General features: G+C 38.8%; 40 protein-coding genes, 3 tRNA genes and 3 rRNA genes (2 of these 46 only partly in view). 15 read left to right on the top strand and 31 right to left on the bottom strand.

The window, feature by feature from the left end:
• Both M0D58_RS14225 and M0D58_RS14220 read left to right on the top strand, forming a co-directional pair.
• A protein-coding gene (locus M0D58_RS14225; protein ID WP_248390767.1) for an AAA family ATPase crosses the window boundary here: on the top strand, window positions 1–854 show its 3' portion. 2,182 nt of this gene lie to the left of the window's left edge; the window shows 854 of its 3,036 coding nt (coding positions 2,183–3,036); its start codon lies beyond the left edge, outside the window; the stop codon is at window positions 852–854.
• A gap of 30 nt (window positions 855–884) precedes the next feature.
• Window positions 885–1,331: a PH domain-containing protein gene (locus M0D58_RS14220; protein WP_248390765.1), complete on the top strand. Its 447-nt coding sequence runs from the start codon at window positions 885–887 to the stop codon at window positions 1,329–1,331.
• Between the two features lie 37 nt (window positions 1,332–1,368).
• Here M0D58_RS14220 and M0D58_RS14215 read toward each other — a convergent pair whose 3' ends face one another.
• The 3 genes from M0D58_RS14215 to M0D58_RS14205 form a co-directional block, all read right to left on the bottom strand.
• A complete protein-coding gene (locus tag M0D58_RS14215; RefSeq protein WP_248390763.1) occupies window positions 1,369–2,388 on the bottom strand; it encodes an LLM class flavin-dependent oxidoreductase in 1,020 nt (339 codons plus the stop codon).
• 79 nt (window positions 2,389–2,467) lie between these two features.
• Complete coding sequence (locus M0D58_RS14210) at window positions 2,468–3,544, bottom strand: acyltransferase family protein (RefSeq protein ID WP_248390762.1); 1,077 nt, start codon at window positions 3,542–3,544, stop codon at window positions 2,468–2,470.
• A 13-nt stretch (window positions 3,545–3,557) separates the two neighbouring features.
• Window positions 3,558–5,699, bottom strand: a complete 2,142-nt coding sequence (locus tag M0D58_RS14205) for a S9 family peptidase (RefSeq protein ID WP_248390761.1) — start codon at window positions 5,697–5,699, stop codon at window positions 3,558–3,560.
• Between the two features lie 262 nt (window positions 5,700–5,961).
• Here M0D58_RS14205 and M0D58_RS14200 point away from each other — a divergent pair, with 262 nt between their 5' ends.
• Both M0D58_RS14200 and ygiD read left to right on the top strand, forming a co-directional pair.
• Window positions 5,962–6,474 (top strand): YceI family protein, encoded by a 513-nt coding sequence (locus M0D58_RS14200; protein WP_169229187.1) that lies wholly within the window; start codon window positions 5,962–5,964, stop codon window positions 6,472–6,474.
• Between the two features lie 212 nt (window positions 6,475–6,686).
• On the top strand, window positions 6,687–7,514 hold the full coding sequence (ygiD, locus tag M0D58_RS14195; protein ID WP_248390759.1) for a 4,5-DOPA-extradiol-dioxygenase: 828 nt from the start codon (window positions 6,687–6,689) through the stop codon (window positions 7,512–7,514).
• A gap of 62 nt (window positions 7,515–7,576) precedes the next feature.
• On the opposite strand, the gene M0D58_RS14190 is transcribed toward ygiD, so the two are convergent.
• The 5 genes from M0D58_RS14190 to hutH all read right to left on the bottom strand — a co-directional run bounded on the left by M0D58_RS14190 (window position 7,577) and on the right by hutH (window position 12,256).
• Window positions 7,577–7,849: a hypothetical protein gene (locus M0D58_RS14190; RefSeq protein ID WP_248390756.1), complete on the bottom strand. Its 273-nt coding sequence runs from the start codon at window positions 7,847–7,849 to the stop codon at window positions 7,577–7,579.
• A gap of 314 nt (window positions 7,850–8,163) precedes the next feature.
• Entirely contained in the window at window positions 8,164–9,660 is a 1,497-nt protein-coding gene (locus M0D58_RS14185; protein ID WP_248390753.1) for a S8 family peptidase, read from the bottom strand.
• A gap of 113 nt (window positions 9,661–9,773) precedes the next feature.
• Entirely contained in the window at window positions 9,774–10,220 is a 447-nt protein-coding gene (locus tag M0D58_RS14180) for a GNAT family N-acetyltransferase (protein WP_248390751.1), read from the bottom strand.
• Between the two features lie 58 nt (window positions 10,221–10,278).
• Window positions 10,279–10,764, bottom strand: coding sequence for a DUF2059 domain-containing protein (locus tag M0D58_RS14175; protein ID WP_248390748.1), 486 nt, complete (start codon window positions 10,762–10,764; stop codon window positions 10,279–10,281).
• A gap of 4 nt (window positions 10,765–10,768) precedes the next feature.
• On the bottom strand, window positions 10,769–12,256 hold the full coding sequence (gene hutH / locus M0D58_RS14170) for a histidine ammonia-lyase (protein ID WP_248390732.1): 1,488 nt from the start codon (window positions 12,254–12,256) through the stop codon (window positions 10,769–10,771).
• A gap of 128 nt (window positions 12,257–12,384) precedes the next feature.
• Between hutH and M0D58_RS14165 the strand changes: the two genes are divergently transcribed.
• Window positions 12,385–13,146: a hypothetical protein gene (locus M0D58_RS14165; RefSeq protein ID WP_248390729.1), complete on the top strand. Its 762-nt coding sequence runs from the start codon at window positions 12,385–12,387 to the stop codon at window positions 13,144–13,146.
• A 394-nt stretch (window positions 13,147–13,540) separates the two neighbouring features.
• On the top strand, window positions 13,541–15,334 hold the full coding sequence (uvrC, locus tag M0D58_RS14160) for an excinuclease ABC subunit UvrC (RefSeq protein WP_248390726.1): 1,794 nt from the start codon (window positions 13,541–13,543) through the stop codon (window positions 15,332–15,334).
• Between the two features lie 38 nt (window positions 15,335–15,372).
• Here the strand turns inward: uvrC and M0D58_RS14155 are convergent, their stop codons facing one another.
• Genes M0D58_RS14155 through M0D58_RS14145 form a run of 3 tightly spaced genes read right to left on the bottom strand, consistent with a single transcriptional unit; the run spans window position 15,373 to window position 18,115 of the window.
• Window positions 15,373–16,131: a hypothetical protein gene (locus tag M0D58_RS14155; RefSeq protein WP_248390724.1), complete on the bottom strand. Its 759-nt coding sequence runs from the start codon at window positions 16,129–16,131 to the stop codon at window positions 15,373–15,375.
• Between the two features lie 10 nt (window positions 16,132–16,141).
• Window positions 16,142–17,221 (bottom strand): putative type IX sorting system protein PorV2, encoded by a 1,080-nt coding sequence (locus M0D58_RS14150; protein ID WP_248394984.1) that lies wholly within the window; start codon window positions 17,219–17,221, stop codon window positions 16,142–16,144.
• Between the two features lie 15 nt (window positions 17,222–17,236).
• Window positions 17,237–18,115 (bottom strand): DMT family transporter, encoded by an 879-nt coding sequence (locus M0D58_RS14145; RefSeq protein ID WP_248390722.1) that lies wholly within the window; start codon window positions 18,113–18,115, stop codon window positions 17,237–17,239.
• 481 nt (window positions 18,116–18,596) lie between these two features.
• On the opposite strand from M0D58_RS14145, the gene M0D58_RS14140 reads away from it, so the two are divergent.
• Complete coding sequence (locus tag M0D58_RS14140; protein WP_248390719.1) at window positions 18,597–20,225, top strand: acyl-CoA carboxylase subunit beta; 1,629 nt, start codon at window positions 18,597–18,599, stop codon at window positions 20,223–20,225.
• 346 nt (window positions 20,226–20,571) lie between these two features.
• Here the strand turns inward: M0D58_RS14140 and M0D58_RS14135 are convergent, their stop codons facing one another.
• From M0D58_RS14135 to M0D58_RS14070, 14 genes are all read right to left on the bottom strand, one after another.
• On the bottom strand, window positions 20,572–22,011 hold the full coding sequence (locus M0D58_RS14135; RefSeq protein WP_248390716.1) for a sigma 54-interacting transcriptional regulator: 1,440 nt from the start codon (window positions 22,009–22,011) through the stop codon (window positions 20,572–20,574).
• A gap of 48 nt (window positions 22,012–22,059) precedes the next feature.
• Window positions 22,060–23,181: a vWA domain-containing protein gene (locus M0D58_RS14130; RefSeq protein ID WP_248390702.1), complete on the bottom strand. Its 1,122-nt coding sequence runs from the start codon at window positions 23,179–23,181 to the stop codon at window positions 22,060–22,062.
• Between the two features lie 487 nt (window positions 23,182–23,668).
• Window positions 23,669–23,776: ribosomal RNA gene (gene rrf, locus M0D58_RS14125) — 5S ribosomal RNA — on the bottom strand.
• A gap of 196 nt (window positions 23,777–23,972) precedes the next feature.
• Window positions 23,973–26,731 (bottom strand): 23S ribosomal RNA (locus M0D58_RS14120).
• Window positions 26,732–26,889: 158 nt separating this feature from the next.
• A tRNA-Ala gene (locus tag M0D58_RS14115) sits at window positions 26,890–26,963 on the bottom strand.
• Window positions 26,964–27,043: 80 nt separating this feature from the next.
• Window positions 27,044–27,117 (bottom strand) — tRNA-Ile (locus M0D58_RS14110).
• Between the two features lie 300 nt (window positions 27,118–27,417).
• Window positions 27,418–28,934 (bottom strand): 16S ribosomal RNA (locus tag M0D58_RS14105).
• Together the 16S, 23S and 5S rRNA genes with 2 tRNA genes alongside form the textbook arrangement of a ribosomal RNA operon.
• A gap of 1,139 nt (window positions 28,935–30,073) precedes the next feature.
• On the bottom strand, window positions 30,074–30,370 hold the full coding sequence (locus tag M0D58_RS14100; protein ID WP_248390700.1) for a VanZ family protein: 297 nt from the start codon (window positions 30,368–30,370) through the stop codon (window positions 30,074–30,076).
• Window positions 30,371–30,425: 55 nt separating this feature from the next.
• Window positions 30,426–30,803 (bottom strand): glycine cleavage system protein GcvH, encoded by a 378-nt coding sequence (gcvH, locus tag M0D58_RS14095; RefSeq protein ID WP_248390697.1) that lies wholly within the window; start codon window positions 30,801–30,803, stop codon window positions 30,426–30,428.
• A gap of 111 nt (window positions 30,804–30,914) precedes the next feature.
• Window positions 30,915–37,970 carry a T9SS outer membrane translocon Sov/SprA gene (gene sov, locus M0D58_RS14090; RefSeq protein WP_248394983.1) on the bottom strand — a complete coding sequence of 2,352 codons (7,056 nt, stop codon included), beginning with the start codon at window positions 37,968–37,970 and terminating at the stop codon, window positions 30,915–30,917.
• A gap of 51 nt (window positions 37,971–38,021) precedes the next feature.
• Window positions 38,022–38,606, bottom strand: a complete 585-nt coding sequence (gene ruvA, locus M0D58_RS14085; RefSeq protein ID WP_248390695.1) for a Holliday junction branch migration protein RuvA — start codon at window positions 38,604–38,606, stop codon at window positions 38,022–38,024.
• Window positions 38,607–38,956: 350 nt separating this feature from the next.
• The gene (locus M0D58_RS14080; RefSeq protein WP_248390684.1) at window positions 38,957–41,245 is read right to left on the bottom strand and encodes an NADP-dependent malic enzyme; all 2,289 of its coding nucleotides are present in this window, start codon (window positions 41,243–41,245) and stop codon (window positions 38,957–38,959) included.
• Between the two features lie 20 nt (window positions 41,246–41,265).
• Complete coding sequence (locus tag M0D58_RS14075) at window positions 41,266–42,117, bottom strand: ATPase (RefSeq protein WP_248394982.1); 852 nt, start codon at window positions 42,115–42,117, stop codon at window positions 41,266–41,268.
• A 168-nt stretch (window positions 42,118–42,285) separates the two neighbouring features.
• Window positions 42,286–42,546, bottom strand: a complete 261-nt coding sequence (locus tag M0D58_RS14070) for a hypothetical protein (protein WP_248390681.1) — start codon at window positions 42,544–42,546, stop codon at window positions 42,286–42,288.
• A gap of 230 nt (window positions 42,547–42,776) precedes the next feature.
• Here M0D58_RS14070 and M0D58_RS14065 point away from each other — a divergent pair, with 230 nt between their 5' ends.
• The 8 genes from M0D58_RS14065 (at window position 42,777) to M0D58_RS14030 (ending at window position 52,400) form a co-directional block, all read left to right on the top strand.
• Window positions 42,777–43,235 (top strand): GtrA family protein, encoded by a 459-nt coding sequence (locus M0D58_RS14065; protein WP_248390678.1) that lies wholly within the window; start codon window positions 42,777–42,779, stop codon window positions 43,233–43,235.
• A gap of 1 nt (window position 43,236) precedes the next feature.
• Window positions 43,237–43,968, top strand: coding sequence for a lysophospholipid acyltransferase family protein (locus M0D58_RS14060; RefSeq protein WP_248390675.1), 732 nt, complete (start codon window positions 43,237–43,239; stop codon window positions 43,966–43,968).
• A 41-nt stretch (window positions 43,969–44,009) separates the two neighbouring features.
• Entirely contained in the window at window positions 44,010–45,455 is a 1,446-nt protein-coding gene (locus tag M0D58_RS14055) for an MFS transporter (RefSeq protein ID WP_248390672.1), read from the top strand.
• Complete coding sequence (locus M0D58_RS14050; protein ID WP_248390668.1) at window positions 45,445–46,506, top strand: DUF3810 domain-containing protein; 1,062 nt, start codon at window positions 45,445–45,447, stop codon at window positions 46,504–46,506. The genes M0D58_RS14055 and M0D58_RS14050 overlap by 11 nt, the downstream gene beginning before the upstream one ends.
• 480 nt (window positions 46,507–46,986) lie before the next feature.
• Window positions 46,987–48,489 (top strand): vitamin K epoxide reductase family protein, encoded by a 1,503-nt coding sequence (locus M0D58_RS14045; RefSeq protein WP_248390665.1) that lies wholly within the window; start codon window positions 46,987–46,989, stop codon window positions 48,487–48,489.
• Window positions 48,490–48,583: 94 nt separating this feature from the next.
• A complete protein-coding gene (locus tag M0D58_RS14040; protein WP_248390662.1) occupies window positions 48,584–48,781 on the top strand; it encodes a bacteriocin-like protein in 198 nt (65 codons plus the stop codon).
• A gap of 68 nt (window positions 48,782–48,849) precedes the next feature.
• The gene (locus M0D58_RS14035; protein ID WP_248390659.1) at window positions 48,850–51,042 is read left to right on the top strand and encodes a peptidase domain-containing ABC transporter; all 2,193 of its coding nucleotides are present in this window, start codon (window positions 48,850–48,852) and stop codon (window positions 51,040–51,042) included.
• Between the two features lie 53 nt (window positions 51,043–51,095).
• Window positions 51,096–52,400 (top strand): HlyD family secretion protein, encoded by a 1,305-nt coding sequence (locus tag M0D58_RS14030; RefSeq protein ID WP_248390656.1) that lies wholly within the window; start codon window positions 51,096–51,098, stop codon window positions 52,398–52,400.
• Window positions 52,401–52,454: 54 nt separating this feature from the next.
• Here M0D58_RS14030 and M0D58_RS14025 read toward each other — a convergent pair.
• From M0D58_RS14025 to M0D58_RS14000, 6 genes are all read right to left on the bottom strand, one after another.
• Window positions 52,455–52,528 (bottom strand) — tRNA-Met (locus tag M0D58_RS14025).
• A 44-nt stretch (window positions 52,529–52,572) separates the two neighbouring features.
• Entirely contained in the window at window positions 52,573–53,859 is a 1,287-nt protein-coding gene (locus M0D58_RS14020; protein WP_248390653.1) for a peroxiredoxin family protein, read from the bottom strand.
• Window positions 53,860–53,919: 60 nt separating this feature from the next.
• Complete coding sequence (locus M0D58_RS14015; protein WP_248390636.1) at window positions 53,920–54,132, bottom strand: signal peptidase; 213 nt, start codon at window positions 54,130–54,132, stop codon at window positions 53,920–53,922.
• Window positions 54,133–54,137: 5 nt separating this feature from the next.
• Window positions 54,138–56,099, bottom strand: coding sequence for a T9SS type A sorting domain-containing protein (locus M0D58_RS14010; protein WP_248390633.1), 1,962 nt, complete (start codon window positions 56,097–56,099; stop codon window positions 54,138–54,140).
• A gap of 69 nt (window positions 56,100–56,168) precedes the next feature.
• Entirely contained in the window at window positions 56,169–57,356 is a 1,188-nt protein-coding gene (gene clpX, locus M0D58_RS14005) for an ATP-dependent Clp protease ATP-binding subunit ClpX (RefSeq protein ID WP_248390630.1), read from the bottom strand.
• A gap of 65 nt (window positions 57,357–57,421) precedes the next feature.
• On the bottom strand, window positions 57,422–57,671 hold the 3' portion of the coding sequence (locus M0D58_RS14000) for an HIT family protein (protein ID WP_248390627.1). The gene runs 140 nt beyond the window's last position; only the last 250 of its 390 coding nucleotides appear in the window; its start codon lies off the right edge, out of view; it ends in the stop codon at window positions 57,422–57,424.

Genomic DNA, 57,671 nt, shown 5'->3' with positions numbered 1-57,671 from the left:
GCAATATGCTTTTAATTGAAACAGCATTAGCCGAACAGCAATTTGACCAGCATAAAGTGCTGGAAATTCTGGCAGAGAAAATTGATGTTCAGGAGGCAAAAGGTCTTATTGAGGAATTTAAAATTAAGTTTCAAACCTTAAAAAACAGCATCACTGAGCTTGAACAAAAATTAAAAAATTTCGCCTTTGACCAGGAAGAGTTTTCAGCGGTTGAAAGCCGGTTTGCCTCCCTTGAAACAGAAGTAAAAACTGCTAACGACACTATTGTAAAAATTAAATCCGAAATTGAAAGGCTGGAGAAAGAATTTAAGAAAAAAGAAGATCTTCTAAAGCTTTTATCACAGCTTAAGAAACGGGCGGAAAATCTTAAAATCATGACAAATCTCTTTAAAGGTGCGGGATTTGTGCAGTATGTTTCATCCATTTACCTTCGGCAGCTTTGTGACCATGCGAATGTACGCTTTCACAGGATGACACGAAATCAGCTGAGCCTGCAGCTCAATGATAACAATGAATTTGAAATCATCGATTACCTCAACGAAGGCCGCAGCAGAAGCGTGAAAACCCTATCCGGCGGACAGGCCTTTCAGGTCTCGCTGAGTCTGGCTCTGGCATTGGCAGAGAGTGTTCAGAGCAATGCAAAAGCGGAAAAAAATTTCTTCTTTATCGATGAAGGTTTCGGGACGCAGGATCTGGAATCGGTAAATATTGTTTTTGAAACCCTTGTGAATCTTCAGAAAGAAAACAGAATTGTGGGCATCATTTCCCATGTGGAAGAGCTGAAAGAAAAAATCCCCGTATCGCTGAACATCATTAAGGATGAAGAAAAAGGCAGCCAGATTGAAATTGTATAAACTAATTAATTATTGTTAAATTAATATAACATGCAAAATATACCTCTTATTTTAAAACCAGGAAAAGTAAAAAGCAGTATTTTACTAGTCATCAGCATCGGATTTGTTGTTTTAGGAATCTCTCTTCTGGATAGAAATATGCTCATTGCAATTCTGAATATTGTGTTTTTCGGTCTCTGTTTTATCGTTTTTCTTCTTAATCTTATTCCCGGTTCCTCTTATCTTAAAATTGATGAAAAAGGAATTGAAATGAAAAACCTTTTCAGGACGACATTTATTCCATGGCAGGCGGTGAGTTCTTTTGAAACAAAATGGGTGGCCTTTAATAAGCTTGTGATTTTTAACCTGAATAAAAATCTCGCCGGAGAAAAGCTGAAGCGCCGACAGGGAGGCTTTCCAGACACCTACGGAATGTCTGCAGACAAGCTTGCCGAACTTCTGAATGAATATAAAGCAAAGTTTGATCTTTCCGCTTAAAATAAATTCCGCTGAAGTTATTTCAGCGGAATTCTTATTATCTTACCTGTGGACCGACTTTTTCACCGAACAATTCGATGGATTTCATCATGACTTCGTTTTCCGGAGCTCCGACGTCCATATGCCCGATGAATCTCGTAATCCCGAAAATCTCTTTCATGTAAGCAATTTTATCAGCAACTTCACTAGTATTCCCAATGAATAATGCACCGTCTTTGCTTCTTCCACCTTCATACTGCATTTTGGTGTACGGCGCCCAGCCTCTTGCAGAACCAATTCTGTCCATTTGCGACTTATAGTTGTGGAAATATCCGTCTATTACCGCCTGATCTTCACTTACAAAAGTATGCGAGTGAATGGCAATCTGCATTTCAGATTCCGGATGGCCGGCTTTCAGATATTCCTGTTTATAAAAATCGATCAGATTTTTAAACTGTATCGGCATTCCGCCAATGATCGCAACAACCAGAGGCATTCCCAATTTTGCAGCGCTTAAAACAGACTTCGGTGTGCCGCCAACGGCTCTCCAGATCGGAAGCCTTCCTTCATTTTTAGCTCTTGGGTAAACAGTCTGATTCTGCATGGGTGCACGAAGTTTTCCAGACCAGGAAACGTTTTCTTCTGAATTGATCTTTAAAAGCAATTCCAGTTTTTCATCGAAGAGCTCTTCGTAATCATTCAAAGAATATCCGTAGAGCGGAAAAGATTCAATGAAGCTCCCACGGCCCACGAAAATTTCCGCACGTCCGTCTGAAATCAAGTCGATTGTTGCAAAATCTTCATATACTTTTACGGGTTCAGAGGAGCTTAAAACCGTTACTCCACTTGCAAGCTTTATATTTCTGGTAACACTTGCCGCTGCAGCCAGCACAATTTCCGGCGATGAAACCGCATAGTCAGGACGGTGATGTTCACCCATAGCAAAAACATCAATTCCCACTTCATCCATTAATTTTACCTGATCTATTATTTCACGGATTTTAATTCCCGCATCTTTATATTTTCCGGTTGACTGTTCTACTGCCAGATCGCCAAACATTCCGATACCTAATTCCATATTGTTGATTTTATGATACAAAGGTACTTTATCCAAAAAACAGACACATTGATCTTTGATAAGAAACGAAGTGCTGAATCTACACCTTGCTTTTCAGTTTCAGAAACTGCTTCTCGAAAAGATGATAGGATAATATAGAAAAAATGACTGAAGAGATGAATGACAGGAGCACAATAATGATCCAATTCCATTGAAGTAAACTTCCTGTATTTACAAAAAACATAATGAAAATCGTGTGCAATAAATACAAGCCGTACGTATATTTTCCCAATTTTGCCAGTATACTATTATCTGGAATCTTAAATGTATTTTTATTTCCCAGTGTCAACAGGATCAATCCTGAAAACAAAATACTCAGCAGCAATGAGATTACTTTAGGATCAGATATGATACGGGTATTCGCTGTCAGAACAATTATTGTAAGAACAGATAACGCATAGAAGTATTTGTAAATTGCGGGAATCTGTTCCAGCTTTTTAATAATATTCTTTCTGAAAACAAAAATATAAGCCGGAATTCCACCGAAAGCAAAATAATGAATATTGGTAAAAAGATCCAGCGTAATGATCCCGTAATGTTGATATACAGCCTGCATCACAAATGAAAAAACAATACACCCTAAGAGCATTTTCGGGATATTTTTTAACGAAATCCAGTAAAAGGACAGTCCCCAAAAGATATAAAAATGTTCTTCGATACAAAGCGACCAGATGACGTTTAACGGCGAAACATTAGGGAACGTGCCCGTCCACATCTGCATGTAATTTTCCAGGAAAGCACATGTTAAAAACCAATTGGGTTCATATCCTTCATTGGAATAGGAAATGTGAAAAAAATCAAGGACAAAAGGCGTGCAGAATGCAAATAAAACCATGGCATAATACAAAGGCCAGATTCTTAATATTCTTCTTAAAAAAAACTTTTTCAGGTCAATTTTCCCATCAGTATTTATTTTCTCAACAATAAGAATATAGGTAATTAAAAATCCACTCAGTACAAAGAAAAAAGAAACACCAATTCCCCCTTCTTTAGCAAAATAATGAAGAAAACTATTTTCAGGAACCGGTGAATGGTGCAGAAAGACCAACAAAAAAGACAGAAACCTCAACGAATCAAACGTATGAAAGTGTACTCTGTCTTTTTTTATAAAATTCATGATGAAGCAGGAATTATTTTTTCAGATATAAATCAAAATAATCCGTTACTTTCTGCATAAGGTGTACTCTGTCTTTTCCGATTACATTGTGCGGATGTCCCGGATATACAAAATAATCTACCTGTACCCCGTTATCAACAGCAGATTTGATAAATTTAACCGAATGCTGCCATACCACCACATCGTCCTGCGCTCCGTGAATCATTAACAGCTTTCCTTTGAGATTCTGTACTTTATCCAGAAGATTGGCTTTTGCATATCCTTGCGGATTTTCCTGCGGCGTATCCATGTATCGTTCCCCGTACATGATCTCATACATGCTCCAGTCGATCACCGGACCGCCTGCAACGCCCACTTTAAACACTTCAGGATGACGAAGCATAAAGCTGGTTGTCATAAATCCTCCGAAGCTCCATCCGTGAATTCCCATCCGCTCAGAATCAACATACGGTAATGATTTCAGGTAATCAACTCCTTTCATCTGGTCATTCATCTCGGTAGTTCCCAGGTTTCTGAAAACAGCCTGCTCAAACTTTAAGCCTCTGTTTGCGGAACCCCTTCCATCCATCGTGAAGATGATATATCCGTTCTGCGCCATATATTCGTACCAAAGATTCCCGGATGCCGGAAATGAATTGGTAATTAACTGTAAATGCGGGCCATTGTATAAATAAACGATAACCGGATATTTTTTAGATGCATCAAAATTGGTCGGAAGGATGATTTTGCCATATAACAGAGTCCCGTCGTCAGCTTTTAACGTTACATTCTTAATTTCCGGTCGCTGGTAATTTTTCAGCGGATTTTCAGCTGTTAAAATAGTATTTGATTTCAGGTTATTTGTATTGATGATATTCGCTACCCTCGGCGTATTCGCATTGCTGTAAATATCATACAAATGGTTTCCGTCACTGCTTAAAATTCCTGTATGAATACCATCCGCATTATCCAGCCGCTGCATTTTGAAATTGATCCAGTTGATTCTGTACAAATGTTTCTCCAATGGAGTTTCTTTGGTGGAAGCAAAATAAATTTCTTTTTTCTTTTCATTAAAACCTAAAATATCCGTAACCAGCCAGTCTCCTTTGGTAATCTGAGCAACAAGACCTTTTTCCAGGCTGTAATGAAACAAATGGTTGTAGCCTGTTCTCTGGCTCTGCCAGATAAAATCCGTGTTGGAATTCGGGAAGAAGATAAGCGGATGCTGAGGTTCTACGTATTTATCGCTGGTTTCTTCAAATAATGTTTTTATAAAATTTCCTGTTGCCGCATCATACTGATTCATTGTAAGGTGATTCTGCCCTCTGTTTAGCACGCCTACAAAAATATATTTAGAATCCGGGCTCCAGGTAACCGCCGTTAAATATTGGTCTTTTTCACCTTCAATTTTCAAAAATGTGGTTGACTGATTTTTGATATTAAATACTCCCAAAGTCACCTGATGGGAAGTCTGTCCTGCCATCGGATATTTGATATTGTGATTGACAGCAGGTGTTACAGACCAGTCGATGATCGGGTAATCTGCAACCATGGTCTGATCCATTCTATAGAAAGCTACACTTTCAGAATTCGGTGCCGGAAAAATTCCGGTATCAATCCCGAATTCATTACGGTGAACATTGGATGCCCCGTTCAGGATATTTTCATCCGTATCATTTGTTACGGCGATGTTTTTACCATTTTTATTGATAAATAAATTATTCTTTACCGTAAAGGCAAAAGTCTGGTTGTCCCCGAAAAGTTTCAGATCTGAGGCATTCTGATCCATCGCGAACTGATTTTTTATTTTCCAGTCGCTCCCGGATTTTTCAATCCAGGTTATTTTCCCTTCAGCATTAAAATAGCCTTTGGAATTGCTGATGAACTTGATCTGCGGAACCGCTTTTAATTTATTATCGGCAAGATTTCTGTTTAATTGTGTTAAAGATAAGAGAGTGTCCTGTTTAGTTGTTTTCAGATCGGTAATGAGATAACCGCCTTTCACTGCCTGAATATAGGATTTTCCGTCACCGGACCATGAAAACTGGGAAATATTTTTCACTGCAAGATTACTTCTCAACCCATTAACAGCCTCTGCCATCGTAAATTTCTGAGTCTGGGCGAATGCATAATTCCCCAGAAACAGCATCAGTAAAGAAAATTTATATAATTTCATTTGGTAAAAATTGAATCCTCCAAAAATAAGAAATAAATACGAGCCGTTAAGAAAATGTTAAAATAAAACACTAGGATTGGAATTGTGGTATTTATGGCTAAATATTGCGTACCTTTTTGTTAATTAAATTTAAAAATAATATGAACATAATTCAATTTCATATTTAAATCAAACAAAAATCATTTCTTATCCTACGTCAATGAAATGAACCTGTATTCTGATATAAATTTGCATCATTAATAACAATCAAAATTACAAAACAATGGCAACAAAATGGACATTAGACCCGGCACATAGTGAACTTACTTTTAAAGTAAAACACATGATGATCTCTAACATCAAAGGAAACTTTACCGATTTTACAGCAGAGATCGATGCTGATGACGATAGTTTCTCCAACGCTAAAACAACAGCTACCATTCAGACGGCTTCTATCTCTACGCATAATACAGACAGAGATAATCACCTGAGATCCGCAGAGTTCTTTAACGCAGAAGCAAATCCTACCATCACTTTTGAATCTTCAGCCCTAAACAACGAAGTAACAGGAAATCTTACCATCAACGGAATTACAAAGCCTGTAACATTAGACGTTGATTTTAACGGAATCAATGTAGATCCTTGGGGAAATACAAAAGCTGGTTTTTCTTTTGAAGGGAAAATTAACAGAAAGGATTTCGGACTGAACTGGAATGCAGCTCTTGAAGCAGGAGGTGTAATGGTAAGTGAAGAAGTGAAAATCGCCGGGGAATTACAGTTTGTAAAACAGGCATAATTCATTCAACAGAATTTGAGGAGTCCCGAAGGGACGATCTATAACAGAATCGGATGTTAATCCGGTTTATTAAAAAAACAAAAATACAGGAGTCCCGAAGGGACGGCTTATTTCAGAACAGGATGCCAATCCTGTTCCATAAAAAAATACAATTAAACATAAAAGGTTCAGGGATTAAAGCCTTGAACCTTTTTAATGAAATATGAGATAAAATGAACCTCAACGATCTGCAAAACATAAGTGATCTTTTCAGCAATACCGCAAAAATGCCGGTCTTGTTTCTGGGGCACGGCTCTCCAATGAATGCCATTGAAGAAAACCAGTTTGTACAGGGATTCCGCAAGGCCGCTTCTGAGATTCCGAAACCAAATGCCATTTTATGTATTTCGGCACACTGGTTCACGGCAGGAACTAAAGTGACCGCCATGCCGATGCCGAGAACCATTCATGATTTCGGTGGTTTTCCACAGGCGCTTTTTGATGTACAATATCCTGCTCCGGGATCTCCGGAACTGGCTAAAGAGACCGCTAAATTATTGGAGCCCGTTTTTGTAGAAGAAGACCACAGCTGGGGGCTGGATCATGGTGCATGGTCTGTTATTAAGCACATGTATCCCGAAGCGGATATTCCGGTAATCCAGATGAGCATTGATTATTCAAAACCTCCGCAATATCATTTTGATTTAGCCCAAAAACTGAACAAACTTCGCGAAAAAGGAATTCTGATTATCGGGAGCGGAAATATCATTCACAATTTAAGGCTTATTGACTGGAGAAATATCAATACTGTGGGAGCTGGATGGGACTGGGCCATTGAAGCACACGAAAAAACCAACAACTGGCTATTGGACGGAAATTTTAAAAATATTATTGAATATCAAAACCAGGGAATTTCCCTGCAGTATGCCGTTCCGACTCCTGATCATTATCTTCCCCTAATTTATACACTGGGATTGAAAACTTCTTCAGATGAGCTGTCTTTGTTCAATGATGAACTGATCGGCGGTTCGCTTAGTATGACGAGTGTAAGGATTGGCTGATATTTAAACAATAAAAAATCGAGGAATAAAATTCCCCGACCTTAGAATATGCATAAAGCTTTTTAGATTCTTGTAATACCAACAACGTGTGGCTGACCATTAATCGGCTGATAGATTTCCACGATTGCCTGCCAAACAACATCTGCTGGTGGCATTGAAGCGTCGCATTTGAAACGGTAATTGGTGCCATTTACCACTTGTGTTGATACTTCGTAAGGTGAATATTTTACTCCCACAAATCCTTTCATTGCTTCGTCAAATACTTTTTGATCTTCCGGAGTAAGAGGGTGAAATGCTGTCCAGCCTCCTACTAATGTTTCTTGTTGTTCTGTCATGATTAATATTTTTGTTTTCCTACTCTTATGGCCTTTCGGATACGCCCCGTTTGAATGGTTTCTGGCTCCATAGTTTTAGTTTTTAAATTCTCCAAATACATCAATAATGGTAAAATTATCAATTGTAAAAGTCGAAATGTTTTGTTGTGATCACATGACAAAGCTACTTCAGAAAACAGATAAATGATAGAGTAGATATACTCAATTTTAGATTACGTAAAAGTACCTAGTTATCAATTATAAAAATTAAAAAAGACAGCAATTATTATCGCTGTCTCTATATTAATTATTAATTATTAATTATCAATCATTAATTACTGTACTGCCTGCAGAACATTGATATTACCATATCCATAATCAGAGTTCGGATTAGGATAATAGGTGGCCGACTGCCGCATTTTGTTCAGCACCTGATCTCTTGTCCAGGAAGGATTTTTAGACCATACCAAGGCGGCAATTCCTGCAGTGGAAGCAGTCGCTACGGAAGATCCGCCCACGTAGTCGGTTTGTCCGTTATAGTAACTCAGCACCGGAATACTGTTTCCCGAAGCTCTTTCCATCTGGTAAGTAAAATCAATCTCGGCACCGGAGTGACACACATCACATTTCTGATTAGATGTATTTTCTTTCACTCCCGTTACCGCTTGTGTTTCAGACATCCACGCCGGAAAGATAACGCCTACGAAATTGGTAAAACTGGTAGAAGTTCCACCCGCACAGAAGATTAATTTCCCTTTTGAATAGGCATATTTCACCCCGTCTTCTATTTTACCGACCGAGAAAATATGTCCCATCGACATCGATATAATTTTTACACTGTTATTATTTCCCAGTTCTGTAAATGTGATTTTCACTCCGTTCTGTTCATGATATCCATCCAGAACAACATTGGATGCAGCTCTATACGTTACCAGATTGGCATTATAGGCAACTCCCACCGGCTGTCCCATATTATTTCGCGGTGCTGCCATTGCAGAAGCCATGCTTGTTCCGTGTCCGCATTGATCTGCCGAACCGTCATAGCCACTGCTCCACGGCCATATGGAATCTACATAGACTCCGTTTTTACTGATGCTTCTGCCCGAAGACAATCCGTTGTTAAAACTTGAACCTAGCAATGACTGTTCAGAAGAAACGCCGCTGTCAATCACACCAATGGTAACTCCTGCTCCGGTACTGTAACTCCAGGCATTGATAATATTATGTTTTGAAAAAGACCAGGGAGCCTTTGCATTAGGGGTTACGGTTGTATAATCTGATGTGCTCAAGGCAGTTGATTCAAATCCGCATCCTGATGACGAGCTGCTGGACTTGGCAGTGCCGTTCAGTTTTCTTTCATTTTCAAAATAGCGGTAATCCGCTGGCTCTACATACCGGATATCCTTCATTTTTCGCAGAGCAATAACCGTTTCCTGTTTTTCTACAACAACATCCATCTGATTAAGGTAAGGATCCGATGATAATACCATCCTGTCGCTTTTTCCTTCATATTTTTCAATTACTTGTAAAATAGCTGTTTCAATAGATTTACTGTCTGGAGTCTGGCTTCTGTCGAAAGAAGATCCGAAGCCTATCGAAGCAATTTTATTTCCCTGAAAAATAGCACTCCATATAAAATGATCGGATGATTCTTTCCAGGAAAATCTGCCCTTAGTTCTGATGGTCTCGTTAATCTTTTCATTGATCTGTTTTGCAGAAAGCGGATCTTTCTGGGTGATTTCCATATCTGCCGTTGTATTTTGCAGATCATCTCTATTACATGCTGTAAAAACGAAAAACAGCATAAGTACTAAAAATACATGTTTCTTCATATAAATAATATTTGATTGGTAAACCAAGATATCACTTTACATTGAATTACAGAACCTTAAAGATGAAATTTTATCCTATTTTTATTATGCTGAAAATAATATTCACTGAAAATTTACAGGATTTTTTCGTAACAGACACTCTTCTCAACACCAATGTACTGACCATAATTGGGAATTCTTATATAGCCGCTTTTTTCATAAACCGAGAGCGCCTCGTTCTGTTCCAGTGAGGTTTCCAGAACCGCTTTTTTATAGTTTAATTCTTTTGCCCACTTTTCAAGCTCTTTCACAATAGCTGTTGCCAAACCTCTTTTTCTGAAATCCGGATGGGTGTACATTCTTTTAATTTCAACCGTATCATCCGCAAACTTTTTAAATGCGCCACACGCCGCAGGAGTTTCATCAACGTAAACTACGATACAGTTTTTAATCACATCAATATTATTAAACTGATTATAAAACGCCTGATCTTCACCATTCCGAACTGCCAGGTCAGCATCTAAAAGCTGTACCAAATCCCGAAAATCTCTGCCGGAAGAATCTGTTCTCTGAATTTTCATAACTAAATTTTTATTGGATTAAAAACCAAAAGCTCCGGACGAAGGAGCTTTAGGAATATCATTTTTTAGGCATCATTGGAGGTGGCGGACCATCCGATACGGGCGGCGGCGGAGAAGTCAAATATCCCTTCTTCGTGAGATCGTTATTAATTATTTCAGTTACTTTCATTGCCCAATTACTCGTTGCCGTCTGAATTTCTTGTATCATATCCTGTGAATGACGAATCATTTTTCTTCCCAGATCTGATTTGTAGAAAACAAGCAACTCATTAATCTCAGGTTCTGTAAATCTGCTTGAATACATTTCAATCACATTGTTTATAAGTTCTTCAACACTGATTTTCTGTTCAAGGCCAGCCCATTCAGATTCAGGGACATTATTATATTTCTTCTTATAATTTGCAATCACTTCTTTCGGAATTCCTCTGGAAATGGTAAAAGCTCCGCTCAGAGAAATTAATTCTTTGATTTTCTCGTGCTTTGCTTGGGCATATGAAAATGTAAAGCAAAACAGCGTGAAGAGAAAAATTATTTTTTTTATCATACTATTAATTTACCACGAATTTCCTTTCATTAATCAATTCTGCGATCGCCAGCATATCTTCACCAATCAATCGGTCGTCTTCAAGTTTAGTAACTTTTGATCGCAAGATTGCGAAGTTTTCTTCAATGATTTTAGAGCATTTTGCCGGTCTCCTGAATTCTAAGCCCTGTGCTGCAAACATCAGTTCGACAGCTAAAATATTTACAAGATTTCCCAGAACCTGATTAAACTTCCTTCCTGAAATGCTTCCCATGGAAACGTGATCTTCCTGCCCAAGACTTGTAGGGATGGAATCCGCAGAAGCCGGGAAACATAATGTTTTATTCTCTGTTACCAACGCTGCTGAGGTATACTGAGGGATCATAAATCCGGAGTTTAGCCCTGAACTTTCCGTTAATAATCTTGGTAAACCGTATTTTCCTTCCAGCAATAAATAACTTCTTCTGTCAGAAATATTTCCCAGTTCGGCCGCCGCCAAAGTAGCGTAATCCAGTGGTAAAGCCATGAGCTGACCGTGGAAATTACCGCCTGAGATAGACTCTTCAGCACTTAGAACAATCGGATTATCTGTCACGGAATTCAATTCTGTTTCTGCCATCATTTTAAGATGTTCAAATGCATTTCTGCTTGCCCCGTGAACCTGTGGAACGCATCGCATGGAATACGGATCCTGAACACGCTCACAGTCTTCATGAGCCTGCAGGTTTTCCGAGCCTTTCAGAAACTTCAGCATTCTTGCGGCCACTTTTTTACTGCCTTCAAAAGGTCTGATCTCATGAAGTTCTTTTTTGAAGGGACTTGCAGAACCTCTGTACGCTTCAAGGCTCATAGCTGCCGTCATATCAGCAAGATCCAGTAAATATTCAAACTTTTCCAGTCCTTTGATCGCGTGGGCTAAGATAAACTGTGTTCCGTTAATCAGTCCCAGTCCTTCTTTCGGCCCTAATGACAATGGAAGAAGATCGTTTTTCTCTAAAATTTCTGCCGTAGGAAACATCTCGTTTCCAACCCATACTTTTCCTAGGCCCAAAAGCGGCAATACCAAATGCGCCAGCGGAGCAAGATCACCGGAAGCGCCTACAGATCCCTGCTCCGGAACAACTGGGATGATATCTTTTTCCAGCATGAGAACCATTCTTTCGATGACTTCCAGAGAAACTCCCGAAAATCCTTTTGACAACGCATGAACTTTGGCAATCATCATGATTTTTGAAAGTTCTTTATCAATAGGCTTCCCCACACCTACTGCATGGGAAATGATCAGATTGTATTGTAAAAGCGCCGTTTCATCGGCTGAAATTTTCGTATCGCAAAGAGGTCCGAAACCTGTGTTGATCCCATAAACACAACGGTCTGACTCTACAATTTTCTGAACATTTTTCTGCGATTTTAAAATTTGCTCTCTGGCTGCTTTATTAAGTTTAGCTTTATTGGGAGTTTTACAGATCTCCAGAACATCATGGAAACTGAAAACATCTACACCGTATATCATTCTCTAAATTTTGTCCTAAAATTACACATTTAGCGATAATTGGGAAAGCTTATTTTATATGATGAAAATTTTCTGAGGATGTGCAGATTAATTTCCTATTTTTGCTGCTGAATAAAATTAATATCCTTATGAAACTTAAAACATTACTGCTCGCACTGGTTCTGGCCAGCATTCCATCTTTCGCGCAAAAAGTGAAATACTCCAAAGAAGAAATTAAAAAGATGGAACAATACCTTTTCAATGAAGGGTTCAATATGCCGTCGCCAAAGAAAACCTCAACTGTTATTTTAAAAGACGGAAGCGTTCACAAAGGTTTCTGCAGCAAAACAGACTCCAAAAAAGGACAGATCTTTGAAGTATCCTTAAAAGACAGCATTACGAAAAAAACCGAGACTTTTGATGCTGATCATATTGCTGAAATGTATATCTACCCAAGTAATGCTGAGAAAATTGCAAAAGTGGCCAAATACATGGGGAATATCAGAAATTACAGTACCCGAAAACTTACCAAGACTACCAATAGCGACAGAATATATTTTGTAAACCAAACGGTTTCCCTAAAAAACAAAAAAGACGATAAAGAATTCCTGATGCAGGTGATCAATCCGGGATTTGATGATATTATTTCTGTTTATCATGATCCGAGAGCAAAAGAAACGGGAGGCGTTTCATTCGGGTACGGACCTCAGCTGGGAGGCGGTGTTATTAAGTCTTATTATGTTAAAAAAGGTGATAAAGTGATGTGGCTTCATAAGGATGATTTTGAGGACAATTATGATTTTCTTTTCGGGGATAATGCAGAATTCATGAAAAAATATCCTAAAAATTCTGTGGAATGGGATTACTTCAGCTTTTTGGTGAATGAGTATACGTCAATGAGCAACGGATAATCTTATATCTATATTAAATTATGCTGCCTTTATCAGAGGCAGCATTTTTTATGCATTCTAAAAGCCACGCAGGTTTCTTATAAAACCTAAGCACCTTTCACCTGAAACCTAAGCACCTTTTATCAAAAACCTGAGCAGGTTTTGACAGAAACATCAGCACGTTTCCAGACCATGATAATCAATACTGAAAATCAACACATTATACCACCTGTATTTTAAGTATAACCAATTAACATGGCTTTATAAATAATAACATTTAACCTGATCTTATTACGCCGCTGTTTAAACAAAATTAGCACAACCCTATTACAATTTAATAGATATAGGAAATGAATCTGAAACCCAGGTAGCTATTCGGCTTTTTTTATGCCTTTAAATTCCTTAAATTTGTTATATGAATCCTTCCTTAGAATTACAGCTCAAAACTTTACCATCTGAACCCGGCGTTTATCGTTATTATGATAAAAACGATCAGCTGCTGTACGTGGGTAAGGCCAAAAATCTGAAGAAAAGAGTACTATCCTATTTCAATAAAACCCTTTCCGGCTACCGTACAAGAATAATGGTCGGGAAGATAAACCGCCTGGAAACTACTATTGTTAATAGTGAATACGATGCACTTTTATTAGAAAATAATCTCATCAAAGAACATCAGCCGTTTTATAACGTCATGCTGAAGGATGACAAAACCTATCCCTGGATTTGTATCAAAAATGAAGATTTTCCGAGAATATTTTTAACGAGAACCAAAATCAAAGACGGATCTGAATATTACGGACCTTATGCGAAAGTGCGTCCGGCAAAAATTTTACTGGATACCATCAAACATATTTACAAGCTGAGAACCTGTAATCTTAATCTGGCTCCTGCAAAGATTGAGGAAGGTAAATACAAAGTCTGCCTGGAATATCATATTAAAAACTGCGAAGGACCCTGTGAAGGCCTGGAAAGCAAACAAGATTATGATGAAAAGATCGACGCTATCCGTGGTATCATCAAAGGAGATTTCCGCAAAGCAAAAGAGTATCTGGTAAACCAGATGATGAAATATGCCACGAACCTTCAGTTTGAAAGCGCACAAATCGTAAAGGAAAGACTGGATGCTCTTGAAGATTACCAGGCTAAAAATACAGTCGTAAATCCGAGCATCGATGATGTGGATGTTTTTGGTATGACCAGCGATGAAACGGCCGCTTATGTGAACTTTTTTAAGATCAGAAACGGAAATATTATTCAGAGTTTCACGACCGAAATTAAGAAAATTCTTGAGGAAACCGATGAAGAAATTATGGAGCAGGCTTTAGTTGAAATCCGTCAGAAATTTGATTCTGATTCTAAGGAAGTGCTGCTGCCTTTTCATCTGGCTATTGAAATTCCGAACGTAAAACTGATCGTCCCGAAAGTAGGCGATAAAAAACGTATTGTAGAACTTTCTGAAAAAAACGCAAAAGAATATCGTCTTGAAAAACTGAAGCAGGTACAGATTGTAGATCCGGAAAGACACACCAACCGTATCATGGCAGAGATGCAGAAACTATTGAGAATGCCTGTAGAGCCCCGCCACATCGAAGGTTTTGATAATTCCAATATTCAGGGAACCAATCCTGTTTCCGCCTGTGTTGTTTTCAAAGACGGAAAACCCAGCAAAGCAGACTATAGAATTTTTCATCCTAAAACTGTAGAAGGTCCGAACGATTTTGCAACGATGGAAGAGGTCATTTACCGGCGTTATAAAAGAATGCTGGATGAAGGAGAAGACTTACCACAGCTGATCCTAATCGACGGAGGTAAAGGCCAGCTCTCTTCTGCAGTGAAAAGCTTACGACTGTTGGGGTTATATGGTAAAATTACCATCATCGGCATCGCCAAAAGACTGGAAGAGCTTTTCTTTCCGGAAGATTCCATTCCGTTATATCTTGATAAAAAATCTGAGACCCTTAAAATTTTACAGAGAGTAAGGGACGAAGCGCACCGTTTTGGCGTAAAGCACCACAGAACCAGAAGAAAGAATTCAACGATAAAATCTGAACTGGAAGAAATTCCCGGCGTGGGCGGAAAAACAATTGAACTGCTCTTGTCGCGGTTAAAATCTGTGAAAAGAATTAAAGAATCAAACCTGGAAACTCTGGAAGAGATTCTTGGGAAAAGTAAGGCTAAAATTGTGTATGATTTTTTTAATAATGAATAAAAAAGGTTGGAAAATTTTCCAACCTTTTATCATTTGAATTATTTCTTTACAAAGATTTCCTTGCCATACTCGCCATTGGCTTTAGGCATTTCAATAACAATATTTCCGTTTTCATAATATCCTAAAGTCGCCTCTCCGTTCTGCAATTTCACTCTGAAAACATCTGCCTTTGTTGTTGTCTTAAAAGTTGCATACGGCGAAGAGCTGTTAGAGTTTACCAGAATAAACTGATTGTTATCAAGCTGTACCTTCATGACATCAACTTTGCCGTTACTGAATTTTACGGCATTATTATCAGATGAAGCCGAGCCTGAAATCTCTGTTTCTCTTGTCTCTGTAACGGAAGATGTTGTGTTAGTAGTTGTAGTGGCAGGTGCTGCCTGAGCTGACGGTCCAGAAGGGGAAACTGACACAAAAATTTGTTCAAGTGCGTCCTGAAAGCCTTCTTTAAATTCTTTAATGGTGGAGCTGCCTTTGGCTGAGGATATTACTTTGTCATTACAATCCTTAAACTGCAGCAATACTCTATTCCTAAAAAGGCTACTGTCATTTACCACATCTGCCATCAATACACTGCATGGATTAGCTTGTGCTTCACCAGGCCATTGCAACTTGTCATATGGTATAACAGTGTAATTTTTACTTTTTAAAGTTTTCTTTAACATATCGACTAAACCGAAATCTTCCTTAAAAGTCCTGAACTGTTGCGGAACCGATATGTATTTGTAATCGGAAACATTCTGTCCGAAAGCAAACATCGAATATGCCGTAAATATAACCAGTGAAATTTTTTTCATTTTAAATAAATTAATCATTTCTGAATTGTCCCATATCCAGTTTCAGGGAAAAGAAGTTGGAATAAAAATTGGATCCTCCGATTCCGGAATTGGTAATGGCATAATCTAACGTAAGGCCTCTGTATCTGATCCCGATTCCCGCACTCGGCTGGAAGGAAACTTTTCTTCTGAGATCTTCAATATCTGTGATCGACTGAAATCTGTTGACCCCAAGTCTCACAAAAATCATTTTCTGATACCCAAGTTCTGCTCCTGCATAAGGAGTGATACTTGCAATGTCTGAGGAAATAAGAGCGGCTGTTTTAGCAAAATCGATATTTAAGCCGGCTTCCGGTAAAATATATACACTGCTGTTAATCTCGAAGATTTTACTTGCTCCCACATTGAGTTTCGGCATGGTAAGTTCCATTTTATCTTTTGGTGCCGGGTTGAATTCTTCCCCATTAACCACCGTGGAAAGTTCTTTCTGATTAACGCTCCAGAAGTTGACGGTAGTTGTTGCATCTCTCAGCATACCTCCCAGCTTCCACCCATTATCCATTTTATAGATAGCCCCCACATCAAATCCAAATCCGTAGCCGTTGGCAAATTTGCCCACATTTCGGTATACGATTTTAGCATTAACACCTACATCCAATTTGGTATTCCCTCCAGGATTGAATGCATAGGAAAGTATGGCTGCATAATCTGACTGTGAAAATTTTGTAATTTTATCGTAATCAATATTTCCTTCAGTGTCGATAAGCTGTGTAGTATTGAGGATGTTATCTACACCCAGTCTCACTACAGAAACTCCGAAAACACCTGTTTCCAGAACTTTAGCATACGCGAGATAATCATATTTGGCAATAGATTCAAAATATTCTGCGTGCATTGCTGCGCCCTGCCAGTCTCTTTCTATTGCCATAAGTCCTGCAGGATTCCACATCGGAGAATATACATCATCCTGATTGGAAACTACGGCTCCTCCCATGGCCAGACCTCTGGCTCCAGCTCCGATATTCAGGAACTCATTGGAATATTTTCTGATGATCTGCGATTGCGAGATGCCATACATCAGGGATAATACAAGTAAAAGATATTTTTTCATCATATAATTTGATGCTTAATTTAAAGTTTTTTGTTTCTTAGCTTTTATCAATCCGTTGGCAATGATTGCCAGTATCATAACTCCTGAAGCCACATAAAAAATAGGACTCATATGTTCTGATTCTCCAAAGATAAAAAAAGCTAGTATAATTCCGTAAACCGGTTCTAAATTAACTGTTAAAATTAATGTAAAAGGCGAAATATATTTCATCAGGTTCACCGATTCCAGCATCGGAAAGGCAGTGAAAACACTTGCTAACAAGCATATTAACGCAATATCACGGTAACTTATTTCATTCATGTGAAAAATTTGTCCTGTAAACAGATAAATAATCATTAAAATAGACCATCCGCAGAATATTTCGTAAAAAATAATGTTTCCTGAGCTTGTCTTTCCAAACATTTTACCGTTGAACACTGAAAAAACAGTTCCGAAAATGGCACATAATACTCCGTAAAAAATACCTTCCTTGAATCTGAATTCCGTTTTAAATATCAAAAGAATACAGGCGACAATCACAACACCCATGATGACTTCCGAGATATCAATCTTACGTTTAAAAATAATAGGTTCCATAATGGAAGCAAATAAGGTTGATAATGAAAGACAGCTTAAAGCAATGGAAACATTGGAAATTTTAATAGAATAAAAAAAACAGTACCAGTGCAAAGCCATGGAAAAACCTATTGCCGCAAGCTGGAAAAAGATCTTTTTTGAAACTTTAATGCTTTCTTTTTTAAAAATTCTGATGTAAAGATATAAGAAGACAGCAGCAAACAACATTCTGTAGAATACAAGAATCTCCGCATTGGCATGAATCAATTTTCCCAGAATTGCTGTAAATCCCCATAAAAACACAATCAAATGCAATCTGAAAAGAGCCAGTTTATGCATATTCTACTTCTTTTTTATTTTTTGCAAATTTACAAATCGGATTTACATTGCTGTAACATATTTACAACTAAATTATATTGTTTCTAAAGTTTTTTATTTCTATAAATGAATGTTTTGAACTTTCATATAATTAGTTTTTTAAAATTAAAAAAGTATAAAGTCTCTTTTGCAGAAAATTACAGAAATAACTAATGGTAAAATGAGAATTGATAGGACCAAACAAAAAACCCTGAAAATTTATTCAACTTTCAGGGCCTTCAAATAATAAACTATTAAAAAAATAAACTAGGAACTAGAGAAAAGTGTAAGATTTCACTCTCACTTTCTCTATTGTAAAGTTAGCAAATTACGCACCAGAAAAAATATTTTTTTTGTTAAAAATTTCATAAATTTCTGAAAACCAATTTATTAAACAAATGTTTACATCAATTTTTATTCCATTCAAAAAATAGTATCTTTAAAACGAAAAAATTGTGATTTTATGGACATTGAATTCAATAAAAGAGAAGATCAAAACAGATTAAAGTTATCAGAAATAAATCGTCTGCTCGCTGAAATCAAAAAAGGAGGCGGAGAAAAAAGGCTTCAGAAACTTCGTGATGAAGGTAAAATGACAGCAAGAGAACGAATTGAATATCTTCTTGATAAAGATTCTGATTCCATAGAAATCGGTGCTTTTGCCGGGTATGAAATGTATGAAGAGCACGGTGGCTGTCCAAGCGGCGGTGTTGTGGTGGTTATGGGGTATGTATCCGGAAGACAATGTATTATTGTTGCCAATGATGCTTCTGTAAAAGCAGGTGCCTGGTTCCCGATTACAGGTAAAAAAAACCTGAGAGCACAGGAAATCGCCATGGAAAACAGACTCCCTATTATTTACCTTGTAGATTCAGCGGGTGTATATCTTCCGATGCAGGACGAAATTTTTCCTGATAAGGAAATGTTCGGGAGAATTTTCAGAAATAATGCGAAAATGAGTGCTGCAGGGATTATCCAGATTTCTGCGGTGATGGGAAGTTGTGTTGCGGGTGGAGCTTATCTTCCGATTATGAGTGATGAAGCGATGATTGTTGATAAAACAGGTTCTATTTTCCTTGCAGGAAGTTATTTGGTAAAGGCAGCCATTGGTGAAAGTATTGACAATGAAACATTGGGAGGCGCAACAACACACTGCTCGATCTCCGGAGTTACCGACTATAAAGCAAAAGATGATAAAGATGCCCTGAACAGGATCAAAAATATCATGAAGTCTCTTGGAAGTACTGACAAAGCAGGTTTTGACAGGATTGAAAGTGCCCAACCGAAAGAAAAACCGGAAAATATTTTCGGAATCATGCCGGTTTCAAGGGCAGAACAATATGATACGTATGAAATTATTAAATGTTTAGTGGATAATTCTGAATATGAAGAGTATAAACCTGACTATGGTAAAAGCATTATCTGTGCTACCGCCAGAATAGATGGATGGTCGGTGGGAATTGTTGCCAACCAGAGAAAACTTGTAAAAAGCGGAAAGGGCGAAATGCAGTTTGGTGGTGTGATTTATTCTGATTCTGCAGATAAAGCAACAAGGTTTATTGCCAACTGTAATCAAAGAAAGATTCCGTTGGTATTTTTACAGGATGTAACAGGTTTTATGGTTGGTTCAAAGTCCGAACATGGGGGAATCATCAAAGACGGCGCTAAAATGGTGAATGCCGTTTCCAATTCTGTAGTACCTAAATTTACCATTATTATAGGAAATTCTTATGGTGCCGGAAATTACGCCATGTGCGGAAAAGCGTATGATCCAAGGCTTATTGTAGCCTGGCCATGGGCAGATCTTGCAGTTATGGGTGGAGCTCAGGCGGCGAAAGTGCTGGCCCAGATTCAGGAATCTACTTTGAAAAAGCAGGGGAAAGAAATTACAGAGGAAGAACATAATGAAATTCTAAACAGCATTTCAAAAAAATATCAGAAACAAACAGAAGCCACTTATGCAGCAGCCAGACTCTGGACGGATGCTATCATTAATCCGGCAGACACAAGAAAATGGATTTCCATGGGAATTGAAGCAGCCAATCATTCTCCCATTACTGAGAAGTTTAATTTGGGAGTGATACAGGTTTAATTGATGATTGATGATTGATGATCGATAATAAAAAAATATGCGGAAAAATTTCCGCATATTTTTTTTATGGATGTCTTAATTACTATTTGTGTCCTCGGCCTAGCCCCGATTGAAGCGATTGTTTGAGCTCATTTTCTGGTTTCGGGGTGCGGCGGCTTTGCCGCAGCACCCCGAAACCAGAAAATAGCGAGTGCGGAAAGCGGGAAAAAGCTCCCCAAAAAAAACCGACACTGCTTTCCATGTAATCGAATTGCTCCTTAAAAATTAATAAATACAATTCGACGGAATTAAAAAGCTTCTAAACAATAAATCTACAAGGTCGACATCATTGAATGAATTCTTTTTATCAGGAAAAGAACACTCCGCTTCGGAATCTTTCTTTATTCAGTTTTTTGTTCGCAGACAATCCCCAAAGAATAAATTCTTTCATGAATAGAAGATCTTCTTTACGGGTATCCGGCTGATATTTTTCAATAATCTTGTCGAGTGCACTGATGCGGCTAAGTGTTTTGGCATAAATTTCATCCGATGATTCATCAGTAATTTCTATAAAACCGTCATCCTCCAGGAACCATTCTGTGATCTGCTGAAAAGGTCCCGCTATATCTTTCTTTTCCAGTTTCTCAACTTTTGGAAAATACATAGTGAACAAGGTTTTAATGGCATTGTCAATAAGCATCTGTGCTACTGCTTCCGCACCTTCCTGCTCGCCTTCGTAAACAAGTTCCACCTTTCCGGTAATAGCTGGAATAACCCCCATGAAATCACTTAGTCTTACAGAAGTTTTTTCATCTCCCGTTAGAAGAGACCTTCTTTCTGCCGTACTCAATAGATTTTCAAACGCTGTAATACTCATACGCGCACTTACGCCACTTTTGTAATCGACAAACTCACTGTCGCGGGCTTCAAATCCAATCTGCTCCAAAAGATCTTTTGCCAGTTCCGGAACATATATTCCGCTATTCTGTCGGCTGTCTAAGCTGGATTCATATTTTGTAATTTCTTTCGCAACATGTATATTTTCTGGATAGTGGGTAAGGATTTGTGATCCTATTCTGTCTTTTAAAGGCGTAACAATGCTTCCTCTGTTGGTATAATCTTCCGGATTGGCTGTGAAAACAAATTGTATATCCAGTGGCATCCTTACTTTAAATCCACGGATCTGAACATCCCCTTCCTGCAAAATATTAAATAAGGAAACCTGAATTCTTGCCTGAAGATCTGGTAATTCGTTAATTACAAAAATACTTCTGTTGGCCCGGGGAATCATTCCAAAGTGTATAACCCTGTCGTCTGCATAAGAGAGTTTGAGATTGGCTGCCTTGATGGGATCTACGTCACCAATGAGATCAGCAACCGTTACATCTGGTGTTGCCAGTTTTTCAAAAAATCTTTCGTCCCGGTGAAGCCATTCGATAGGCGTATGATCGCCATCTTTTTCAATAAGTTCTTTGGCGTATCTTGAAATTGGGTTGAAAGGATCGTCATTAATTTCACTTCCGCTTACATAGGGAATCCATTCATCAAGCAACGTTGTCATCATTCTTGCCAGCCTCGTTTTTGCTTGCCCGCGCAAACCTAATAAGTTGATATTGTGACGACTGAGAATAGCGTGTTCCAATTGTGGAATGACAGTGGTTTCGTAACCGAAAATTCCTTCAAATACATTCTCTTTATTTCGAATCTTAATGATTAGATTATCCCTTAATTCGTCTTTTATGCTTTTAATTGTATATCCTGATTCTTTTAATGAACCTAATGTGGTTATATTTGGCTTTACAGTCATTGTATTCAATATTAATTGTAGTATTGCTTTTTTGAAACAATATATTATTTAACGTATTCTTTTTTTACGGTTTGCTTCATAATCTTCAAAGATCATTTGTCCAAGACCGTTAAGTCCGGTATAAAAGGCTTTGCCTTGGTTGGCCTCAGTGAATTCCCGCACAAATTGCTGTAGATAAGAGTCTTGCGCGATCATAAAAGTAGTAATGGGAATATGAAGCCGGCGCGCCTGAGCAGCCATATTATAACATTTCTGAACAACATATTCATCCAGGCCGTAAGAATTCATATAATAAGTACCATCTGGCTCCCGCACACAGCTGGGTTTGCCGTCGGTAATCATAAAAATCTGTTTATTGGTATTTCGTTTACGTCTTAGAATGTCCATAGCGAGCTGAAGTCCTGCTACGGTATTGGTATGATAGGGACCGACCTGCAGATAAGGCAGTTCCTGAATTTTAACCGGCCACGCGTCGTCTCCGAAAACAATAATATCCAATGTATCCTTCGGATATCTTGTAGTAATTAATTCGGCAAGCGCCATCGCAACTTTTTTTGCAGGAGTGATACGATCTTCACCATATAAAATCATACTGTGGCTTATATCAATCATCAGAACCGTACTCATTTGAGATTGGTGAATACTATCTTCAACAATCAGGTCATTTTCTGTAATTTGAAACTCCCCAATTCCATTATTGATCTGGGCATTCCTGATACTTTCAGTAATAGAAATCTGTTCTACAGAATCCCCAAAATTATAGTTTCGAAACTCCCCTGTAGCATCTTCTCCCGTTCCACTTTTACTGGTTTTATGATTTCCGTTACCACTTTTTTGTAGATTTCCAAAAATCTGATTGAGTGCCTGTTTGCGAATGTTCTGTTCCATTTTTGCACTTAGACGAATTCCGCTTCCATTTCCATTAGGATCCACTTGTTCGCGGATATATCCTTTTTTCTTCAAATCTTCTATAAAATCATCTATCGTGTAATCCGGAGTTGTTAACTCATACTCTTCGTCCAGCATACGCAGCCAGTCGATGGCTTCATCAAAATCTCCCGAAGTATGGGTTAGCAGATCCGTGAAAATCTCAAGCAATCTATCAAATACCGACATTTCCGGCGGCTGGTAATTGCCAAATCTAAAACCTCTTACAATATGCTCTTTCATATTATAAAGTTACAACATAAATTACCGACCCGTAAAAGATTTAATCTATTTTAATTTTTATGTTTAAAAATAATTGTCTTTTTCAGGAGCTATCTCTCGCTATCCGCTCTTACTCCTCGCGCCAGAGCTTTCCGGGCTTAAAGCCCTTCCTTTCATTCCTGCTGTGGGGTAGCCGCTGCTATCGAGGCTAGGGCAGTTGCCTATCTTTATATGAGTAATAAAAGCATGGATAAAATTCATGATTGGTATTTTAAGTACGGCTTAAACTTGATACCTGAATCTTAACTTAAACCTTAACAAGTCCTAAACTTTAAACTCTGAACTTTAAATTCTGAACGCTAAACATTAAACACTGAACATCCAAATCTCACTTCTCACATTTTACTTCTCACTTCTTACTTCTCACTTCTTACTGTCCACTTCTCACTTTCTCCTAGGCTATAAAAACAAAAAAACCTCACACATTGCTGTATGAGGTTTGTAAAAAAACTGGCGGCGACCTACTCTCCCGCTTTCGCAGTACCATCGGCGCTGGTGGGCTTAACTTCTGTGTTCGGAATGGGAACAGGTGAGCCCCACCGCTAAAACCACCCTAAAGGTTGTATATAGGTGTAAGGTTTTTTTCTTTAATGTTCAAAGTTTTTAACCTTGAATCTTAAACATTGAACCTTGAACCGTTTTTATCGGTAAATTTCATCACAAAGGCAAAACCAGTATTGCACTTATAAATACTTAAGCTAAGTTATGATAAGCATGATTGCTCATTACCTATTACTCATTACTTATGAATAGGCTATAAATCTACGGGTAATTAGTACTACTCGGCTATGCTGTTACCAACTTTACACCTGTAGCCTATCAACGTGGTCATCTCCCACGACCCTTAAAAGATGTCTCATCTTGAGGCGAGTTTCACACTTATATGCTTTCAGTGTTTATCTCTTCCAAACATAGCTACTCAGCGGTGCACCTGGCGGTACAACTGATACACCAGAGGTTTGTTCAATTCGGTCCTCTCGTACTAGAATCAAGCCCTCTCAAACATCTAACGCCCGCAATAGATAGAGACCGAACTGTCTCACGACGTTCTGAACCCAGCTCGCGTGCCACTTTAATGGGCGAACAGCCCAACCCTTGGGACCTTCTCCAGCCCCAGGATGTGACGAGCCGACATCGAGGTGCCGAACCTCCCCGTCGATGTGAGCTCTTGGGGAGACTAGCCTGTTATCCCCGGAGTACCTTTTATCCTATGAGCGATGGCCCTTCCATACGGAACCACCGGATCACTATGTCCTGCTTTCGCACCTGATCGACTTGTTGGTCTCACAGTCAAGCACCCTTATGCCATTACACTCTACGCACGGTTACCAAGCGTGCTGAGGGTACCTTTGAAAGCCTCCGTTACTCTTTTGGAGGCGACCACCCCAGTCAAACTACCCACCACGCAATGTCCTTCTTTAAAGAAGTTAGGCTCCAAGTAAGTAAAGGGTGGTATTTCAACGTTGGCTCCACAAACACTAGCGTGCCTGCTTCAAAGCCTCCCACCTATCCTACACATTACTTACTCAAAGTCAATACGAAGTTATAGTAAAGGTTCACAGGGTCTTTTCGTCCCATTGCGGGTAATCGGCATCTTCACCGATACTACAATTTCACCGAGCTCGTGGCTGAGACAGTGCCCAGATCGTTACACCATTCGTGCAGGTCGGAACTTACCCGACAAGGAATTTCGCTACCTTAGGACCGTTATAGTTACGGCCGCCGTTTACTGGGGCTTCAGTCAAACGCTTCGCTTACGCTAACGCCCTTCCTTAACCTTCCAGCACCGGGCAGGTGTCAGACCCTATACAGCATCTTTCGATTTAGCAGAGTCCTGTGTTTTTGATAAACAGTCGCCTGGGCCTCTTCACTGCGGCCACCATTGCTGATGGCGTCTCTTCTTCCGAAGTTACGAGACTATTTTGCCTAGTTCCTTAGCCACGACTCACTCGAGCACCTTAGGATTCTCTCCTCGACCACCTGTGTCGGTTTTGGTACGGGTTGCTTCACTTCGGCTTTTCTTGGATCCGATTACACTACAGCAGCTTCGCCCGAAGGCTAGGCCTTGACACTTCCGTCCGTCTTTAGTAGCTACATCGAACCGTCCCCTTTTTAGTGTGAGCAAGTATGGGAATATTAACCCATTGTCCATCCACTACCCCTTTCGGGTTCGCGTTAGGTCCCGACTAACCCTCAGCTGATTAGCATGGCTGAGGAAACCTTAGTCTTTCGGTGAGGGGGTTTCTCGCCCCCTTTATCGTTACTTATGCCTACATTTTCTTTTCTGTCCGCTCCACAATACCTCACGATACTGCTTCGGCGCAAACAGAATGCTCTCCTACCAGATATAATAAATTATAAATCCATAGCTTCGGTAATATGTTTATGCCCGATTATTATCCATGCCGGACCGCTCGACTAGTGAGCTGTTACGCACTCTTTAAATGAATGGCTGCTTCCAAGCCAACATCCTAGCTGTCAATGCAGTCCAACCGCGTTGCTTCAACTTAACATATATTTGGGGACCTTAGCTGTTGGTCTGGGTTCTTTCCCTCTCGGACATGGACCTTAGCACCCATGCCCTCACTGCCGTAGAACATTTATTAGCATTCGGAGTTTGTCAGGAATTGGTAGGCGATGAAACCCCCGCATCCAATCAGTAGCTCTACCTCTAATAAACTTATATACGACGCTGCACCTAAATGCATTTCGGAGAGTACGAGCTATCTCCCAGTTTGATTGGCCTTTCACCCCTACCCACAGGTCATCCGAAGACTTTTCAACGTCAACCGGTTCGGTCCTCCACTTTGTGTTACCAAAGCTTCAACCTGCCCATGGGTAGATCACAAGGTTTCGCGTCTAATCCTACTAACTATGCGCCCTATTCAGACTCGCTTTCGCTCCGGCTCCGGACCTTAAGTCCTTAACCTCGCTAGTAAAATTAACTCGTAGGCTCATTATGCAAAAGGCACGCCGTCACAGAATTAATCTGCTCCGACCGCTTGTAGGCGTACGGTTTCAGGTTCTATTTCACCCTTCTATTCGAAGTGCTTTTCACCTTTCCTTCACAGTACTTGTTCACTATCGGTCTTTCAGGAGTATTTAGCCTTGGAGGATGGTCCCCCCATATTCAGACAGGATTTCACGTGTCCCGCCCTACTCATTTATCATCTTAATATACCTTTCGAATACCGGGCTATCACCGTCTATGGCCGCACTTTCCAGTACGTTCTTCTAAATATATAAAGACTTTTGGGCTAATCCGCTTTCGCTCGCCACTACTTACGGAATCTCTTCGATTTCTTTTCCTCCGGGTACTTAGATGTTTCAGTTCTCCGGGTTTGCTCTCTAATAAATTAGAGTAATACATCTTCAATGTATTGGGTTGCCCCATTCGGACATCTCGGGATCAATTCGTGTGTGCCAATCCCCCGAGCTTTTCGCAGCTTACCACGTCCTTCTTCGCCTCTGAAAGCCTAGGCATCCGCCATACGCCCTTAACGATTTCTTTCCTATTTTTAGGTTACTCAAGCACTTATAAGTGCTCGGTTTTCTCTTTGTGATGTCTTTACCGTTAATGTCAATGATCTTAATGTCTTCTTTTCCGACTGATGAACAGATGTTGTTTTTGGCTCCATCCGTAACTTTTAAATCAATCTTCCAAAACTGTGGAGAATAAGGGAGTCGAACCCTTGACCTCCTGCGTGCAAGGCAGGCGCTCTAGCCAGCTGAGCTAATTCCCCCTCTAGGTGTTCCGGGTTTTATGTTTTTTGTTCCGAGTTTTAACTCTAAAACTAAACTCTAAACCTTAAACTTTAATTAGTAGTCTCGGGCAGGCTCGAACTGCCGACCTCTACATTATCAGTGTAGCGCTCTAACCAGCTGAGCTACGAGACTCTGTTATGAGTAATAAGTGATCAGTAATAAGTAATATTTTCATACTGCATTACCTTCATTCATTTCTCAATCTCTTTCCCGTTACTAATTTCTAGTGGGTTTTATTTTTAATATATTTATAAGTAATAAGTAATCGGTAATGAGTAATTTTTATCTTCCTTGATTTTACACTTGGATCTTTTTACTTTTAACTTTTTACCTTCCTTATAAATCAACCAATAAAAAAACTAAAGCTTTACTTTGAAGTAAGTACATGTACCTTACGGTACTAATTTTGTTTATCGTCTTTAAGACGCTCTAAAATGAGATGTTCCAGCCGCACCTTCCGGTACGGCTACCTTGTTACGACTTAGCCCTAGTTACCTGTTTTACCCTAGGCAGCTCCTTTTACGGTCACCGACTTCAGGTACCCCAGACTTCCATGGCTTGACGGGCGGTGTGTACAAGGCCCGGGAACGTATTCACCGCGCCATGGCTGATGCGCGATTACTAGCGATTCCAGCTTCATAGAGTCGAGTTGCAGACTCCAATCCGAACTGAGACCGGCTTTCGAGATTTGCATCACATCGCTGTGTAGCTGCCCTCTGTACCGGCCATTGTATTACGTGTGTGGCCCAAGGCGTAAGGGCCGTGATGATTTGACGTCATCCCCACCTTCCTCTCTACTTGCGTAGGCAGTCTTACTAGAGTCCTCAACTTAATGGTAGCAACTAGTAACAGGGGTTGCGCTCGTTGCAGGACTTAACCTAACACCTCACGGCACGAGCTGACGACAACCATGCAGCACCTTGAAAATTGCCCGAAGGAAGGTCTATTTCTAAACCGATCAATTCCCATTTAAGCCTTGGTAAGGTTCCTCGCGTATCATCGAATTAAACCACATAATCCACCGCTTGTGCGGGCCCCCGTCAATTCCTTTGAGTTTCAAACTTGCGTTCGTACTCCCCAGGTGGCTAACTTATCACTTTCGCTTAGTCTCTGAATCCGAAAACCCAAAAACGAGTTAGCATCGTTTACAGCGTGGACTACCAGGGTATCTAATCCTGTTCGCTCCCCACGCTTTCGTCCATCAGCGTCAGTTAAGACATAGTGACCTGCCTTCGCAATTGGTGTTCTAAGTAATATCTATGCATTTCACCGCTACACTACTTATTCCAGCCACTTCTACCTTACTCAAGACCTGCAGTATCAATGGCAGTTTCACAGTTAAGCTGTGAGATTTCACCACTGACTTACAGATCCGCCTACGGACCCTTTAAACCCAATAAATCCGGATAACGCTTGCACCCTCCGTATTACCGCGGCTGCTGGCACGGAGTTAGCCGGTGCTTATTCGTACAGTACCTTCAGCTATTTACACGTAAATAGGTTTATCCCTGTACAAAAGAAGTTTACAACCCATAGGGCCGTCGTCCTTCACGCGGGATGGCTGGATCAGGCGCTAACCCATTGTCCAATATTCCTCACTGCTGCCTCCCGTAGGAGTCTGGTCCGTGTCTCAGTACCAGTGTGGGGGATCACCCTCTCAGGCCCCCTAAAGATCATCGACTTGGTGAGCCGTTACCTCACCAACTATCTAATCTTGCGCGTGCCCATCTTTATCCACCTCAGTTTTCAATATAAAGTGATGCCACTCTATATATTATGGGGTATTAATCTTCCTTTCGAAAGGCTATCCCCCTGATAAAGGCAGGTTGCACACGTGTTCCGCACCCGTACGCCGCTCTCAAGTCTCCGAAGATACTCTACCGCTCAGCTTGCATGTGTTAGGCCTCCCGCTAGCGTTCATCCTGAGCCAGGATCAAACTCTCCATTGTATGTTTGTCTTGACTCACTCAAAGTTTTTTAACGCTTTAGTTTTTCCTTACTTGGTTGTTATATTGTATGTCAATGATCTTCATTTCTTTCACTTCCTACAAAACTACTTCTTTTGTCAGTTTTCGTTTCGTATTTGCGAGTGCAAAAGTAAAAAATATTTCTGAATTGACCAAATGTTTTTGAAGAAAATTTTAAAGTTTTTTTAGTAACCTTAAGCCCTCTTAAACAATCCCTCAACTCAACTCCTGCTCCCCGTTTTACCGGACTGCAAAGATACAAATCTTTTTTATTCCTACAAGATTTTTTTAATTAAATTTTGTAAAACTTTTTTTCGTATCCCCTTTTCAGAGCTTCTATTTTTTAAACCCCGAAAGGCATCTCCTGCGCTACCTACTTCCTTCCGTTTTCAGTGGGGCAAAGATAACAACACTTTACCCTATATTCCAAATCTATTTAACATAAAATTTAAGTTTACGCAATTTTTGTCCTTAACTCTCTGGTTGTATGCATGAATAATTTTAAGTCTATAGGGGAGAAAGTAAGAAGGAAGAAGTAAGAAGTAAGAAGGAAGATGGGAGATGGGAGATGGGAGGCTGCGAAGGAGAGAGTGGGTGGATCTATATATATGTATATGGGTGTTGGGTGTCCGTGAAAGGAGCAGGGGGTTGGTCAAAGAGAAGATAAGCTAACTTATAAACTGGAAAAAGTAAAAAGTGAAAAGTGAGAGGTTAGAAGTGAGAAGTAAGAGGTGGGGAGTGATGGATGAAGGATAGGCAGGGTATAAGGGGATGTTCTCTAAGTTACCTACCGCAGTTTTAAATTATGAAGGTTGGAAATTTGAAAGGATGAACGTAATCATAAATCCTAAACCAAAACTTTGAATATTCCATTTCTAAACTTTCTCCTCTAACTTCTCACTTCCACCCACCCTAGCCCGGATCGAGCGGCCTGTCTGAGCTCTTTCCTGTTGTATTGGTAGCGGCGGCTAAGCCGCCGCTACCAATACAACAGGAAAAGCGAGTAGCGAGAGCCGGATTAAGCTCCTGGAAATAAGTGGAAGGGTTAGAGCGTGTGTTTGTGTGAAATTATGTGAGAGTATGTAAGCTCTGTGGAAACGAGTGAAGGTTCGTGAATAAGATTAGAAAAATCTTTTGACAACAAGCTTATATGTAAAGTAGCCGATGAGACAGCCAATGGTATCTGCAATAACGTCTAAGGTTTCCATAGATCTGCCAAGTCCCATTTCTTCCTGAAGGATTTCTGTGAGAAAAGCGTAAATAAGGATAATCTGAATGAAATAATAAAATTTGATCTTCGGAAATGCAGCCATGAAAAAGAAACCCAATGCTGCGAAGATGCTAAAATGCAAAAGTTTGTCGATACCTTGGAACATAAACCAGTATTCGTGATTTTCTTCGCCGGGCTTGAGGAGCATATAAGTAAGAAATGCCCAATAAATGGGCAGTATCTTACTAAATATTTTTGAAATTTTATCCAATGATTGCCTGATAATCTTCAGCAGAAAGTAATTCTGAGTGATATGCACCTTCAGCTACTTCTAATTTTATGATCCATCCGTTTCCATAAGGGTCTGAGTTCAATAGTTCAGGTTGGTCCTCAAGTTCTGAATTGAACTCAATCACTTTTCCTGAAATCGGCAAGAATAAGTCTGAAACTGTTTTTACAGCTTCCACACTTCCGAAAACGTCTCCTCCGTTAAGATCATCATCTACCGTATCTACATCTACATAAACGATATCGCCAAGCTCTCCCTGCGCGAAGTCTGTAATACCGATTGTAGCAACATTACCTTCGATCTTAATCCATTCGTGATCTTTAGTGTACTTTAATTCTGATGGTGTGTTCATTTTTAATTTTTTATTTGGTACAAATGTATTCAAAATTCCAGAAGCTTCAAATATCGGAGATAAAAAATGTCCTTCAAAATTGAAGGACATTTAAATTTATTTTCTTTCTAATTAGAAACCTCCTGAATCTCCGAATGTAAATGTTGCAGAAATCCCGGCTCTTATGGTTGACAGCGGGAATGCTGTTGAGATTTTATATTTAGAAGTCATCTGTTCGTAGAATACTCTCAGGTTCAGATTTTCCGAAACATTATAGTCTGCAGAAATCTTAATGTTCATTAACCGCTGTCCACCGGTAATCTGCGAATCATCCAAAAGAATATTGGTGATACTGGTTCTGCTGTCTCTCAGGGAGAAATCACCTCTGATATTCAGGTCGCTTCCCTTGGCCTTTCCTCTACCGCCTGTATTAGCCATTCCCAGCCTGAAGTTCCTGATAATATACCCAACTCTCACTACATACTCACTGTTTGAATCCTCTGTCAATGTATGATTCACCAATCCCAATAGAAGTGTTCTCAATCGGTTGTACTGGAGACCAAACTGTATATTATTTCTCATCGTCATATCGACACCGATCAATGGTGAGAAGTTTTCTACGTAGCCTACCTGAGCGAATGTAAATGGATTGATGTAATCGTCATTGATATCTCTCTGGGTAGCACCAAGATTATTGAGGGTATTGAAATAATCTATACTTGACTGCACTCCGGTTGCCGTGTACGTTGCCTGGTAAGCATGCAGAACATCAAATTTGGAGAACTGCCCGTTGATGATCGGGATATTCCTTAATCCTGAATAGGTAATCTTCCAGTTCGGAATCGGAAGTCCTGCTTTTTTAGGATTGGTCATCATTTTCGGGTTTTTACCTTCTACTGCTGCCCTGAATGCCGGAATAAGAATATAGGCATTTGATATTCCATATCCGTCTTTAAATCCGTTTGGTTCTAATGCTCCCGGCATTTGCTGAGATAACGTTCTTGCATTTTCCCTGATTGCCTGATAAATTGCCGTACCATCTTTGAAAGCGGTTTTTAGCAATATCACAGAATTCGAATAGGTTACCATATCATTGGCGAAAGTATAATTCGGATTGGCGATTCCTGTATTCGGATCTCTGTAATTAAATCCGGTATGTGTAAAGTTTCTGTTGTAATTGTGCAGTGCACTGATATCAATTCTGAGATCATTCATCGGCATTACCTGCAAATTGGCCCGAAGTTCTCTTGTGGACATCCGGACGTATGGATCTGTCATAAATTCGGAATCACTTACCCATCCGTTTTCCATTACAGTTCTTCTGATATCCGCCTGAGAACCGAAAAGGAATCCAATGGTGGGACCACCTAAGGTCTGTCCGTAACCGTACCAGTTAGGAGCCGACAATAATCCCGGTAAAACAGTACCATTATTTTCGGAGTAATTAACATCCAGCTGTTTGATTGATGTTAATAAATAGGCCATACTCTGCAGCGGCGTAAGTCTGTTTTTAAACTTATATTTTTTATACGCATATCTGTTTTTCTCCCATGCCTGAGTATAAGCATTATTTAAGGAATCAATTTCCTGTTTGCGTTTCTGAAGTTTTGCAGAAATATTTTTAAAATAGCCAAACTGCCCGAAGAACTTCGTGAAGTCTGCGGAAGCGGTAGCCTGAATTACATTGGTATTCTGTCCGATTGATCCAAGACTTCCATCCGGACTCGACAGAAGCACGGTAGATCTCGCGTTCCAGTTATAAGTGAATCCGTATTGCATTTCCGCATCAATAAAGTCTAGATAAGGCAGATATTGAAACGGAAGCTTATAAGTCAACTGAACTCTGTGGTTATACAACACCGGTCTTCCGGCTCTGAATACATTTCCAAAAATGGAATTGTTGTCCATCGTATTTACATCCACATTATCATTTAATGTTCTGGTAGCAGAATTAATTTCAAGTTTTAAAGATTTTGTAAAATTAAATCCTAAACCATACTGCCAGCCGAAATAGAAGTTTCTGTTTCTGATGGCTCCGAAATCATCTGCATAGTTTCCGCTTAAAATGGCATCAATATTACGGAACTCCAATTCATTGTAATTTCTGTCTACTTCCGTTCTGAAAGAGAATCTGGTAGGTATCGGGTTGAGATTAAATTCTTTCACCCACTTCAGGTATTTTGTAGATTTCGCCGTGTCACTGATCATTTTATTGAAAGGACGGATTACCCATGGCTTGAAAGTATAATTGTAATCAATATATCCTCTCAGATATTGCCTGTAATTTCTCTTGGTATAAATATCCCTGTAAAAATCATCATTATAAACGGCAGTTACCGAAAGGTTTTCCACATCATAGAATTTGGGTTTTCTATTTTGGTTCATTCTTTCTTTGTGCATGTTTACAACACCGATGCTTCTTTGCTGAGTATATGTTCTTGCTACTTTTTTAAGCTCTTCTCTATTGGCTGCTTTTTTAAATTCAACATCGGTATCCAGGGGATTATATTTAGGATCCTCGATAGTCTGAGAATATGAATAATTTAACGGGATTTTCACTCCTGTTTTCTCAGGAAGGAATTTATCAACATTTACAGCCGTATTAATACTGAAAGCAGACTGTGTAGACTGTGTTCTTTCCGCAGGTTTAGAATCTATATTTCCAAATCCTACCGATGTATAAGATGCACTTGTATTTACTGTAGCAAAGTCTCCAAGATTAAAATTAAGACTTGCATTTCCCGCATAACCGCCATCATTTTCAATCTCAGAAAGTCGGATTTCATTAACCCAAAGAACTCTTTCAAGATTAAATCCAGGATCTGCTCTGTCCACACCATTTCGTACACCGATCATAATGGTCGTAATATTTCCTAAACTCGGACGCCCTTTAATGTAAATTCTTTTATTGTTAATTCCTTCATCGAACACATTATCTTTTATTCTTTCGGAAATATTGTTCGGGCTGTTTTTATCTCTTCTTAATTTAGCATCCACAAAATCCTGAATATTCAGATCGACATCATTCTCCATTGGCCAGATCTCCATTGGTGTTGTAGATGAATTGGAAGTTATTTTCAATGATGCCTCATATTCATAATAGTTATCCGTGGCATCACTTCCAAAACGGATGAAGAATTTGGTTTTAGGGTCAATCTGTCCGATATTGGCATCCCTGTTAAGAGGATCATGTGTATGAACAAAAAGTTTTAATTTCTTATATCTTCTCATATCCAGTGAAGTATTTTTAAATACTCCTCTCGCCTGTGCATTTGGAAGATTTTTAATGTTCATGTATAATGAAGCTTCATTTTGCCTCTGTGCTCCTGCATTTCCGCTAAGGATTTGTCTGTCGATTCCCGGAGGAAGTACGTAAGGCGGCTGATTTAAAGCATTTTCCTCAATGTTCACGCTTCCTACATCAAGATTGCTGGTATCTGTGATCTGGCTTCCTTCATTGGTTGCAGGATCAGGAAGTGTAGAACCGTACTGTGCAATATTTTTAGGATATTTTCTCCAGTCTGATCTTACAAGATCCATTGTTCCGAATCTTAATGTTGAAGTCTGATCGAAGCCTGTTAATAATAATCTCGCAAATCTTACATTATTCAGGATTGAAGGATCCGCATCTCCGGCAGTTGCTACATATTGTGAAACCGGAATTCTGAACAAATACCACTTTACCTGAGAAGTCTGTCCGTTTTGGAACTGTGCCTGAACTGTTTTAACATCAACAATATTGTTTTGTCCTAAAGCCAAACTTCCCTGATCAAGTCTTACTTCATACTGATTATAGCTTTCACTCTGATCAAGGTTGTAATCTTTATTAATATCTTCAGAGTCCGGAGTCTGTGTGGCAACTTCCAGCGAGTTGCTCTGGGAATTCCCTTCAGGACCTCTGAAGTATTTGTAGCGCTGTACCAATGATGAGGCCTGATTTCCGGTGAAGCTGTTTGACATATAGAATACGAAATCATCTACAGCAGGGTCTGAAATATTGGTAACCGGATTAACAAATGTATTTCCGAATATAGCAGCTTCCTGGTCTGAACTTAAACCATCATACCCCAAGTCCTGAGCCGTTCTGTCTGCGCCTTCACTTGAAAAAGCATACAAGATAGGCGGCTGTTTAGGTTGAATTCCCCAATTGGAGCTTGTAGTAGTGGATGGCGCCGCAGGAGTTGGCAATCCGTTTTCATATTGCATTTGTCCGTCTTTCAGGATATCTTCTGAAACATTACCCAGCTGCAGTAAAAGCTTTGGATTAGTACCTATGGGATTTCCATCTGCATAAGGATCCATCATCCAGAATTCCACATATTCAATATTTGAGCTTACAAAGTTGGATACTGAGATTGGTCTCATAATACCCGCCCATCGCTGTGCCGTACTTTCTGCAGCAGGATTGGAATTGTAAGGCCCCTTTTCAGCAGGATAATACGAAATATCGAATGTATTGGTATACGTTTGTTCACCTGCAACAAAATCCCTGTTGTTAAAGATTTCTGAAAACTGAACCCTTCTTGAAGCGTGGTTGGAAACCGACTGCGGCGTAATACCGTTCGGGGCTCTTCCTCCCACACCCCAGAATCGCGGATCAATATTATACCATGACAGCAAACCTCTTCCGTATCCTTCTGTAATGTCATTATTTTTACCGGCTCCTGCAAAAAGAGGGTCAGACTGGTTCTTTTCAGGTTTTGAAGCAAGGCTCCAAGCTGTTGGTTCTTTTAAGGTAATTTTGGAAGTCGTCTGCTCAAAATCGTCAATGTAAGACTGGTCATTAATTCCTTTATTTAAACCAGGAAGTAAATACGCCGTCTCCATTTTGAAATTCAGATTTGAAGGTGCTTCTGTGTTTACAAACGGTATTTTATCTGTTAATCTTGTTAGGAAAGGAAGTTGGCTGTTGTACATCAGATTGATTCCTGCCATTGTGTTGTTGACGGCTTCCTGTCCATAATTTACTTTTTGGGTAAGCGGGGATTCGGAATAATTAACAACGGTTCCCCCTAAGATAAAGTTTTCATTAAATCTTCTTTCAAGGTTTAATCCTAAGAAACGTTTTCGCTGAGTATTAAAAGTAAGCTGATTTTCTAAGGAAATGTTGATAGCCTGTCCGGATTGTTTCACCTGTTCGTTGATGATTGTCACCGTACCCAGCATATAATCTACCGTATAATCAATACCCTCGGTAAGCTGAACTCCGTTCGCAGAAACTTTCACGGAACCCTGAGGAACATTTACGGCGCCAAGAGAAATTCCCTGCCCCTGTGTTCCTTTATAACGACCTTCAATAGTATACCTCAGCGCGAGGTTGCTGGAAGTTGCCACCTGTTTCTGCTGATCATACAGGTCTGCAAATACATACTGAGGATCATTACTTCCGATTACATTTTGAATATAACTCCCGAACGGCTGCACTTTTGTAAAGATTACTCTTCCCGTTTCCGGCCTTATGGTAATTCCGTTAACAAAATCGAAAATACCGTCACCGGTTGTATTTCCGTTGGTCTGTAAGTCGCCATTGGCATTGAGTCGGTCCCAGTTCAGCAATTTGATTAAAGGAACATTGTTTACCTGCGGGTTATTGGCTACCGGAAGATAGTTTAATTTACCTCCGGACTGCGGATCTCTGTATAAAACATTCAGGATAAATCCGTCCTGATTTACCTGTCCTGCATCCAGCGAATAGATGTTTTTCATCATCAGGTCCCACATAGGAGAGGAAGTTTTTACCGTGGTGTTAGGCTTCAACAATTTCGCCATCAACACTGTACTTTCTTCGGAGAATTCTCCGACTTTGTACACTTGGTTGCTTCCATTTACCGTATATGAGAACGATACCGCCAAAAGCTGATTATCATTTAACTTTTGATTTAATGAAATGTATCCCAGCTGCGGCTGAAGTATATATTCATTGGTATTTAATCTTCTTGCTTTTTTATTAAATATAAAGTGTTCTCCGTCCACGTAAGGTTCCGTACCACCGGTAGCAACCGGAAGATTGGTTCCTTTTATGGCATTATACGCAGTACTTGCATCCCTTAGTCCCGGTAAAGCATTTACGGTAGAATACAAATTAAAGCCCGGCTGATCATTATTCGGAAGCACGCCGGGAGCATCACCCAGATCCCTGATTCCCACTATACTTTTCTGGTACTGCAGATTGCTGTTTCCTTGATCAAGCACCCAAACTTCCATTCTTGTGATGCTGATTTTAGAATTGATCTGTGGATAGTTTAATAAAGAATTGTCATAATTATCCAGGAAATAATGCCCAATAAAGTAGTGCTGGTTATCCTCATAATCAATGGCGTTGAGTTTAAAGGTATTCATAACACCACCACCCTGAACGGTAATATTTCTCGCTTCTCCCTGTTGCTGGGAAAGCACTACCGTACCATACGTTTTTCCCAGCTGAAACTCTGTCTTTACCCCGAATAACGATTGAGAACCGCGTATCAGACTGGTTGACAACGGCATATTTACATTACCGAATTCTACTCTTTTAATAATTTTATCCTCACCTCCCGAACTGGGTTTATCCACATCCTGAAGTCCTTTCTGCTGAAGATCTTTCCAGCTTCCTTTCGCCTGCCATACGAGATTCATTCTGTTTTCAAAGGCGAAACCGCTCTGGGTGTCATAATTGGCTTTCAGCTGAAGGTTCTCTCCTACTTTTCCTAGTAAACCAAGCTGGATTCTCTGATCAATATCGAAAGTGAAACTGGTTCTGTTCTGGGGTAAAATCAAAGGATTATCAATCTTCTGATAAAGCCCTGCGAAGTCGAAAGAAACATATCCTGAGGGAATGATCTCTATTTTATTGCTTCCGAAAAGGGTTTCAAAAAGACGGTTATTGATCGTTAAAGAAGGAATCAATCCTTTTCTGGCAGCATCACTTTTATCCTTTCGGAACATCAGGCTGTAGCGGTCTGATTTTTCTTTATAGTAAGCCCTTGTCTGCTCCGCCATCATAAATTCTTTATAATCTTCAGGAGACATTGCCGTAGGAGGACCTGTAATGGTATTTCCGATTTTCGGATATACGTAATACATTCCGGTTTTTATATCGTAATAAGCTTCATACTGCGTAGGATCCGCGAGCTGATAGTCTTTTTTTATTATAGCTGTATCCCCTACCGCCGGTCTTTGCTGTGCAAATGTCATTACTGAAACACACATGAACGACAGGAAAAGGAATATATTGAAATACTTAATATTTGCCACCAAATGTTAAATGTTTTTTAAAATTTGTTTTACCAGTTCTTCGGTTGAAATCTCCGGATTCTGTTTGATAATTTTGTCTGCAAGCTTTTCGCTCATCCTTTTAGGAATGCCCAAAACTTCTAATGCAGATAACGATTCTTCCTTCACTTTATTATTTGCAAGAGTAGAAATATTTTCCTCCGGATTGCTGAATTTCTGGACTTTATCTTTAAGATCTACAATAATTCTTTCGGCTGTTTTAGCACCAATTCCTTTCGCTTTCTGGATCAGTGCGCTGTTTCTTGACAGGATGGCTGAAGCAATCTCATCAAGGCTTAAAGTAGACAGTAAAATAAGGGCAGATACGGCGCCCACTCCGTTAACACTTATTAACAGGTTAAACATCTCTTTTTCTGATCTGGTTTTGAAGCCGAACAGCAAATGAGCGTCTTCCCTGATAATCTGCTGGATATAAAGAAAGGTTTCCTTATTTGTGGTAAGGGTTTGTGAGGTCATTAAACTTATCCCTACATAGTAACCAACGCCCTGGACGTTGATCACTGCGTAGGTAGGCGTAAGTTCCTGAACCATGCCTTGTAGTGAAAATATCATTATTAATTTTTAAAACTCCCAAATATAGCAAATTAAAGTAATTAATGTTTTCATTTCAGAGACGAATGCTTTTTAACTTAATTTTTAATTTGAATTTTAAAGATCGGGGACAAAAATGAAAGACTTGAAAATTACTTTCCGGTAATGTAGTGTCTGTTTTACAAGAGTGAGTTTTCAAATTATACGGATAACTTCAGAAGATCATCCAGATAAATTGAAAGATTAATGCAGATCAACGTGGAGATTTATACGCATAATTTTTACCTTCAAAATAAAAAAATAAAGACTCCATGAATGAAGTCTTTATCATAATTTTTAAAGATCGGTAATTTTTACATTATCCGGATTATTTATCCTTTTTTTTCTCTTCTCTGGGCATCCAAAACAGCGATCGTGGCAAGATTCACGATTTCATCAACACTAGAGCGCATCTGAAGTACGTGAACCGGCTGTTTTAACCCCATCAAAATTGGTCCTATCACTTGTGCAACCTTCATCCCCCTGATAATTTTATAGGATAGATTGGCACTCTCAAGATTTGGGAAAATGAATGTATTAGCAGGTGTTGTTCCTAATTTTGAGAACGGGTAATCACTCAAATGATCAGAGTTCATGGCAAAATCCGGCTGGATTTCACCGTCTACAACCATTTTCGGATATTTTTCGTGAAGGATGCTTACTGCTTTTGCCACTTTTTTTGAAGTTTCAGAAATCGCGGCGAAGTTTTCAAATCCCAGCATGGCAATTCTTGGTTCAATCGCAAAAGATTTTACGGTAAGTTCCGCCATTTTGGCAATATTTACCAGATCTTCAGCGGTAGGATTCTGATTGATGGAAGTATCTGCAAAGAAAATCGGTTTTTTCTCCGAAAGGATCATCATCATGGCCGATACTTTATCAACGCCTTTATCTTTTTCAATAACTTCCAGAACCGGTCTCAGAGTCGAAGCATAATTTTTTGAGAATCCAACAATCAGTCCGTCGGTATCGCCGTGTTTTAGCATCAAAGGTCCGAAATAATCTCTCTGACGAACGAATCTTTTAGCCTTATATTCATTCATCCCTTTTCTCTGGCGAAGCTTCCAAAGGGTTTCCCTGTATCTTTTTCTGTTTTCCTTCTGGTCGTCGTCACTTGGATCAATAATCGGAACATCAAGGTCAATTCCGAAACGCTCCATTTGTTCTTTAATGTATTTTTTGCTTCCTAAAAGGATAGGATAAGCAATTCCTTCTTCATAGAGAATCTGTGCGGCTTTCAGCACATTATACTCTTCGGCATTGCCTAAAGTGATTCTCTTAGGATTTGCTTTTGCCCTGTTCTGCATCATTCTCACCAGCTTTTCATCTCTTCCCATTCTGTCGAGAAGGCTGTTTTCATACTCATCGAAATCCGTAATGGTTTTTCGGGCTACCCCGCTTTCCACAGCAGCTTTCGCTACCGCACTCGAAACTTTGGTAATTAATCTGTTGTCAAATGGTTTCGGGATAAAATATTCTCTTCCGAAATGAAGATTCTGAAGGTTATAAGCAAGAATTACCGCTTCAGGCACCGGTTCTTTGGCAAGATCTGCGATGGCATGAACAGCAGCCAGCTTCATGGCTTCATTGATTGTTTTTGCCTGCACATCCAGTGCTCCACGGAAAATATAAGGGAATCCCAGCACATTGTTTACCTGGTTAGGATAATCGCTTCTTCCGGTTGCCATAATCACATCTTTCCGGGTTTCAATAGCAAGATTATAGGCAATTTCAGGATCTGGATTGGCTAATGCGAATACGATAGGATTTTCATTCATGCTTAATAACATTTCCGGTGTCATTACATTTCCTTTAGACAATCCTACGAAAACATCCGAGCCTTTCACCGCATCTTCCAGCGTATCGATATCTGTCTGAGCGACAAAGTCCAATTTTTCAGGAGTAAGGTTTTCCCGTTTATGGTTGATCACACCTTTGCTGTCGCACATCAGAACATTTTCTCTCTTTAACCCTAAAGAAATATAAAGATTGGTACATGCAATGGCAGCCGCTCCGGCTCCGTTTACCACCATTTTTACTTCTTCAATTTTTTTATTGGCGATTTTTAAAGAGTTTATCAAAGCTGCAGCAGAGATGATGGCTGTCCCGTGCTGATCGTCGTGCATCAAAGGAATATCCAGTTCTTCTTTTAATTTCTGTTCAATATAAAATGCTTCCGGAGCTTTGATATCTTCAAGGTTAATGCCTCCGAAAGTAGGAGCAATCCCTTTCACGATTTCTATAAACTTGTCGGGATCTTTTTCATTGATTTCTATATCGAAGACGTTGATGTCTGCAAAAATTTTGAACAAAAGTCCCTTTCCTTCCATTACCGGCTTTGAAGCCTCCGCACCGATATCGCCCAATCCGAGAACCGCTGTACCATTGGAAATAACCGCTACAAGGTTTCCTTTTCCAGTGTAATCGTAAACAGTTTCCGGCTTATCGTGGATTTCCATACAGGGAACTGCAACCCCCGGCGAATACGCCAATGACAGATCTCTCTGTGAGGAGTGCGGTTTTGAAGGAATCACTTCGATTTTTCCTTTAGGTTCGGCTTTATGATAATCTAACGCGGCCTGATTAAAGTTCTTTTCGTCGCGGTGGGTTTTACTTGACATATGATGAATTTTGTTTTTAGTTATAATATATAATGAATGTGGTAATCGACTAAACTCTCGATAGGTTTCTGTACGATCTGTCCTACATTTAAATTAAGTTCTGCCGCCGCTGCGCGCAAAACATCTTCATAGTAATAGGCAATAGAACCGATAAAATTGATCTCGGCATCTTTTGATTCTTTGTATGGAAGCACCTGATAATCGAAAAAATTGAGCATTTCATCATGTACCATTTTCCGTAAGTAGGGATGTTCCTTTCTTTCCACCACAAATTTGTTGAAATCTGCAAGAAAAGCATTGGGCCGTGTGCTGTGATACATGTTCTTCAGCACTTCATCCACTGTCAGCTTATACGTTTGTTCAAATTCTACAGAAAGATCTTCGGGAAGTTTCTGCATAAAGAATCTTCTGACAAGCTGTTTGCCAATTGCGCTTCCGCTTCCTTCATCTCCTACCAGGAATCCTAAGGAAGGCAACTGGATTTTTATATTTTGACCGTCAAAATAGCATGAGTTTGAACCTGTACCGAGAATACAAACAATGGCTGGTTTTCCTCTGTAGGCCGCATAGGCTGCTGCCGTGAGATCTTCTTTCACAATGATTTCGGCATTGGTAAAGACTTTTCCTACTTCTTCTATAATGATATCACAGTTCTGCTGAACCCCACATCCTGAGCCGTAAAAATATATTTTGGTGATTGAATTTTTTACGGAATTTAAGCTTGTATTTTTTTCAATTTCAGGAACGATAAGTTCTTTGCTGATAAAATTCGGATTGAAGCCAATAGTCTCTGCTTTCAGAAAGACGTTTTTAAATTCGTCCAGAATGATCCAGTCTGATTTTGTAGAACCACTATCAACAATAGCAACCATATTTTCCATTTTAGTTTAAGGATGCTAAATTATGAATTTATCTTGTAAGATGACAGATTATGAACATGACATATATGTTATTTGTAAATCTGAAGATATGTTAAATAATAAAGAGAGCCGGACAAATTCTGTTCGGCTCCCTTCAAAGTCTTCTGTATTGCATCATTGTTAATTTATTTCCGCTTTTTTATCATTAAACCGAACCAGCCAGTCTTCGATCTCATCTTCAAGATAGGATGTCTGAAGGATCATAGCGTTGATAAAATCGTCGGGAAGAGGTTCATTATTGGAGTTTTCAAGGTTCCAGAGTTCTTCGGACATATTTTCATACTCAGAATATACACGTTTGAAGCGTGAATTTTCCCGTTCTAGCGCTTCAATATTTTTTTGCTGAAGCTGGAATTTCCTGTATTTGTTTTGACTTTTCATACAAATATTATTAAAAGTGAGCGTAAATTTTTTTTGATAGTATGATTGAATCATATTACAAGATAGAAAAAACCATCAACACAAATAGTTGAAAATGAATTTATTATCAGGTGAAGCCTATATCGTTCCGGAAAATTAAAATTAGAAATTATTTTGTATCTAAAAAAATTTTTAACATCTTTTTTCAGTGTTTAACATATAGTTATAAATTTGCACATTATATCATCGGGATGAGAGATTTACTATTACGGCAGAAACAGGTTTTATTCTTCATAATTGCAGGAGGGCTCAGCGCCATTGTTGAAATCGGGAGTTTTAAACTTTTCAGTACGGCAATCCCCCATTTCTTTCCCCGTGAAACTGATTTTCATGGAATACACTATCCTCTGAGTAATATTTTTTCTACAAGCTGCGGGATTATTACAAATTATTTCCTGAGCATATGGTTTGTTTTTGAAAGAGGAAAACATTCCAAAAGAAAAGAATTTGCTTATTTTATGGCAGTATCTTTCATCTCAACTTTTCTGAGCCTCGGGTTTTTTCAGATTTTTTACAGCTATATTTTTAAGGATACATTTGATCTTATTATTTATTCTTTAAGTCCTGAGATTATCAGCAAGATTGCTGCAATCCTTCTGGTTTCCGTGCTTAATTATTCCATCAAGAAAAAAATAATTTTTAACGGATAAGATGGCTGGAAAAATTTTAAATTATCTCTGGCGAGCCTGGCTTCTGATATTGGCCTTTGTTTTCACATTGATTTTCGGACTTCCGGTGTATTTGTTATCATTCAACAAAAAACATTATAAATATGCATATCGGTTTGTAAGATACTGGAGCTACTGTATCTTTTACGGTATGGGCCTTCGTTACGAGCTGACCAGACTTTCCGGAGAGACGCTGGACAAAAACCAGCAGTATGTTTTTATCTCCAACCATACTTCTATTATGGACATTATGCTGATGTGTATTTTATGTGCCGATCATCCCATCTGTTTTGTAGGTAAAAAAGAACTGGTAAAAATCCCGATTTTCGGAACAATTTATAAAAGAATATGCGTGATGGTAGACCGTGGAAGCGCAAGAAGCCGTGCCGATGTTTACAGAAGATGTGCCGAAAAAATGGAGGAAGGAAACAGCATTGTTATATTCCCAGAAGGCGGTGTTCCGGATGACACTACCATCATTCTGGATGAATTTAAAGACGGCGCTTTTACCCTTTCATCAAAACACAATTCACCAATCGTAATCTATACTTTCGTAGGATTAAAGGAAATTTTTCCGTTTGACAATTCAAAGGGTTATCCGGGTAAAGCAAAAGTATATTTTAACGGAATTTTATACCCTTCCGCACCTCCTAAAGAGCTCAAATTGTCTTCTTTTGAGACAATAAAAAAAGTATTGCTAAAACACTATAATTAAAAGAAATAATATATATTTGTTTTCAGAAATTTTCAACAAATATGTCAAATTATTCTAAACAAACCAATTGGGGACAATTCATCCCATTGGTTACTGTATTTTTCTTCTGGGGATTTGTGGCGGCAAGTAATGACATTTTGATCCCTGTTTTCCAAAAAGCTTTTAAATTATCACAAACCGAAAGTATGCTGGTGCAAATATGCTTCTATGTTGCATACACCGTAGGTTCATTGATTTATATGGCTGTTTCCAAAGGTATAAAACAGGATTTGGTCAACAAAATCGGGTATAAAAACGGACTTATTGTAGGTCTTCTTATTTCTGCAGCGGGAACTCTTTTGTTTTATCCTGCAGCCAACCTGCATTCTTTCCCACTAATGATTTCGGGGCTTTTTATTGTAGGGCTTGGATTTTCACTTCAGCAGATTGTGGCAAACCCTTTAGCTATTGAAGTTGGCCCCGCAGAAACAGGCTCTCAGAGGCTTACAATGGCAGGAGGAATCAATAACCTCGGAACAACGATAGGTCCGCTTATTGTATCTTTTGCGATTTTTGGTTCCGCAGCAGCTGCAACCCAGGACGTGAGTGTTGAAAGTGTAAAAGTTCCTTATCTCATTTTAGGAGCAGCCTTTGTTCTGGTAGCCATCATGCTTAAATTTTCTTCTCTTCCGGCTATCACTCCAACCATAACAGAAGATACGGAAGATATTATTCCCGGAGAACACAGAAAGTCGGCCTTCCAATATCCGCAGCTTTTCATGGGAATGATTGCCATATTTGTATATGTTGGGGTGGAAGTTTCTACGGCCAGTAACCTTCCCGCCTACATGGAAAAAAGTTTAGGTTTTGAAACTAAAGATATAGCACCGTACATCTCTTTGTATTGGGCATCACTAATGATCGGACGTTGGACCGGCGCAGTAGAAGCATTTGACATAAGTGCAGGAGCTAAAAAGATCTTACGATTCCTGGCGCCTTACCTTGCATTCGGGGTTTTCTTACTGGTGAACGCTATTGCAAAACATGATCTGTCACATTTCTATATATATGGATTGATTATTATTGCAATGATCATCTGCGATATTATGAGTAAAGGTAATCCTGCAAGAATGCTTCTGATTTTTTCCGTAGCAGGTATTGCAGCTTTATTAATAGGAATGTTTACCAAAGGAATGGTTTCCGTATATGCTTTCACAAGTGTGGGCTTATTCTGCTCTACGCTTTGGCCTTGTATTTTTGCTTTGGCAATTAACGGTCTTGGAAAGCACACCAATGAAGGTTCCGGACTTCTGATCATGATGATTATGGGAGGTGGAATTGTAAGTCTTATCCAGGGATATGTTGCTGACATGACCAACATCCATTTCAGTTATATTGTTGGGGTAATCTGTTTTGCTTATCTTGCTTTCTATGCGATAAGGGTAAGCGGAATCCTGAAATCCCAGGGAATTGATCTTGACAAAATCACAAAAGGCAGTGGCCACTAATACATCAAAAATAGTATATAAGAAAAGATTTTGGGCAGGTTTATTACTTGCCCAATTTGTTTTGTTCTATTTATTCTCCAGATCTTCTGTAATTGTTTCTTTTTTTGAAAGTTTCTTTGAAGTTCAGAAGAAATTCCATCAGTTCATTTTTTCATGGATTCCTTTTTCCTTCGGAGATGTGCTTTATATATTTACGGGAATCTTTCTTATATATAGCATTACCACATGCTTCAGGAAAACCAGAAGAAAAAGAGCTTTGGTACAAATTCTTATTTGCATCAATATATTTTATTTTCTTTACCAGATATTCTGGGGAATGTTATACTTCCAGACCCCGATCATCAAAAAATTAAATTCACAGGAGAAGCCAACAGTTGAGAAAGCTAAAATCTTAGCCTTACAATATCTTCAGAAATGTAAAGAAACGAGAAAACAGGCCCAGGAAGATGCAAACGGGATTTTCATTATTAAAGATCTCCATGCAGTACAGCAGGAAATCCTTAAACGCCAGACGATGCTTCCTGAAAATATTTCCAGAAAAACGACTTCTGAAATTAATTCTTTTAAGCCCAGTATTTTTAAAAATGTGATGAGCTATACCGGAATTCTGGGATACTATAATCCATTTACTGCCGAAGCTCAATTCAACTCTCAGCTTCCCAATACATTAATACCTTTTACATCAGCGCATGAAAGTTCCCATCAGCTCGGTTTTGCAAGAGAACAGGAAGCCAATTTTGTAGGCTACCTGATCGGGATTAATTCTACTAATCTAGAACTCCGCTACAGTACGGAATATTTTACACTAAAAAGCTTATTAAATTATATCTTGGATAAGGATCCTGCTTTTGTAAAATCTATTTTAAAAAATTACTCTCCCGAAATGAAAAAAGACAGAGCATACGAGAAAGCATTCATCTTAAAACATCAGGGTTTACTGGATGATTTTTTCGGATTTACCAACAATCTGTTTCTGAAATCCAATCAGCAGGAAGGATCTGTTACTTATTCTTATTTCATAAACCTTCTTCTTAATTACGAAAAAGCATAAAAAAACAAAAGAATCGTATCAGGCGATACGATTCTAAAAACACAAATGATGAAAAAAAATTTATTACCTTGACTTGTTCCCTCATTCAAGGCGTTGTAAAATTACAATATATTTTATAAATAAAAAAATATTTTAATATTTTTTTTCACAAATTTAGGACATTTTAAAAATTATAATTTCTGTTAACATTTCTAATAATCTTAGTTTCACTTTCAAACTTACTATCATTACTCATTAAAAGGTGATTATATCAAATATTTTTTTTTGGAATTATTTATTAAAAACATTATTACATTTAAATTATAGTACTGGATTTACTGGGAGTACAATTATTTGATTTATTAATAATAAGTAATAATTCCCAAACATTTATTTTTATATAAACTACTTAGTAGCAATAAAATAAACATAAATCACGTTAATATGAGAAAATTTTTTGTTTTTCTCAAACATCTGCTTATTTTAGTGAAAAATATTAATATGCCATTAAATAAACTTATTAATTATCTTAAGCTTGATAAACAGGAGTTTATGTTTCAGTTTAATTCTCACCCCAATTATCCCTCAGCATTAGCATTCAGCGACACCCTGAACTTTATGGGAGTGAGAAACGATGCATATGAGCTCGACAAAGAATATTGGGATGAACTTCCTGAAGAATTTATTGCTATTGTAGATAATAATTTTTCACTCGTTAAGAAATCAGGAAACCAGTATTCAATTTATTCTGATAAAACGATTACATTAAGTAAGGATGAACTTTACAGGAAATCTACTGATTTCGTGCTGCTCTTTGAAAAAGATCCACTGGTAAATAAATCAGCTATTACTTATAAGCCATTTTTGTATGTGATTTTTGCTATCATTGTCTTGTATTCAGTTTTAACATTTACCTGGTACGGAGCCTTATATAATATTCTCTCACTGGCCGGAGTTTATATTTCTCTTGAAATCTTCAATCAGAAATTCGGAACCACATCTGCCGTGATAGGAAGCATCTGTGGTGATACGGCAGGAAACCAAACCGTTAATGCCTGTAATAAAATTATTAATCAGGATAAAACCAGCATTTTGGGGCTAAAGTTCTCGGATTTCTCATTGATTTATTTTATAGGAATTGCAGTTTTAGGACTTTTTTTACCTGTCACTTCTTTGGTCTTGAAAGGCTTTGCTGTCACATCATTGCTTGCTATCGGTTATTCGCTATATATCCAGGGATTTGTAGAGAAAACATTCTGCCGGGTTTGCCTTTTGATTATTTCTGTTTTAGTGGCTCAGCTTATTATTAGTATTTTTCTTTTTGAAAATATTTATTTTGATGTAAAGACTGTAATACTGAGCATCATTTTATGGGCTGTCCTGATTCTTTCTGTCGTATATCTTAATACAATTCTCGGAGAAAAGGAAAACCTTCAAAAGTCAAATGCTAAAAATTTAAGATTCAAAAGAAATTATGATCTGTTTAAAAGAGAACTTCTCGAAAATCAAAAAGTAATATTTACTGACAATGAAACATTCCTTCTAGGAAACAAAGATGCGAAAATTCATCTGTCGGTTATTTCAAATCCTTACTGCGGTTTTTGTAAAGATGCACATAAAATCATGGGGAATCTTCTTCAAAAATATCCGGACATCTCCGTTCAGATGAGGTTTAATTATTCCCCGGATAAGCAGAATGAAAAATTCACCAATCTCATCTCTGATTTTATGTATACCTATAAAAATAAAACTTCCGAAGATTTTTTAAACCTTGTCGAATATTGGTTTGAAACAAAGGATGAAAATAAAACAAGAATGAAAGCAGGGATTACTTCAGGCAATGAAGATCTTTCTCCGCTTATCAGCATGTCGGCCGAAAACAGAAATTCAGGACTCAATTTCACACCGATTATTCTGATCAATGGATATCAGTTTCCTGATAAGTATGACCGTGAAGATATATATTATTTTATGGATGAACTGATGGAAGATGATGATATCTAATAAAAATACTTTTCACACTATAAAATTCACTAAATTAGGAAAAAATTAAACAGGAATAGAGAATACATAAAACAACAAGTTAATTTATAATACTATGAAAAATCTAAAAAAACTTTCACGAGAAAACTTAAAATCAGTAAAAGGAGGAATTACTCCGGAATGCGTTGCTGCACAACAAGCGGCCGTAGCATGCTATTCTACCCTTGCAGCCTGCCAGGCTGACCCGAATTCCTATGATCCTACTTTCGGAACTTCATTTTGCATGCATTATTGCAACAGATACTGCTATTAAAAGTTAATCTTTTAAAAAATTATAGTTGTCGCTGGTAAAGCGGCAACTTCTAAATAAAAAATACATCCTTGAAATCCTTTCCCTTTTACCTTCAGCCTGATTCCAAAGACTGCGGACCTACGTGCCTTCGTATCGTCAGCAAATACTATGGTAAAACCATTTCCCTGCAGCAGATCCGCAACCTCTCGGAGACCACCCGCGAAGGAAGCAGCCTTCTGGGGCTGAGTGATGCTGCCGAAGATTTGGGATTCCGTTCCATGGGCGTTCAGATCGACTTCAATACCCTGGCCGAAGAAGTACCCCTCCCCTGCATTGTGCACTGGAACAAAAACCATTTTGTGGTCGTTTATAAAATTGACAAAAACAGAAAAGTATATATTTCCGATCCAAGCTACGGGCTCATTACCTACGCTCCGCAGGAATTCATCAAGCTCTGGATTGGTGAAAACGCCAATGAAAAAACAGAAGAAGGCATTGCCCTGATTTTAGAAACAACCCCTGCGTTCTTCCAGACCGAATTTGACGATAAAGAAAGCAAAGCCAGCTTTTCCTTTCTTTCAAAATATCTCTTAAAATACAAATCCCTGGTCATCCAGCTGGCCATAGGACTTCTGGCAGGAAGCTTATTGTCCCTGATTTTCCCTTTCCTTACCCAGAGCATCGTAGACGTAGGCATCCAGAACCAGGACCTGAATTTCATTTACCTGGTCCTTCTCGCCCAAATCATGCTCTTCATCGGAAGAATGGGAATCGAGGTGATCCGGAGCTGGATTTTACTGCACCTTTCCGCAAGGATCAATATTTCCATTATCTCCGATTTCTTTATCAAGCTCATGAAGCTGCCCATCAGCTTTTTTGATACCCGAATGACGGGAGATATCATGCAGAGGATTAATGATCATCACAGGATCGAGCAGCTCTTAACCAGCTCTTCGCTTAACACGCTCTTTTCCCTGGTGAACCTCATTATATTCAGCATCGTCCTTCTGTTTTATGATTACAGGCTGTTTGTTGTATACCTGGTGGGTGCGGCAGCTTATATCGGGTGGATCAGCTTTTTCCTGAAAAAAAGAAAAGAACTCGATTATAAAAGATTTTCCCAGGTTTCCCAGGAACAGAGCAAGGTGATTGAGCTTATTAACGGCATGCAGGAAATTAAAATGCACAATGCCGAAAAACAAAAACGCTGGGACTGGGAGTTTCTCCAGGTAAAGCTTTTTAAAATCCGGATCAAATCTCTATCCCTGGAGCAGTGGCAGTCCGTGGGAGGGAATTTCATCAACCAGATGAAGGATATCCTGGTAAGCTTTCTCTCTGCAAAACTGGTGTTAAGCGGAAATTTAACGCTGGGAATGATGCTCTCCGTGCAGTACATCATCGGACAGCTCAACAGCCCTTTGCTGCAGCTTATCGATTTTATCAAACAATCCCAGGATGCCAAAATTTCACTCGAAAGACTGGGCGAAATTCATGATAAAGACGATGAGGAAAATCCGGACGAGCAATATACCCATGATCTTCCCCAAAAGGATATTGAAGTTGAAAATCTCTCTTTCCGCTATATCGGTTCAGAAGTGCATGTTTTTGAAAATTTAAATTTAAATATTCCTTATCAGAAAACTACCGCCATTGTTGGGGCCAGCGGAAGCGGGAAAACAACCCTGCTCAAGCTCCTGATGAAGTTTTATGAACCCAATGAAGGGGAAATAAGGCTGGGTAACACCAAGCTTAAGAATATTTCTCCCCGGTACTGGAGGGATCATTGCGGAGTGGTGATGCAGGAGGGCTATATTTTTAATGATACCATTGCCAACAATATTGCGGTGGGTGAAGATTATCCTGATAAGAAAAAACTGCGTAAAGCAGTAGAAATAGCCCATATCAAAGATTTTATCGAAGAACTTCCTTTAAGCTACAACACCAAGATCGGAAATGAAGGCCTGGGAGTAAGCGGCGGACAAAAGCAAAGGCTTTTCATTGCAAGGGCCGTATACAAATCCCCGGAATATATTTTCTTCGATGAAGCCACCTCCGCACTGGACGCCAATAATGAAAAGGTAATTATGGAAAACCTAGAGCAGTTTTTTAAAGGTAAAACGGCCGTGGTAATTGCCCACAGGCTTTCCACTGTAAAACATGCCGATAAAATCATTGTTTTAGACAAAGGAAAAGTGGTGGAAGAAGGAAACCATGCTCAGCTCGTGGCTTTAAAAGGAGAATATTACCGTCTGGTAAAAAATCAATTGGAACTTGGAAATTAATGGACTTTGTTAAAGTTCCCAAGCTTTGACAAAGTTTTACAATACAACATATTTTGGAAACGAAGAAAGACATTTTAGACAATATAGAACTCCGTTCTGAAAGCGTTCAGGATATCCTTACCCAGCCGCCTCACTGGATGATCCGCTGGGGAAACACCATTATTTTTTTAATCCTGGTGATGATTCTCATCATGAGCTATATCATACGCTATCCGGAATTTATTCCCGCCCCTATTGTGGTTACCTCACAGAATCCGCCCGAAAAGCTCGAGGCACGTACCAATTCGAAAATCGAAAAAATATTCATCAAAGACCATCAGCATGTTAAAAAAAATGAAGTCCTGATGGTGATGCAGTCAACGGCCAATTATAAAGACATCCTACAGCTGAAAAAGCTGGTAGACTCTATTACACCGGATCAGCTGGCCCGATTTCCACTCAGCGAAACTTCCCATTTTAAACTCGGGGAACTGCAGGGCGATTACAACAGTTTTGCAAAGGCGTTTCAGGATGAAGCTTTGTTTACAAGGTTACAGCCTTATGCCCCTGAAAATATTGCCGCCAACCAGAGCCTCTCCGAATACAGAGTGAGAATCGCAACCCTTAAACAACAGAAAAGCCTCGAACAGGCAAAGTATGAAATCACCAGAAAAAATTACCAGCGCTCACAGGAATTGTTTAACCAGGGGGTTATTGCTGCCGTAGAACTGGAAAATGAGAAAATTAAATTCCTTCAGGCGCAGCAGAACCTGGAAAACATCAATATTTCCTTGTCCCAGATCGAAGAAGGAATCTCTAATGTCAATAAAACAAAAAGCGGAACGGTAATCAATACCGAAAAAGACAAAATTACCTATTCTTCACAGACATTACAGCTTTTTGAGCAGCTCAGGAAATCCCTCAAACAGTGGGAACAAAATTACCTGATCATCTCCAATACCGATGGTGAGGCCAGCTTTCAGCAGTTCTTCGGGGAAAACCAGTTTGTAAAGGCAGGAGATGCCATTTTATCTATCCTCCCGGACAACAGAGAAAAGCTGGTGGGAAGAATGTCCGTTCCTGCAACGAATTCAGGGAAAATCATTACCGGGGAGAAAGTGCTCATCAAGCTCGATAATTACCGATACCAGGAATATGGCATCGTGGAAGGAAAAGTCCAGAACATCTCCCTCTCTCCAGACAAAGAAGGAAACTACTACGTAGATGTAGCACTCCCTAAAGGTCTGAAAACTTCCTACAATAAAACGCTTCCCTTCGATAAAGAATTAAAAGGAAATGCCGAAATCGTAACACAAGACCTCAGGCTCATCGAAAGGTTCTTCTACCAAATCAGAAAATTATTAGGGTATCAAAGGTAAATTGAAAAAGTATAAAAAAATAAAAACCGAAACATTACTGTTTCGGTTTTTTTGTAGCGAAGACGGGAATTGAACCCGTGACCTCAGGGTTATGAATCCTGCGCTCTAACCAACTGAGCTACCTCGCCGTTTTGGTGGTGCAAATATAGAAAATATTTACAAGTAACCAAAATTATTTTAATTTAAAATATTCCAAAACATCGCCTACATGCTCTGGTTTATTGATTATCTTATTGTTAGCATCCAAAATAAAATACGTTGGTGTAGCATGAATATTATAGGTATCTGCATAACTGCTGTTCCATCCTCTTAATTCTGAATCATTCACCCACGGAAATGCGCTGATTTTTTTAGTATATGAATCTTTATCAACATCCAATGACAAACCGACGATCTGAATATTTCTTGCTTTCAAATCATTGTATTTTGCCAATAATTGCGGTAGCTCACTTTCACAATGAGAACATGTTGATGACCAGAATATCACTACCTTTTTATCCGCTTTTATATGATGAAGTGTTTTGGCATTAGTATTAATCGGTGCCTGAAAAGTGTAATTAGGAAAAACCGCTCCGATTTCGACGTTGGCATTAGATTTTATGGTAGACGCCAATCGGTCCGTAATTGTACATTTAAGATTTTTAGCCAGCCCAAGATATTTGGTTTTAAAATCCTGCATGTCGTAAACATCAAAAATATCAATCAACTCAGAAAGAACAGTCTGCCCTCTGGGAGTTTCTACTTTTAACCTGTCAAGGAGCTTATCTACAGACGTACTCACATTAGTATTTCCACCTGTATTGAGATACGAAACCAAAACCGGTCTCAGTAAAGACGAGGTTTCGAGCATGTCGTTTGATTTATCGATGAAATTAATAATATCATCCTGACTTACTTTTTTAGAAGCATCATTAGAAAGAAATTTGCTGTAATTGGTATTGTAATAATAAATAAAAGGATGCTGAGCCTGATCAATACCTTCAGAACCTCCGCTAAGTCTGCTGATTTCGGCCTTAAGTGCCTTTCCGAATTCTGTATTGTCTTTATAGTATTCTTTAATTTGTGACAAAGCAGGAAGTATAAGCTCTTTTTTCTGGGAACCCTCCTGCTGTTTACTCATAAGGTCATTTGCTTCATCAAGATATACGATATCTTTAATTTTATTAGCCTGCGTTTCGAGTTTTATATTTACACTTTTATTTTCCGAAATAAAATTAAATGTATTGTTAGACCCCGGGAAATAAGCCTTCATCATCCCCATATAATTTTTAGGATACTTAAAGACCCATGTATTATTTTTACTTTTTTCTTTTGAAAAAATGATGTCTTTGGAACCGTTTAAGGTATATAAAATAGCGTCTTGATCTGTAAAATCTGAAGGAGCCTGTATGGTAACTGTAAACTGAGCCTGCAATGAAAATGCGGCTGTAATAGCCGATAACGTAAAAATCTTTTTCATAATGTAAAAATAGAAAAACTCCCTGAGTAATCAGGGAGTTTAATATTATTTTAATAAAATTTATATTTTCTTAAGCATATATTTTTTGCCGAAAATTAGTATCAATAAGATCGCAATAATGGCAAGTAAATATACATACATAGCCACTGGAGCAGATTCTGATCCTGTCCCGTTCCCCCCATTACCGCCACCTCCCGGAATTGGCGGCTGCGCACTAATCCATAAGACAGGTAAGAGAAAGAAAGCTATGACTAGTTTATTTATAGTTTTCATATATTCTATTTTAAAATTTTTGTATTAACAATCTCTCCTTTGTCAGATACTACTTTCACTACATAAGCATTTTTAATCTTACCATCTAATTCTATAACAAAATCACGTGATGTATCTACAGCTTTTCTAGAGATAACTAATTTTCCACTCATATCATAAACTTCAATATCAGCTTTTTTCCAGTTGGGATCAAATCTTACAAAATAGTTTGCTATCGACGGATCATATATTACAAGTGTTCTTGGAGAAGCTCCTGCCGTTTCAGTAGTCGCTAAAACAATATTGCTAGGTTCTCCGTAATACAGATCATATTCAGCACCTGTTACAGGTATTATTTGACCTTGTTTTGCTTCTTGTACTGTTCCATTTGGCGCCTTATAATAAAATCCTATTCCGGAAGAAAGTGCATGAGCCCCATTTGCAATAGGTTCTGCATTTTCTTTAATTTCAAACTTATAAGATGTAACCTGATCTGTATAATAATTAACAAGTTTTACATTTTTACCTTTAAAATTAAGCTCGTTGGCTTCATTAATGTATAACCAGTAGTTAAGATAATTATTATCATACCCTCCGTTTAAAGCTTCTTCAAAAGTACCGATCATATTTTTACCGGCAGAAGCCTGAACGGATGTTGCCGCAGAAGTTTGATGTCCAGTAGTGAAAGTCGGGGAAACCACATAATAAGTCCTAGATAATTCTTTTCCGTTGACATCAAGACCAATCACACCTAACTGCTTCACTGTTCCTGTAGAAGTTGTTTTTGCAGCAACAACGCTATAGTCAGTTGACGCCGCTCTTACAGTTCCGCTAAACCTTCTCAAGGTGTTAAAATTTAATGTTTGAGGTGAATTATCTCTCAGCTTGATTTTAAAAGTTTGCATTGGTTTTATAATAAGACCAGTATCCCCTACCGGGATTCCGTTTGTATCAAAAGTCTGTACTATAGAGCCTGTTGCATAAGTTGAGCCATTCGCAAGGGTAATGACTGTGCCTGGATTATATTCAATACCCCATATATTGGACACAGCGTTTCCGTCTGTTACACCCGCACTTTCATTATAGCCTATTCTGGATAAGTCTATATTCGTAAGAAACGGATTACCAAATTGGTAGAAATTCTTCCCAAATGTTCCGGACCAAGGTGTGGTTGTAAATTCAAAGCTGTCATCAAGATAAGTGTTATACTTTTCATTGTACACATTTTTATTACTTCCGCTAGGACCAAAGTTCACATTCCCTCCATTCTGTAGTGTTAATGGAGCCGAAAGATTGGTATAAGGCTGGCCGTGGAGCGTAAATACGGATCCTGTTGCAGTTGGTGCAATAGTAGTGAGTGAAACAGGTGGAGTACTTGCATCCAAATCATTATTTTTGGATTTCAGCATGTAATATCCTGTAGGATCACTTGTTGCGGATGCTAAACTTGTAAAATGAACAGAGACCACATTCGTATTATCCCACTTTAAAACCGGGTTATCATACCTGCTTGTGTTAAACGTCTTTCCGAATTCCGTTGATAAGCTGCTGACTGTTTTACCGTTAAACGGCATAGCAATCTGCTGAAAATAGCTATTGCTGTTTCCATGTCTACCTGTGCGAAATTCTTTGGTAACAACACCCGTAATATTGGATTGAGATAGTCCGTTGATGTAAAGTTGGCCGTAAGTAGAAGATGCGTATGTATTAGGATCATTAAGACGTAATACGATATTTCCGCCGTTTGTTTTATTGGCTCCTCCGGTAGTAATGGTTTTGAAACCATCACCGGACACGCCGTCAATCATGATGTTGCCGTGAACATCGATTATACCGGAGCCTCTTGTTTGGAACCCGCCTCCGGAGTATAATAAAGTACCGTCACTAACATAGGTAATAGCTGTATCATCTATGTGTACTAGAATATTCTGCGCCTGAACAGAATAAGTAGCTGCTAATAGACCAATAGCAAATAAATTTTTTCTCACTGTATGTAGTTATTTGTGTGTTAATATACCTGCAAAGTTATATTTTTTTTAATTAAAAACAAAAATATTTTAATTTTTTACAAAAATATTGTCCTCAGACAGGATTATTTCTTTTTCTTCACCAATCGAAAACATATAATCTTCAAGAACTTTTTCAGTAGTTCCTCTCAATCCTCTTGCCCCTAAACCTTTTTCAATAGTTTCCTCTACGATTTTTTCAATAGCACCGTCTGTAAAAACAAGCTTGGTACCATCCATTTTGAAAAGCTCTATAAACTGGTTAACAATTGAGTTTTTAGGCTCTTTCATAATCCTTACCATTGTTTCTTTTGTCAATTTATCAAGGTAGGTGATAATCGGGAATCTTCCCAGAAGTTCAGGAATTAATCCGAAAGAACGGAGATCAATAGCATTTATATTTGTTAAAATGTATTCATCTTCATTGGTATTATTGATTTTCTCTGCACTGAAACCAATAGCCTGTTTATTCATTCTGCGCTCGATAATTTCCTTAATCCCATCAAATGCACCTCCTGCAATAAACAAAATATTTTGTGTATTTACCTGAATATATTTCTGGTCCGGATGTTTTCTTCCTCCTTGTGGCGGTACGTTTACAATACTTCCCTCCAAAAGTTTAAGCAAGCCTTGCTGCACCCCTTCTCCGGAAACATCTCTTGTAATGCTCGGATTGTCAGATTTTCTTGCAATTTTATCTATTTCATCAATAAAAACAATACCTCTCTCTGCTTTTTCCACATCATAATCTGCGACCATCAGTAATCTTGACAGAATACTTTCAACATCTTCTCCTACATATCCTGCTTCAGTTAAAATGGTAGCATCTACGATACAGAAAGGAACATTCAGTTCGCGTGCTATGGTTTTAGCCAATAAAGTTTTTCCGGTTCCGGTTTCACCAATCATGATGATGTTGGACTTTTCAAGCTCAACTTCGCGGTTTTCGTCCTGAGCATGAAGCAATCTTTTATAATGATTATAAACAGCAATTGACAGTTGTTTTTTTGCCTGATCCTGTCCGATCACATATTGATCAAGAAATTCTTTGATTTCTTTAGGTTTCTTTAATTCTTCTATATTTTCAGCCGGGGAAAATCCTGTTTTTACCGAACTGTCCTTCACAATAGCATGTGCCTGCTCGATACAGTTTTCACAAATAAAACCATTCTGACCGGAAATCAGCATCTGCACTTCATTTCTCTTTCTTCCGCAGAAAGAACACTGGTTTGAATTCATTAGTATATATAAATATATGTATAGATTAAATAAACCCGTAAAAAGTTACGAGTTTATTGTTTTTTTTAGGAATTAATGATCGAGTTCTGAATCTCAACGTACTCTTCGTTTGTTAATTTAAGTCTTTCATTTTTGAAATTCATATCTTCCACCTGGTTTAGAGGAATCAAATGAATATGGGCATGGGGAACTTCAAGCCCTACTACTGCCACTCCTACCCGTACACAAGGTATTGCCGTTTTTATTTTTTTGGCAACTTCCTGAGTAAAACCCCAAAGGTTTTTATATTCTTCACTTTCAAGATCAAAGATAAGG

This window comes from Chryseobacterium nepalense (assembly GCF_023195755.1).
Lineage (GTDB): Bacteria > Bacteroidota > Bacteroidia > Flavobacteriales > Weeksellaceae > Chryseobacterium > Chryseobacterium nepalense.
This window is presented reverse-complemented; position numbering and strand designations above follow the sequence as displayed.

Bases quoted from the DNA above. Each gene is read 5' to 3' on its own strand.
- M0D58_RS14220 (WP_248390765.1), top strand. From the start codon at position 885: ATGCAAAATATACCTCTTATTTTAAAACCAGGAAAAGTAAAAAGCAGT.
- M0D58_RS14215 (WP_248390763.1), bottom strand. From the start codon at position 2,388: ATGGAATTAGGTATCGGAATGTTTGGCGATCTGGCAGTAGAACAGTCA.
- M0D58_RS14210 (WP_248390762.1), bottom strand. From the start codon at position 3,544: ATGAATTTTATAAAAAAAGACAGAGTACACTTTCATACGTTTGATTCG.
- M0D58_RS14205 (WP_248390761.1), bottom strand. From the start codon at position 5,699: ATGAAATTATATAAATTTTCTTTACTGATGCTGTTTCTGGGGAATTAT.
- M0D58_RS14200 (WP_169229187.1), top strand. From the start codon at position 5,962: ATGGCAACAAAATGGACATTAGACCCGGCACATAGTGAACTTACTTTT.
- ygiD (WP_248390759.1), top strand. From the start codon at position 6,687: ATGAACCTCAACGATCTGCAAAACATAAGTGATCTTTTCAGCAATACC.
- M0D58_RS14190 (WP_248390756.1), bottom strand. From the start codon at position 7,849: ATGACAGAACAACAAGAAACATTAGTAGGAGGCTGGACAGCATTTCAC.
- M0D58_RS14185 (WP_248390753.1), bottom strand. From the start codon at position 9,660: ATGAAGAAACATGTATTTTTAGTACTTATGCTGTTTTTCGTTTTTACA.
- M0D58_RS14180 (WP_248390751.1), bottom strand. From the start codon at position 10,220: ATGAAAATTCAGAGAACAGATTCTTCCGGCAGAGATTTTCGGGATTTG.
- M0D58_RS14175 (WP_248390748.1), bottom strand. From the start codon at position 10,764: ATGATAAAAAAAATAATTTTTCTCTTCACGCTGTTTTGCTTTACATTT.
- hutH (WP_248390732.1), bottom strand. From the start codon at position 12,256: ATGATATACGGTGTAGATGTTTTCAGTTTCCATGATGTTCTGGAGATC.
- M0D58_RS14165 (WP_248390729.1), top strand. From the start codon at position 12,385: ATGAAACTTAAAACATTACTGCTCGCACTGGTTCTGGCCAGCATTCCA.
- uvrC (WP_248390726.1), top strand. From the start codon at position 13,541: ATGAATCCTTCCTTAGAATTACAGCTCAAAACTTTACCATCTGAACCC.
- M0D58_RS14155 (WP_248390724.1), bottom strand. From the start codon at position 16,131: ATGAAAAAAATTTCACTGGTTATATTTACGGCATATTCGATGTTTGCT.
- M0D58_RS14150 (WP_248394984.1), bottom strand. From the start codon at position 17,221: ATGAAAAAATATCTTTTACTTGTATTATCCCTGATGTATGGCATCTCG.
- M0D58_RS14145 (WP_248390722.1), bottom strand. From the start codon at position 18,115: ATGCATAAACTGGCTCTTTTCAGATTGCATTTGATTGTGTTTTTATGG.
- M0D58_RS14140 (WP_248390719.1), top strand. From the start codon at position 18,597: ATGGACATTGAATTCAATAAAAGAGAAGATCAAAACAGATTAAAGTTA.
- M0D58_RS14135 (WP_248390716.1), bottom strand. From the start codon at position 22,011: ATGACTGTAAAGCCAAATATAACCACATTAGGTTCATTAAAAGAATCA.
- M0D58_RS14130 (WP_248390702.1), bottom strand. From the start codon at position 23,181: ATGAAAGAGCATATTGTAAGAGGTTTTAGATTTGGCAATTACCAGCCG.
- M0D58_RS14100 (WP_248390700.1), bottom strand. From the start codon at position 30,370: ATGCTCCTCAAGCCCGGCGAAGAAAATCACGAATACTGGTTTATGTTC.
- gcvH (WP_248390697.1), bottom strand. From the start codon at position 30,803: ATGAACACACCATCAGAATTAAAGTACACTAAAGATCACGAATGGATT.
- sov (WP_248394983.1), bottom strand. From the start codon at position 37,970: ATGTGTGTTTCAGTAATGACATTTGCACAGCAAAGACCGGCGGTAGGG.
- ruvA (WP_248390695.1), bottom strand. From the start codon at position 38,606: ATGATATTTTCACTACAAGGCATGGTTCAGGAACTTACGCCTACCTAC.
- M0D58_RS14080 (WP_248390684.1), bottom strand. From the start codon at position 41,245: ATGTCAAGTAAAACCCACCGCGACGAAAAGAACTTTAATCAGGCCGCG.
- M0D58_RS14075 (WP_248394982.1), bottom strand. From the start codon at position 42,117: ATGGTTGCTATTGTTGATAGTGGTTCTACAAAATCAGACTGGATCATT.
- M0D58_RS14070 (WP_248390681.1), bottom strand. From the start codon at position 42,546: ATGAAAAGTCAAAACAAATACAGGAAATTCCAGCTTCAGCAAAAAAAT.
- M0D58_RS14065 (WP_248390678.1), top strand. From the start codon at position 42,777: ATGAGAGATTTACTATTACGGCAGAAACAGGTTTTATTCTTCATAATT.
- M0D58_RS14060 (WP_248390675.1), top strand. From the start codon at position 43,237: ATGGCTGGAAAAATTTTAAATTATCTCTGGCGAGCCTGGCTTCTGATA.
- M0D58_RS14055 (WP_248390672.1), top strand. From the start codon at position 44,010: ATGTCAAATTATTCTAAACAAACCAATTGGGGACAATTCATCCCATTG.
- M0D58_RS14045 (WP_248390665.1), top strand. From the start codon at position 46,987: ATGCCATTAAATAAACTTATTAATTATCTTAAGCTTGATAAACAGGAG.
- M0D58_RS14040 (WP_248390662.1), top strand. From the start codon at position 48,584: ATGAAAAATCTAAAAAAACTTTCACGAGAAAACTTAAAATCAGTAAAA.
- M0D58_RS14020 (WP_248390653.1), bottom strand. From the start codon at position 53,859: ATGAAAAAGATTTTTACGTTATCGGCTATTACAGCCGCATTTTCATTG.
- M0D58_RS14015 (WP_248390636.1), bottom strand. From the start codon at position 54,132: ATGAAAACTATAAATAAACTAGTCATAGCTTTCTTTCTCTTACCTGTC.
- clpX (WP_248390630.1), bottom strand. From the start codon at position 57,356: ATGAATTCAAACCAGTGTTCTTTCTGCGGAAGAAAGAGAAATGAAGTG.